The sequence below is a fragment of the Bradyrhizobium sp. U87765 SZCCT0048 genome, assembly GCF_018131225.1.
Lineage (GTDB): Bacteria > Pseudomonadota > Alphaproteobacteria > Rhizobiales > Xanthobacteraceae > Bradyrhizobium_A.
The window spans coordinates 1144948-1197811 of record NZ_JAFCMM010000002.1; the positions used below are offsets into that span (position 1 = coordinate 1144948).

Genomic DNA, 52864 nt, shown 5'->3' on the forward strand with positions numbered 1-52864 from the left:
GGACGTTGTCGCGGGTCGAGCAGAGATTGATGCCTTCATTGGAGCCGAAGATGTTGACCACCGGCACGCCGAGCGCCTTCTCGAACTTTTCCACCACGTGCGGATCTGGCGGCGACGAGCCGGTGCCGACGGCGCGCAGCCGCTGCAGCAGCCCCGGATCAGCCGCGGCGCCATCCAGCAGCGACGACAGGATCGCCGGCGCGACCACCGTATAGCGGATGTCCTCCTGCCTGATCTGATCGAGGAACACCCCAAGGTCGAACGGATGATGGAGCACCAGCGTGCCGCCGGCGCTCAGCCACACCATCATCAGCCCACCGATCGCTGCGGCGTTGACGAACGGAAACGGCGCCAGGATCGCATCCCCCGATTCCACGGTCAGCGTTCGGGCGAATCCGTGCGCGCTCGACAACCAGTTATTGTGCGTCTTCGGCACCGCCTTCGGACGCCCCTCGGTTCCCGAGGTCCAGCAGATTGAGAACAGCCCGTCGGGATCGACCGGGACGGACGTGCTGGCAGCGTCGCACGCGATCGCCTCGGGATGCGACAGGCTGGTCACTGCAGCAGGCAATCCGTCGCCGAAGCCGAAGACCTTTCCGTCAAACGCGACGTGGTCCATGAAATCGGCGAGCGGCTCCGCTCCTGCGGCGGTCGCGACCCCACACACGGCCACCGGCCGCAACAGCGCGACGATCTGCGCAAGCTCGTGGTGTCGATACTGCATCGGCACCGGGCTGAGGACGGCGCCCAGCGAAGCGGCCGCCAGATAAAGAGCAAGCAGCTCGTGCAGATTGGGCAGTTGCACCAGGATGACGTCGCCCGATCGGATGCCTTCCCGCGTCAAACGATCCGCGACGCCGGTCACCAGAGCCGCCAGTTCGCGATAACTGAGACGGCGTGGCGCGCCAAACGCGATCGTCGCCCGGTTCGGCGGATCGACCACCGCCGTCCGTTCAGGCCAGCGCGACGCATTGGCGCTGAACACGTCGTAAATCGTCTGATCGCGCCAGAGACCGCGGGCATGATAGGCCGCGGCAGTCGATGCGGCGTACAGCCCGCTCACTGCAGGATTCCTTCGACCAGACTGCGCGACGCCGCACGATATTCCTCGGCAAGCCGCGCAACGATGCTGGCCGCCGGTTCGACGGCCTTGATGGCGCCGACGCCCTGCCCCGCCGACCAGATACCCTTCCAGGGCTTGACCTCAGCGCCCTCCAGACCGGTGAAATTCATCTTCGCCGTCGACACGGCGATTTCAGCCAGATCGAGACCCTGGGCCAGAATGCTGGGCACAAGCATATTGGCCCGCGCTCCCGTGAATGCCCGGGTGACGATCAGATCCTGCGCCGAGCAGGAGAGCAGCATGTCGCGATGGCCGGGATCGGTGCGGCTTTCTTCGGCCGCCATGAAGGCCGTCCCCATATAGGCGAAATCGGCCCCCATCGCCCGTGATGCCAGCACCGCACGACCGGTTGCGATCCCTCCGGCCAATGCCAGATAGCCATCGAAGAACTCGCGTACTTCCTGCAGAAACACCGGACCGCAGAGATCGCCGGTATGCCCACCGGCGCCTGCGCAGACCAGCACCAGCCCGTCGACTCCGGCGGCCACGGCCTTGCGGGCGTAGGCCACGGAATTGACGTCTGCGAAAACTAGACCGTTGTACCGGTGAACCGTCTCGATCACGGGAGCAGGACCTCCCAGCGCCGTGATCACGATCGGCGGACGATACTTGTCGACGAGGGCGAGATCGTCCGGGAGACGCTTGTTGGTGCGGTGCGTGACCAGATTCAGAGCCCAGGGCGCAGCTTCGCCATCAGCCAGATCGTCGGCGATCCGACGCATGAAAATCTCGAGTTCTTCGGCGTTTCGTGCATTCGGAGCGGGGATCGATCCGACGATTCCGGCCTTGCAGCACGCCACCACGAGCTCTGGACCCGACACCAGAAACATCGGCGCGGCGAAGACCGGCAAGCGCAGCCGAGCCAGCCTGGCGCGCGGACTTTCAGTGACCCTCATCTCGACCCCTCTCCTTCAGCAGCACCCAATTACTTGCATAACTGGACCTGTTAGGCAATATGGCATTTCCGACTGGAGGTTCAGAATGACCGGAGCGATGCCGAGCCCGTTGATATTGCTGTGCGGATTGACCAATACCCCCGAGCTGTGGGCGGGCATGCGCCAGCACCTCGGCAGCGACATCGTGACGAAGGCGCCAAGGCTGCCGGTCGATACGGATGTGGACGCGATCGCGCGTACGCTGCTCGGCGATGCGCCGGCCCGATTTCATCTGTGCGGCTATTCGTTCGGCGGATATATCGCGCTGGCCATCCTCGCCGCCGCGCCACACCGGGTGGATAGCCTGACGTTGCTCTGCTCGACGCCGCGCGCTGACGGCAAAGAGCAGATTGCACAGCGCCGCCGCACGATCGAGCGAATCCAATCGGGCGACTATCATGCGATCATCGCCGAGCAGGATCGCTGGATGTTCCACCCGGAGAACAAGGCGAATGCTGCCTTGATCGATCTTCGCAATACAATGGCCAACGACTATGGACCGACCGCAATGACAGCACACCTGATGGCGAGCATATCCAGACCCGATCGCAGCGCTGGCTTGCGAGGCCACCACCCGCGCGTCATGATGATCGCGGCTGACAATGACGTTCTATTCAGTGTCGAGAGCCAGCGGCGGATTGCGGCCGATATTCAGGCCGACCGGTTCGAAGTGATCGAACGCGCGGGTCATGGCGCCCCGCTTGAGCGCCCCGAAGCTATCGCCCGCATATTGAATCAATGGATACGCGGGGACTCATAAGCGACAGCGCGGCTGACCGAATCACGCCGCGCTCGCGTGGGGAGCGCGGTGCGGATCGCGGCCGAAGTGATGCGGGTGAACAAGGCCCGCTTTGATCGCCTTCAATATGATCTCCGAGGCGACGCTTGCTTCAAACCGTCACGGCTTTGCGCGCCAAAAGTGGGCGCGGGTGAGTTGCCCCCTTGAATGACGCGGCCGCAGCATAGCAGCCGCCGGCGCGCTCCCGCTTGAGGCCTGCGGCCTGCCCGCAGTCTCGTCCGGTCCAGCGACTATTGCCTGATTGTCCGGCTATCCGCGGGGTGTGCGCGGTGTAAAAGGAATCCTGATGAAGAAGATTGTAATGGCGACGGCGGCGGTCGGCACTCTCGCTCTCGGCTAGATCCTCGCGACATCTCCAGCCGAAGCCTGCTGGCGCGCTGGCTAGGGACCGGCAGTCTTCGATCAATGCAACCGATCAGCAGACGCGGTCTGACCAGGAACAACCTGTTGAGGCTCCACACCTAGCTCTCGACCAGCGAAGCCCACGCCCGCCGCAACGCCGTCTTGACGGCCACCGCCCGGGTCGGCGGGGGCGCTGGCGCTTCCTCGTCTTCCGGCAATCGCAGGCCGACCACGTTGACGCGGTTGCCGCTGATGTTGCGGGCGACCAGCACGATGGAATCGAGCGGCAGTGTCGCCCCGGCCTTCGGCGCGTGGTCGAGATGCACGTCGAAATAGTCCGCGAGGCTGAGCGCGGCCTCATCGGGGGCGACCTGCACGCCATAGATCTCCGACAGTGCGCCGAGCGTGATCTCGCCGGACACCATGAAGTCGCCGAGCAGGTGCGGATCGGGCGCGACCGTCGGCGCCATGTCGCTGAAGAAACGATCGAGCGACTGCGCCTTCTCCGGCGGCGCCAGCAGATAGAGATAGTCGCCAGCCTTGACCGGACCGGACTCGACCGGTGACAGGATCTTCTCCTTGCGGATCACCAGCGTCGGCTTCGACCACGACGGAATGATGCCACGGCGCAGATACAGACTGTTGGGCCGCACCGAATAGCCGACGAGCTGCTGTTCGAGCTGGCCGGGCAGGTCGAGCTCGACACGGCGCGGCGCGCGGTCGGTGCGCGGCAGCGCGACATGCAGGCGGCGCGCGGCCGCGCCCAGGGTCCAGCCCTGCAGCAGCAGCGAGATCACCACGATGACGAACGCGACATCGAAATAGAGATACGCCTTGGGCATGCCGATCAGCAGCGGAATCGAGGCCAGGAAGATCGCCACCGCGCCGCGCAGGCCGACCCAGGCCATGAACAGCTTCTCGCGCCAGTTGAACCGAAACGGCGCGAGGCAGACGAACACCGCAACCGGCCGCGCCACCAGCATCAGCACCGCGGCGACGGCAATGGCCGGAACCACGCTGACCACGAGCCGCTGCGGCGACGCCAGCAGCCCGAGCAGCACGAACATGACGATCTGCGCGAGCCACGTGGCGGCATCGAGGAACACCACCACCGAGTTGTGCGCTCGGGTCGGCCGGTTGCCGATGACGATGCCGGCAAGGTAGACCGCGAGAAAGCCCGAGGCATGGAAGATCTGCGCCAGCCCGAAGATGACCAGCGCGGCGGTGGTCACGAAGGGCGCATGCAACCCCTGGGGTAGCGCGACGCGGTTGAGGCCGAACACCACGAGGCGGCCGCCGGCGAAGCCGACCGCGGCGCCGAGAACCGCTTCCTTGATGAATTCGAGCGCGACCTGTCCGGCCGAGCTGTGGCCGACCGACAGGATCTCCACCAGCATCAGGGTGAGGAACACCGCGAACGGATCGTTGGTGCCGGACTCCGCCTCCAGCGTCGCGCCGACGCGCGGGCGCAGGCGCAGGCCTTGGGCGTGCACCAGCAGAAACACCGCCGCCGCATCGGTGGACGCCACCACGGCGCCGACCAGCAGCGCCTCGGTCCAGCTGACGCCGAGCGCATAATGCGCGACCGGCGCCGTGATCAGCGCGGTCAGCAGCACGCCGAAGGTCGCCAGCATGATCGACGGCGCCAGCACCGTCTTGATATTCTGGAATTTGGTCTTCAGCCCGCCGTCGAACAGGATCAGCGCCAGCGCCACCGATCCGACGAGGTAGGTCGTGCCGACGTCATTGAAGGCGAGCCCCCCGGGGCCAGCCTCGCCGGCGACGATGCCGAGCCCGAGAAACACCAGCAGCAATGGCGCGCCAAAGCGCAGCGCGACGAGGCTGGACAGGATGCCCGCCATCACAAGGACCGCGCCGAGAAGGATGGCGATGCTGAACGAGTCGAGAGACGCCATTGTCCGCCTGAAATGGGTGGATTTTCATCCTTATCGTCCCCTCGGCGACAGGCCAACCCATTTTTCCCGGCATCACAAAAGGGCCGGATTCACCGCCATTAAAGAGCGCGGATCCGCCGGCGGCGGATGGCTCTCGCGCGGCGGATGTGGGATTCTGCCGCTGCATCGAATCATGACCGTGCCTGGCATCATCGCAGGGCGTCGCAGCGGCGGCGGCCACGCCCGGGGCGCGGGCGACACGGGGGACCTGAACTTGGCGGACGACAAGGCGGCAATGGACCTGAATGCGTTCTACGAGATGCTGCAGGGTGCATTTCGGTCGGTCGGGGCCGAGGTCACCTCGCCCTGGTTCTATACCCAGCTCGGCCTGATCATGGCAGCGGCCGGCCTCTCCCTGGGGCTCGCAGCGGCGCTGCGTGCGCGGGTCGACGTCACCTCGGTGGCAATGGGCTGGCCGACGCCGTTGCGGCTGATGGTCCGGGTGCTGCTGCAGAGCACGACCACCGCGTTCTTCGCCGTCATCACTCTGGTCATACGCCTCGTCATGGTGGCGATGACCTGGCCGAGCCGCAGCTATCTGCTGATCACGGCGGCGAGCCTCGCCTTCGCCTGGCTGATCATCCGCCTCGCCACCAGCGTCATCCGCAACGAGTTCGCCGTGCGCCTGCTGTCGGTGTCGGCATGGGCGGTCGCCGCGCTCAGCATCATCGGCCTGCTCGACCAGACCCTCGACGCGCTGGATTCGGTCGCCGTCGTGCTCGGCGGTATCCGCGTGTCGCCGCTGCTGGTGATCAAGACCACGGTGGCGATGGCGGTGGCGCTGTGGCTCGCCAGCATCGTCAGCAAATTCCTCGAGAGCCGCATCAACAGCGCCAAGGACCTGACGCCGTCGCTGCAGGTGCTGCTGGTCAAGATGGTGCGGTTGCTGCTGATCGTCATCGCGATCGCGGTGGTGCTGTCGGCGGTCGGCATCAACCTGTCTTCGCTGGCGATCTTCTCCGGCGCGGTCGGCGTCGGCCTCGGCTTCGGCCTGCAAAAGATCGTCGCGAATTTCGTCAGCGGCATCATCCTGCTGGCCGACAAGTCGGTGAAGCCGGGCGACCTGATCACCGTCGGCGAGAATTTCGGGCGCATCAGCGCCATGAACACCCGCTACATCTCGGTGGCGGCCGGCGACGGCCGCGAATTCCTCATCCCCAACGAGGATCTCGTCACCCAGAAGGTGACGAACTGGACCTACACCGACAAGAACACGCTGGTGAAGGTCAAATTCCGCACCAACTACGACGCCGATCCGCGCGCCGTATGCAAGCTCGCGGTCGAGATCGCCTCCGAAACGCCGCGCGTCACCAAGCTCAAGCCGCCGACCTGCCTGATCAACGAGTTCGCCGAGTACGGCATGAACTTCTCGCTGACTTTCTGGATCGCCGATCCCGATGCCGGCATGGACAACGTGCGCAGCGACGTCATGCTGTCGCTGTGGGACGCCTTCAAGCGCGAGGGCATCCGCGTGCCCTACCCGGTGCGCGACATCCGCGTGCGCGGCGCGCTGCCTGTCGACGCCACGCTCGAACAGCCGAACTGACGCGATGCGCTTCACCGACGAACTGGTGCCGGCCACCCTGATCCGGCGCTACAAGCGCTTCCTCGCCGATGTCGAACTTTCCGACGGCAGCATCATCACCGCCCATGTCGCCAACCCCGGCGCGATGACCGGACTGCAGGCAGCCGGCGCGCGGGTGTGGCTGTCGAAATCCCCCAGCAAGACGCGCAAGCTGCCGTATTCATGGGAACTGGTCGAGGCCGACTTCGGCGCCGGCCCGGAGCTGGTCGGCGTCAACACCGGCCATCCCAACACCATCGTCGCCGAAGCCCTCGCGGCGGGAACGATCCCCGAGCTCGCGGGCTATGCGACCGTTCGCCGCGAGGTGAAGTACGGCCAGAATTCGCGGGTCGATTTCCTGCTTGAGGATCCGGCGCGGCCGCCCTGTTATGTCGAGGTCAAGAACGTCCACCTGATGCGCCAGCCCGGCCTCGCCGAGTTCCCGGACTCGGTCACGGCCCGCGGCGCCAAGCACCTGGACGAACTCGCGACCCTGAGCACGCAGGGCATCCGCGCCGTGATGTTTTACGTGATCCAGATGGGGTCGGCGACGGCCTTCACCCTCGCGCGGGACATCGATCCGGCCTATGGCCGGGCGTTCGACCGGGCCCGCGCCGCAGGCATCGAGGCCCTGGCCTATGTCTGCGCCCTCCGGCGCGACGAAATCGTGCTCGAACGGCCGGTTCCGCTGCGGCCCTGACGGCGGCGGGAGGCGACGGGTGCGGCCCGCGCCCGGCGCAGGGCCGGCATCCGCCACGGCCCGGCCCGCCGGATCGCTTGCACCCGCCGTTCCATGGCTTAAATTGGGTTCAGCAACGCCCCGCGGGGCACCCCTTCCCCCTCCACTCCTGTCGTGAAGAATCCCGGATGAACTACGTTGAAGCCACCGACGTCTCCCTGCGCAAGACCGGCCAGATCAAGCTGTATGGACCGACGGCGTTCGCCGGCATGCGCAAGGCCGGCGCGCTGGTGGCGCAGTGCCTCGACGAGCTGGTCGCGCTGGTGAAGCCCGGCCTTCCGACCGCGAAGATCGACGACTTCGTCCGCGAGTTCGCTTTTAGCCATGGCGCGTTCCCCGCGACGCTGATGTACCGCGGCTACCGCTACTCGACCTGCACCTCGATCAATCATGTGGTCTGCCACGGCATGCCCGGCGACCGCCTGCTCAAGGAAGGTGACATCGTCAACATCGACGTCACCTTCATCGTCGACGGCTGGTACGGCGACTCCAGCCGGATGTATCCGGTCGGCTCGATCGCGCGAAAGGCCGAGCGGCTGATCGAGGTCACCTACGAATCGCTGATGCGCGGCATCGCCGCGGTGAAGCCCGGCGCTACCACCGGCGACATCGGTCATGCGATCCAGAGCTTCGTCGAGCCGCAGCAGATGAGCGTGGTGCGCGATTTCTGCGGGCACGGTCTCGGCCGCCTGTTCCACGACGAGCCCAACATCATCCATGTCGGCCGTCCCGGCGAAGGCGTCGTGCTCAAGCCCGGCATGCTGTTCACCATCGAGCCGATGATCAACCTCGGCAAGCCGCACGTCAAAATCCTGTCCGATGGCTGGACCGCGGTGACACGCGACCGCTCGCTGTCGGCGCAATTCGAGCACTCCGTCGGCGTCACCGCGACCGGGGTCGAGATCTTCACGCTATCGCCGAACAAGGTCGACAAGCCGCCGTTCGTCGCAGCCTGAGCGGCCGCACGGACCGCTCTGGCCGAGCCGGGCGCGATCAGCGATCGCGCCCCAGCATCAGCACCGCCACGAACGCGATCGCCGCGCCGAGCGATGCGAGCGTGCGCACGTGGTTCCAGAACGTCCACGTCCTGAGATAGTCGGCCCATAGCGCCAGCGCCGCCGCGCCACCCGCCGGCGCCGCGGCGAGCGCGTCGTTGAGCGGCACGTTACACACCATTGTCACGCCGACACAGCCGATCAGGTAGAGCACAGCTGCGGCCAGCAGCAGCAGGCCGTCGACCTGCCCCCAACTGCCCCAGGACGCGAGCGCAAGCGCGAGGCAGAGACCACCGGTGCCGAGGAAGGCCAGCATGAAGAGCGGGTTGATCACCGTCACATTGATCGCGTTCATCGCCGCCATGCCCTGATCGGGCGCAAGACGGCCGAGCGCGGCCATCACGAAGGTGGAGAAGGCGAAGAAGATGCCGGCGACGAGCCCACTGCCGATCGCCGCAGCGAAGGTCCCGGCCACGAGCGCGCGCTCAAGCATGACGGCCTCCCCACACGCCGGTGGTGGCGGTGCGCCGGACGTAGTCTGAGAAGTCCCGTGGCGGCCGGCCGAGCGCCTGCATCACACCATCCCCCAGCGGGACGTTGCGGCCATCGAGCACGGTCGTGAACAGGTACATGATCAGGTCGGCATATCCCGGCGGCAGCGGCACCTGCGCGAGCGCCGCGCGGTAGACGTCCGGCGCCACCGTGGCAAATCGGATATCCCGCCCGGTGACGCCCGCGATCTCGCCGACAGCGTCGGCGAAGGTCAGGGCGCGCGGCCCGGTGATGTCGTAGAGCCTGCCGACGTGCCCTGCACCAGTCAGCGCATCGACCGCGATTTCGGCGATGTCCTCGACGTCGACGAACGGCTCCGCCGCGAGGCCCGCCGGCAGCACCACCTCGCCATCGACGATCGGCTCGCACAGGAAGGACTCGCTGAAGTTCTGGCAGAACCAGCTCGCGCGCAGGATCGTCCACTCGCAGGACACACCGCGCAGCGCGTCCTCGGCCATCACCGCCTCGGGTTCGCCGCGGCCCGACAGCAGCACCAGCCGGCGCACGTCCGCCGCCAGCGCTTCGGCGAAAAACGCCTGTACGGTCTCGAGCGCCCCCGGCATCGCGAGATCGGGCTGATAACTGACATAGACGGCATTGATGCCGGCAAGCGCCGGACGCCAGGTGTCGCGGTCCTCCCAGTCGAACGGCGGGTCGTAGGCCCGCGAGCCGGCCCGCACTCCATGACCGGCGGCCTGCAGCCGCGCAACGATTCGCCGGCCGGTTTTTCCCGTCGCGCCCAGAACCAGGGTGGATGTCCCGGAATGCTTTGCCATTTGTCCGCCCTCGACATAAGGTGAGAAGTCCTCACTTTCTAAAAGTGATAAACACTCATCTTTTGCGAGTCAAGCGGGATGCCCAGGCCACGACGCGCCCCGGACCGGGCCGATACAGAAGCGCAGGCGGATCCACCCGTGCGCAGCCTCGCCCAGCAGCGCAGCCGCGACCGGCGCGACCTCATCCTCGCGGTTGCGTCGGATCTGATCGCCGGCCACGGCAGCGATGCGATGAAGATGAGCGAGGTCGCGCAGCGCGCCGGCATCTCGATCGGCTCGCTGTACCAGTACTTTCCCGACAAGCGCGCCATCATCCGCGCCCTCGCCGAGCGCACCCACGCCGAGAGCCGGACGTGCATCGAGGCCGCGCTCCTGAATGTCGACGATCTCGAGGCCCTGCAAACCGCGTTCGCCGGGCTGATCGATCAGTACTATGCGCTGTTTCTCGCCGAGCCCGTGATGCGCGACATCTGGTCAGGCACCCAGGCCGATCCGGAGCTCCGCACGCTGGAGCTTGCCGAGAGCCGCGCCTGCGCGGCGCTGCTCGGCGCCATCCTGGCGCGCATCCATCCGGCGGTGCCGCGCCCGCGCATCGACGCCACCGCACTCATGGTCTGGCAACTGGGCGAAGCGGCGATGCGGCTTGCGATCTCGCTGGAGCCTGCGGAAGGCAGCGAAGTGGTCGAGGCCTACAAGCGCATGACCCGCCACACGCTGGCGCAGCCTTGATGTACGCCGCGCGTTGAGGCGTCAGGCACCGACGGCCGGCGCAACAGCGCCGATCAACGCCGGCCACGCCGCCAGCGCGGCGCGGGCAATCGCCTCGAGTTCACGCCGGCTGGCGCCGTCGCGCGCCTGGATCGACATGCCCTGCTGCACCGTGACGTAGTATTGCGCGATCGCCGCGATGTCGGCCGTCGGCACGATCTCGCCGTCCACAATGCCTTGCTGAAGCCGCTCCTTGAGGCCCGTCACCGCTTCCGCGCGCATGGCGATCAGCGTCTGGCGCACCCTGTCGGAGTGCTCCGCCGGGTGCAGCGCCGACAGCACGATGAGACAGCCCGGCGGCTTGCTGCGCCGTGTGAACACCCGCGCCGTCGACATCAGATAGCTCTCGACCGCCGCGAACGCCGTCGGCGCGGCGGGCACGCCGCCCCAGATCTCCTCGCCTTCGGTGGCGCTGTAATGCCGGAGCGCGTCGCGGAACAGCTCCTCCTTGCTGCCGAACGCCGCATAGAGGCTCGGCGAGGCGATTCCCATCGCCTGCGTGAGGTCGGTCATCGACGTGCCCTCATAACCCTTGCGCCAGAACACCTCCATCGCACGGGTCAGGGCCGCCTCCTTGTCGAAAGCTCTGGGACGGCCACGTTCGGCCATGAGTTCATATCCGCCTGATATCTGTATCGATCAATAAATAATTCTCTTGACTCGCCGATGCAACCACCTAATTTTGTGTCGATCGATACATAATTCAGGAAAGCTGATCATGAGCGGACTTCTTCAAGGCAAACGCGCCCTGGTGACCGGCGCGAGCCGCGGCATCGGCGCCGCCATCGCACGGCGGCTCGCCGCCGACGGCGCGGATGTCGCCATCACCTATGAGCGGTCGACGGAGGCCGCCGAGGCAGTGGTTGCCGAGCTCAAGGCCCTCGACCGCCGCGCCCTCGCCATCAAGGCCGACAGCGCCGATCCCGCCGCGGTGCGCGCCGTCGTGGACCAGGCCGCGCAGGCATTCGGCGGCCTCGACATCCTCGTCAACAACGCCGGCATCTTCCGCGCCGGCTCCCTGGACGACATCACCCTCGATGACATCGACGCCACGCTGGCGGTGAACGTGCGCGCCGTCATCGTCGCGTCTCAGGCGGCGGCGCGGCACATGGGTGACGGCGGCCGCATCATCTCGATCGGCAGCAACCTCGCGAGCCGCGTGCCCGATGCCGGCAAGAGCCTGTACTCGATGAGCAAGTCGGCACTGATCGCCTGGACGCAGGGCCTCGCCCGCGACCTCGGCGGCCGGGGCATCACCGTCAATATCGTGCACCCCGGCTCTACCGACACCGACATGAACCCGGCCGCTGGCGCGCACGCGGAAGCACAGCGCTCGCGCATGGCGATCCCGCGCTACGGCCGCGCCGAGGATGTCGCTGAGCTGGTAGCCTTCGTCGCCGGTCCCGCCGGGCGCTCGATCAACGGCGCCGGCCTGACCATCGACGGCGGCGCCAACGCGTGAGCTCCTGCTCCGCGCCGGCGCCCTGGGTGCTGACGGTCACGCTGATCGTGCTGGCCGCGGCCACGACCGTGGTTGTCGCCAGCGAGTTCATCGTGGTCGGCCTGCTCCCCCTGCTCGCCCATGACATGGACGTCTCCGTCACAAGCGCGGGCCATCTCGTCGGCGCCTTCGCATTGTCGGCGTCGCTGCTCGGCCCGCCGCTGACACTCACCGTCGCGGCGCCCCGCCGCGGCGTATCATGATCGCGACGCTGCTGCTGTTCGCGCTCACCAATCTCGTCGCCGTGGCATGGCCGACCTTCGCCGTGATGATGACGATGCGGGTCCTGCAGGGGGCGGCATTGCCGGTGTTCATCAGTATCGGCGCTGCGATCGTCACCCGGCTCGCACCGCCGGAGCGCAGCGGCCGGGCGCTCGGGCTTGCCAACACCGGCTTCGCGGCCGGCGTGGTGATCGCCTTGCCCGTCGGCGTCGCACTCGCCGACAACGGCGTGTGGACGGCTTCGTTCGTGGCGCTCGCCGCCTGTGCGTTCATCGCGGCGATCCTCGTTGCCTGGCTTCTCCCGACCATTCCCGGCACAGGCGCGGCCGCCCCGCGATCATGGCAGTTGCTGCAGACGCCGGTTTTCCAGCTGCATCTCCTGCTGTCGGTCACCGTGTTCGCAGCGATGTTCGCGGCCTACGCTTATCTGGCGGTCTGGCTCCAGCAGGTCGCCGGCCTCGGCCCACGTGGCATCGCGCTCGCCCTCGCCGGCTTTGGCGCCGCCGGTATACTTGGCAACACGGCGGCGGCCTTCGTCGCCGATCGCGCGCCGTTGCGCGCCACATGGGCCGCAACCGCGGCCCTGACTCTGGCCGTGCTCGGCCTGTCGCTGACCACTCATGCGGGATGGCACGGGCTTCTGCTGGCGGTGTGGGGCACGGCCCAGACCGCGAATGTCGTGCTCTGCCAGGTGCGCGTCACCCTTGCCGGCCGCGCCTCACCCGCCTTCGCAATGGCGCTGAACATCGCCGCCGCCAATCTCGGCATCGCGCTTGGCGCGCTGGCCGGCGGCAGCGTGGTCACGCGCTGGGGCATCGATGCCATCGGCTGGGGGCCGCTCGGCCTGCTGTTGCCGGTCACCGCGCTGGCGCTGGCCATCGCGTTGCGGCAGCCGACATCCATCGCGCGGTAACGCGGCCTGGTGATCCTGCACGCCGACGTTGACGGGTATCGCCGCGCCCGCGATGACAGGGCGCGGCGGTCACTTCAATTGGCGGCATGGACCGCGGGCCGCCTCTGCGCCCATGGCTGCGCCAACTCAAACTGCCGTGCAAGGTTCAGCAGCACGCTCTCATTGCCGACATCGGCGCCGATCTGCACACCGATTGGCAGGCCTTTCCGATCCCAGCCGAACGGGACGGAGGCCGCCGGCGCTCCCGTGACATTGAAGAGCGGCGTGAACGGCAGCGGATCGAAAATGCAGCGGCACCACTCCATCGCCGTCATGCCCTGATGAAAATTCACGAACTCCCCGAGACGCGGCGTCGTGTTGACCATCACTGGGGACAGCACGACGTCGTAACGCGTGAACAGCGCCCCCATGGCGCGCGAGACCGCATTGAAGACGTTGGCCGTCGCCAGCAGGTCGGTCGCGAGGCGCTGCTTGCCATAGTGATAGACGACGAGATTCTGCTCCTCGAGATGCTCGGAATCGATGGGCCGCTGCATCAGGCCCGAGAAGAAATCGACCAGCGCGGCGAGATTGGCGCACCACACCGTGGCATTGGCATCGACGAACGCGTCCCACGGCACACCACCATCGAACGCGATCGGCTCGACATGATGGCCGAGCTCGGCGCACAGACGCGCAGCACCATCGAGGGCAGCGGCGACCTCGGGCGCCAGCGGCCCCCCCGACCAGGCGGTGTGCCACAGCCCGATCCTGAGTTTCGCGAGCGGGCGCTCGATGCCGTCGGCATAGCTCGGGACGGATGTCGACACGCCATAGGGATCTCCGGGTGCGGGGCCGCGCGTCAGATCGAGCAGCAGCGCCGAATCCCGCACCGATCGCGACACCACGTGGTCCGCCCCGAGCCCGCAGACCGCCTCCGCGAACGCCGGCCCGACCGGGATGCGGCCGCGGGTGGGCTTCAGGCCGAACAGGCCGCAGCATGACGCGGGAATGCGGATCGAGCCGCCTGCGTCATTGGCATGTGCCGCGGGCACACAGCCCGCCGCAACCGCCGCCGCCGCGCCGCCGCTCGAGCCGCCGGGCGAATACGCCAGATCCCAAGGATTGTGAGCGGGGCCGTAATGACGCGGCTCCGTCGTCGGGCTGAAGCCGAATTCCGGACTCTTGGTTCGCCCCAGCGTCACAAGACCGGCATTGTCATATCGTTCGACGATCGTCGACGTCACCGGGGATCGAAAATCGCGGCACAGACGGCTGCCGGCCTCGGACGGCACGCCCGCGCGGAAGACGCCGAGATCCTTGAGCAGAAATGGAACGCCCGCGAGGCGACCGGTCCCTGTGCCGGCGCGCGGCACCGGCGCCGCATCGTCGACGACGGCACGAATGCCCGGATTGACATGGCCGATCGCATCGCAGGCCGCCGCGACGACCTCCGCCTCGGTGACCTCGCCCTTCGCCACCAGACTTGCGAGGCCGACCGCATCGAAGCTCGCATATTCCGCCCGTTTCATCCCTTGTTTCCCCCATCTGCCGGCGGTTGTTCGCCGTTCAATCCCATGGTTGCCAGAGTGCCTTCGTCCGCTGCCAGGCCTCGTCGGCGGGCAGATCGTCGCTCGGCTGGAAGACAGCGCCACGATGATCGGTCGCCGGACGCTCCCAGACACGCGACTGATAGAGCTTCTCGATGTTGCTGCGATAGATCTCGTCGACCGCCGCGTGGCCCGCCGGCTCGTCCGCGAGCCACAGGTTCTTCGGATGGATCGCGCGGTCGTACATCTTGCGGAACAGCTCGGTGCGCATGTCCTTGAGCCAGTTGCTGTTGAGATTCATCGCCCGGAACTGGCGCAGCGCCTCGATGTCGATGACGGCCGACGTCATCGTGTTGGCCGCGGATGCCGAATACGACATGATGTTGCCGCGGTAGTCGACGATGTGGCTGTTGCCGCCGGCGATATCGACCGGATGCCGCGAACCTGGGCTCAAATAAACCGGGCCGATATTGGGGCAGAGCATGAACACCGAATTGAACTCGGCATGCGCCCGGTTCTGGATCATCCAGGATCCGCCCCCGGGGTAGCTGCTGCCGGTCATCGGCATCGCTTCCGACGGCCGATAGACGACCTCCGCCCCGTTGAAGGCGAGCGCGCGGACCGCTTCGGGATACTCGCCGTCGGAGCAGCAGATCGTTCCGATGTTGCCGATATCCGGCGTGCGCAGCACGGGAAAGAACGCATCGAGACCATCGCCGAAGTGCGCCACCCAACGATCGTAGACATCGTGGGGCGTGCAGCTGCGCTCCCGGCACCAGACGTGGTTCTTGGCCGCCTTGTGCACGACCTCCCCGGCCGGCGAAATGACGAACAGCGTATTGAAGAAGCGATCGCGCATGATCTCGGGCCATCGCGCCTTGCATTGCGCGACGATATACACGCCGTAGTGCCGCGCGAGCCCCGCCAGATGCGCTGTTTCCTCGCCGGGGATATCGATGAAGAGATCGCTCGCGGCGATCTTGTGCGGGATGTCGAAGATCTCGTCGGTGAAGCCAGTCAGCGCGCCTTCGGCAAGGGCCACCAGCTTGACCGGCATGTTGATGCCGCACACCGAGATCGCCGCATGAATAGCCTCCTCGATGGTCTCGAGGTTGCGGCGGATGTGGCGCCGTGCGGCGATCCCTGTCGCAATGGTCGAAAGGCCGACCGCAAGATAGGGCGCCACGGGACGGCGGCTCCCCTGCGCTGTCACGACACCGCCGCCACTATTATTGGCCATATCCAATCCCGCGCTCCTCGACCTTCCCGACGGAAAGCTAGCGAGGAACGCGCCGGCGCCGCTATCACCCACAAGGATGACGGTCGGCCGCCGTGCGGCAGGCGTCAGTGCGCCACCAGAAAGAGCTTGCTGATCAGCTCGGTGCGCGAGCCGACGCCGGCCTTCTGGAAGATCCGCTTGAGATGGGTCTTCACCGTCGGCAATTCGATGCCGAGCTTCCGGCAGATGACCTTGTTGCTGTCGCCGCCGGCGACCATGGTCGCGATCTCGGCCTCCCGCCGGGTGAGCGTCAGCGCCACGCCGCCTGGTCGCGCGACCTCCGGCAGCAGCGAGAGCGACAGGTCGATCAGCGGCAGCGCCGACTGCAGCAGGTGCTTCTCAGTGGACGTGAAGGCGCCGAGCTCGCCGGTGCGCAGCAGCGAGATTCCGGCGACCATGCGATCGTCCTGCCAGAAATAGATTTCCGCCTGGTGGGGCGTATTCTGCGGCAGCAGGAAATTGTCGACATAGTTGCGGACATCGCGGTTGCGCAGACGCGACAGTCCGTCCAGCGAGGCGACGCGCTCGGATTCCGCGAGCCAGCGGCGCGGATGCAGCGGATCGCTGCGATGGAATTCCTCCCGATAAGCCGACAGCCAGCTCGCGTCGAGGTTGTGCAGCTGCTGATGGACGGCATTGCACTCGGCATCGATCCAGTAGAAGCAGCTGCTCGAAATCGGAAGCGCCTTCTCGAAGAAGCGCAGCGCCTCGACGAACAAGCGCGTCGAGCCGTCGCGGGTCAGGTCCGCTGCGGCAACGCAAGGCGCAGCGGGCACGCGACGCGCAATCTGCTCGTTCGCATGGCCGTCCGTTGTCCGGGCCCCCGATTGCCAGGCGCCGCGTTCGCCTCCCATCACCGTCACTCCGAAGGATGATTGGCAAGCATGTGCCAGGACGACATGTTTGTCAAAAACATCGACCCGCGAATTTTCAAGGCAGGAAACAACATGGCGAACGACCAACCAGCAGACATCCTCCTCCACGGCGGACGCATCCAGACATGCGACTTCCAGTCGCCGCCGCAGGAAGCCCTCCTCGTCCGCGGTGGACGCGTGGCGGCTGTCGGCCCGCTCTCCGCGCTGGAACGGATGGCAAGCGCGCGCACCGAACGCATCGACGTCAAGGGTGCGACGGTGCTCCCCGGCTTCGTCGACACCCACCCGCATGCCATGCATTTCGCAGCCCTGCGGCTCGGAACGGTCGACCTCAGCGACGCGCAATCCCATGACGACATCATCGCGCGGATCCGCGCCCGTGCGGCGGTCACCCCGCCCGGCGAATGGATCATGTGCACGCCGGTCGGCGAAGCGCACTATTTCCTTCGCCGGTCGTACCGCGACCTGCCCGAGGGCACGCTGCCCAATCGCTGGCGCCTCGACCAGGCCACCGACAAGCATCCCGTCATCATCCAGGCCTACGCGCCGACGCAGCCCAACATCGCCGCCCTCAACAGCATGGCGCTGAGCCAGCTTGGCATCTCGGAAGTGCTGCCGAGGCGGGTGTGCGACGTCTGGATCGACCGCGACGGCCAGAACCGCGTCAGCGGCATCCTGCGCGGCGCAGTCACCAACTACTACACGCGCGATCCGTTCTGGCTGCAGATCCTCAGCAAGCTGCCGGCGCCGCCGCCGATGATCTGGCCGGCCGCCGCGCAAGCAGGCATGGCGGAGATGAACAGCATCGGCGTGACCAGTATTTTCGAGATTCATGCGATGAACATGACGCAGCTGGCTGCGTACCAGACGCTGAGGCGGGAAGACAAACTGACTTGCCGCGTGCTGGCGGGCCTTGACGTCGCCGATGCGGCGTTCGACCCGCACTATCAGCCGACCGATGCACAGATCCACGAGGTGATCGACTACATCAAGGCATCGACCGACGTCGCCGACGACTGGCTGCGCATCGAGGGCGTGCTGCTGTGCCGGACCGGCCCCTGCAATCCCGGCTTCCTGCGGATGTACGAGCCCATCAAGGGGCCCTATGGCGGGGAGATCTACGGCCTCGAGTTCTATCCGCGCCACATGGAGGAAACGGTCGTCCGGCACTGTGCGGACACCGACGTGCGCCTGAGCGCGCTGCTGGCAACGCCGCCGGACTTCGACGACTTCTTTGCCACCGTCGAAAAGCTCGGCGTGCAGGAGCAGGTCGCGCGAAACAAATGGATCGTCCAGCACGCCCTTCTGGTCAATGAAACCAGCGCGCGCAACATCGCGAAGCACGGCATGTGCTGCACCACCAGCAAGGGCTTCCACTGGGGCAAGGGCGACGTGTATTGCGAGCGGATCGGCGAGCATGCCCTGCGCGATCTCATTCCGATGCGGCGCCTGCTCGACCACGGCATCAAGGTCGGCGGCGGCACCGACTGGGGTCCCAAGAGCGTTCTCGAGCAGATCCAGCTCGCCGAGACCTGCGAGATCGCCGGCTCAGGCCGCAAGAATCTGCAGTCCTCGCAACCGATCAGCCGTTCTGAAGCGATCCGGATGTTCACCAAGGATGCCGCCGACATCTTCGGCTGGAAGGGCATCGGCTCGATCGAGGTCGGCGGCTATGCCGATTTCGCCATCATGGATGCCGATCCCTTCGAGGTGCCGGTCGACGACCTCTCGCAGATCCAGATTGTCCAGACCATCGTCGGTGGACGCACGGTGTTTTCCGCCGGCCAGCAGACCGGGCCGGATGGCCGCACCACCGCCCCCTTGGCCGCGGCATCGGCCTGATCTGCCCTGACGACCCCCGCCGGATGCCCATCCTGGCATCCGGCGGCGCGCCGTCCGCATTTGCCGGTTGCAAATGCCATACGCTGCGGCAAGGTGGAGGCCTTGCCGGGAGCGCGTGCCAGTCTTCATGTCCAGCACCGATGATACCGCCCGATCGCCCGAGCCGGCCGACACGCCGCATTACCACGGCCATCGCGAACGGCTGCGCGAGCGTTTTCGCAACGCCGGTGCCGATGCCCTCAGCGACTACGAGATGATGGAGCTGGTGTTGTTTCGCGCGCTGCCGCGCCGCGACGTCAAGCCGCTCGCCAAGACCCTGCTCGCCGCTTTCGGCTCGTTCGCCGAAGCCGTGCATGCGCCGCCGGCACGGCTGCGCGAGATCGACGGCGTCGGCGACGCGGTGATCGGCGAGTTGCAGCTGATCGCCGCCGCGGCCGGACGCATCGCCAAGGGCCAGCTCAAGAAGCGCACCGCGCTGTCGTCGTGGAGCGACGTCGTCGATTACTGCCGCACCGTGATGGCATTCGCCGACAAGGAACAGTTTCGTGTCCTGTTCCTCGACAAGCGCAACCAGTTGATCGCCGACGAGGTGCAGCAGGTCGGCACCATCGACCATACCCCGGTCTACCCCCGCGAGGTCGTCAAGCGCGGACTGGAGCTCTCCGCCACCGCGGTGATCCTGGTCCATAACCATCCTACTAGACCCACATCGATCACGCTCGATCACGCCCAAGCACATTGAAACACCACGATTTTTGGGCTTGAAAAGCTTCCGGTGACTGGGGCAAACTGAGGGCGGTAATTGGGGGATCGGAGCACATTCCGACCCCAATAACCGACTGACTACCGCCCTCAGTTTTCGGGAGACGTAGCATGGGCAGCCTCACCGATGGCGCGATCCGGCGCAGCATCAAGGACGTCGAACTGACCGGAAAGCAGAAGTCCCTGGCCGACGGCGAGGGACGCGGCGTGGGCCGCCTGGTCCTCGTCGTGCGGCCGATGCCTAAGCGGGTGCTGGCGGAATGGATGGCCCAGCAATGGCGCGACGGTAAGCGGATCAAGGCGAAACTCGGCGACTATCCATCGATGTCGCTCGCCGCAGCCCGAGAGGTTTTCAAGCGCGACTTCGCGGACGCGATCCAGAAGGGTCGGAGCATCAAGATCGTCACCGATGCTCGGCCCGGAACCGTCGCCGACCTTTTCGAAGCCTACGTCGCCTCGCTCAAAGAAGCAGGTAAGCCGTCCTGGAAGGAAACGGAGAAAGGACTGAACAAGGTAGCCGACACTCTTGGGCGCAACCGCCTTGCCCGGGAGATCGAGCCGGACGAGGTGACGGAGGTGCTCCGCCCGATCTTTGAGCGTGGGGCCCCTGCCATGGCGGACCACGTCCGCTGCTACATCCGCGCAGCTTACAGCTGGGGAATGAAATCGGAGCACGACTATCGAAACACGTCGCCGCGCCGATTTCGACTGGTCTACAATCCGGCGGCAGGTATCCCGACTGAGCCTAAGGTCGTCGGGTCCCGGTGGCTGGACGAAGATGAGTTTGTCCAGCTCTGGCGATGGCTCGAATGCCCCGACGTGCCGGTGCACCCGCCCTATCTGCGGGCCGTTCAGATCCTGATGCTCACGGGCCAGCGGGTCGAGGAAATCGCGCGCCTTCACAAGGATCAGTGGGATTCCCGCGAACGAATTCTCGACTGGTCAAAAACCAAGAACAGCAAGCCTCATGCGGTCCCTGTTCCGTCCTTGGCGGCGGAGCTTCTCGATTCCATTAAGCCGAACGAACATGGGTGGTTCTTCCCCTCGGCGAAGGATCCATCGAAGCCCGTCAGCCATGGGACGCTCTATGCCTTTATGTGGCGCCAGCGCGACCGCGGCGTCATCCCGGTCGTGACCAATCGCGACTTGCGGCGAACGTGGAAGACGCTGTCAGGCAAGGCTGGCGTGCCGAAGGAAATCCGCGATCGCATTCAGAACCATGCGCTGCAGGACGTTAGCTCCAAGAGCTACGACCGCTGGAACTACATGCCAGAGAAGCGAGCTGGCATGGCGCGCTGGGACAAGTTCGCCCGCACCATGCTGGCCAAGAAGCCCGTCCGCCGGCCAGCGAAGCAGGCGGCGTGATCTCGCGCGTACTTATGATCGTGGCGTGCGTCTTGGCCGCTGGGGCGGCTGCGACCCCGGCAGCTGCGGATCCGTGCACAGCACCGGTCCCCACTCGCGCCGGTCACTCCTTTTCGGGCCAGGTCCGTTACGTGGGTGACGGCGACGGCCTGTGCGTCGGCGATTCCCCAGATCCGACGACTTGGATCGAGGTCCGCCTGGCGGATTTCGATGCGCCCGAGCTTCACGCCCCAATCGGAGCGCGTGCCAAGGCAGCACTGGAAGATGTCGCTCTCGGCCGCGGGGCCTTCTGCACCGCGGTGCGTGGCCGCAATGGCCGCGTGCAGGTCTATGACCGCGTCATCGCCGTCTGCCAGATCAGCGGACGATCGATCGGAACATTGTTGCGGCAGATCGGCGCGCCTCAGGGCGGCCGCTAGCCCGAGAACCTGTAGCTCCCTAGGCTCACCCGCTGTCGCTCGAGCGTCCAAGCTCCTGTGGACCCGCTTCGCACAGACGATGAGATACTGCCTCGGTGCCGAAGCAACATGCCGGCCATCGCCGACCCCGCGCGGGCTGATCCCGCAAACTCACTGTAACCAGCTCGCGGGAATGAGCTTCTCGCCCTTCCTCCATCGCTCGATCACCGCCGTTGCGAACCACTCCGGCTTTAGGTCTGCGTGATCCATGATGATGATCTGCAGCTCCGGCGCGAGTTCGGCCGCTGCATCGGCCGCCAGCTTGAAGAGCTGCAGCACGGCGGTCTGGTCCTCGTCGGAAAGCCCGTCGATTGAACCTTCCGCATCGCGGTCCGGTGGATAGTGAGCTTGAGATGGCTGGTCGAAAATGATGAACCCCGGCACGGGACGCTTCTTTTGACGAAACCATTTATGGAGAGCCAGGTGTGCCAGGACGTGGTAGCCGACCCAATTCTCGCCGCTTCCCATCCGGAACAAAGGGACCGGACCGTCAAGAGTATCAGCGACGACCGTCAGGGCCCTGATGTCGAGCCTTAGCTGGCTACCTCGGTGCTCCAGTTCCAGATCGTCAGAATACTGGGTCATGTAGCGGCCGATAATGTTCAAGAAGGCATCAAGCTTTTCCTTCATCGCTTCGGCGTCGAGCTCCCGCTCCAGCGCCGCAACCCGAATCCGGCTTGCCGCGATGGCCGATTTCAGCCCTGAGCTGGTGTCGGCGGTGCTGGCGGTCTCGACATACTGAGTGATCTTTCCGGTTGTTCGCGCCTGTAGAATGAAGCTGTCCTGTTGAACGCGGAGGATCTCGTTCTCCCTCATTCGCGCCGCAATCTGCTGCTGGTTTTCCCGCAGACGCTGCTCGATGTCGGCCTCTTCGCGATTGAGCGACGCCAATCTGAGCTGAAGCCGCGGGTTCTCAGCCTCAACCGCCTCGAGTTGATCGCTGAGCTCCTGAAGCGAGCGCTGCATCTGCACCACGGTCGGCGCCGGCACGGGAAGCTGGCTTTCGCACAGCGGGCAATGAGCGGAATCGTGATCGCCATGTTTGATCAGGCCGACGGAGCTCAAGCGAGCTCGCTGCTCTTTTGCTTCACGTTCGTAGCCACTCGTCTCCGACGTAAACGTCCGGGTCGATCGAATCTCGGCGTTGACCCTCTCGAGTTCGGTTCGAAGACCCTGGCGTTCAGCGCGTAGGCCAGCCAGCACGTCCTCGCCGTCACCCACCATAAAATTGTCGCGCACGCCGGTGTCACGCACCACGCGCTGAAGAACCGCAAGGACCGCCTCGTAGGTGAGCGCGACAGTCCGCTCGTCGATAAGTCCCACCTGTTTGGCTTCGTCGACAAGGGCGCGCGCACGCGGGTACGTGCTGCTATCAAGGGCGTCCGCGTCGCGGAGCTGGCGTTCTAGCTGACGTAGTTCGCGTTTGGCCTGATCGAGCTGGGATTGCTTGAATAGGCGGTCTTCATCCACGGCCCCAAGGAAATAGGGCAACGTATCTTTGATGGCCTGACTGACGAAGTCCTCGCCTTGCCGGTGGAACAGGCGCTGTTTGCTGTCGATGTCGTTCTGGTCTTGGAAGGAGAGCAACAGCGCGTGCCGGAAGTTTGCCTCCAGCGGGTCGCGGGTTGGGGTCGGAGGTCGATGTTCGTTCTCGCTGATGCCGATCGCGGCGCCGAGGAACTTCTCTACTGCGCCCACCGTCGTGTTTTTGAACAGGGCGGACTCCGACGGTGTCTCGATGCTCGACCCTCGGTCCATGTAGATATCGCCGTTCGTTCGATCGCCGACATCGGGGTTGCGACGGGCGATGAAGATCTGTCCGTCGCCAATTTGAAACAGCAAAGCATACCAGCCGACATACTTGCGGATCACGCCATCCGCGACGTTGCATTCGCTGCGGCCCGTACAGTAATCGATGATGTCGATTATCGCTGACTTGCCGGTTTTTGAGCCGCCGGTCAGTATATTTAGCTCGCCGGGTCTGAACACGACCTCGCGAACTTCACCCCGGCGACTGTAGAGAATGAGCTTGGCAATTTGCAGACTCACGGTGTCACCCCCCACGCGGCGTAGATTGTTGCGGTTGTGCCCGCGGCGGCAAACCATCGTCCCAAGAAACCTGCCCGGTCGACGCACTCGCGGGCTTCTGCGGTGAACAGCGCGGTCCGCTTCTCGGTCGCGGTTTGACGCTTCGCCCCAACGCTCAGGTCGCCGCTGTCCGCCAGCGCCAAGATCTGGTGCTGAGCACCGAACACAACGGCTTCGCGGGTGATCGCGCTCAGGCGCGTCACCCTGTTCGCGAAGTCGACAAGTTGCTCACGGTTGTCCTGAATCCAAGGCAAAAGCGAGGTCACTGTCGAGCTCGGCAACGCTCGCCGCGTGCCCTGGTGCAGAACGATCGGGAGAATAAGGAAGGTGAGAGCAAACGGGAACGGCCGCCCCGCCTTCTTCGTATAGTCTTCAGTCGTCTTCGCCAGCAAAGTGGCGCAGAAAGCCGGATTGAACAGATAAGCTTCTTCGGTGACGCGGTTCGACCAGGGCTGCATGGATTAGCCCACCCCGTCATCGGAAGGGTCATCCTGGTCGCTCTGATATTCAGGATGCCACCCGACTGCGTATCGATTCGACAGTATGTGATAGCTGCCGTGGGTCAGGAACCGGTCCCGAACGCTTCTCAATGTAAACTGGGCCTCGTTCTCCACCCATTTGTAAAGCAGCTGCCCGGCGGCGACCTTCTCGGTGGGCGGGCAACCCGGGCCGAGTTCGTCGACCAAGGCGGCGTGGCGCGGCTCCCACGCTTCCACGAGCTGCCGCTCATAGTTCTCGAGTTCGCCACCTACGAGAAGCTCTTCGCGCGCCCAGCGCGATCGCTGCTCGGACGCTCGGTAATAGTCTCGAATCGCGAACTCCACGCGCCGCGGGCCGACCTCGATCCTTCGCAACTGTTTCACGAAAGGACGCTTGTCGAGTTCGGCGACGACCGTCGGTGACGGATAGGTGGACGCATAATCGACCGGCAGGGCGTCTCGCCTGAACTCCTCCCGAAGTTCATCGACCCGCTGGTCAATGGCGAGCACGGGGATGGCCGAAGGGCCTGCTCCGGAGAGGGCCTTGATCACCACGCCGAACCACCATCCTTCAAGGCGCTCTACCAGATGGTCGACCTGATCGCGCGGCGCGGCGTGAACGAGCTCGCGCGCGATCTCATCCCCGACGTCGACGATGTTGGGCGAGCCGTCGAGAACGAGGATCGCCTTCAGCATGCTTTGACGCAAATCTTCCGGCAGCGCCGAGTAGGCTTGATAGGCTGCAGCGTTCTCCTTGTTCTTGGATGAAGCAGCGGTCTTCAGGAGCAGCTGATCAGCGGCCGACTCATCCCGTTCGCGCATGCGCAAGAGCGCCGCCGCTGACCCATCTGGCGCGAACCCTGTCGTCAACAGGACGAACTTGATCCTGAAGGGCGCCTCGACGTCTTCCGTCACGCGCTTGGTCCAGATGAGCAACGTTTTCCACAGATCGACGCTGGCATCCGTCAGGTTGCCCAGCTTGCCCACATGGTGCTTGGTCTGGATAAGCTGTGTCGGCTCACCGTTGACCTCGAACCCCACATCGTCGAACTTCTCGATCGAAATCTCCAGTTGGGGCGACTTGGCGATAGCCTGAAGACCGGCGAGCAAGGCGTAGCGGCATTGAAAAAGGTAGCCAGTCGCCGAAGCGCTGGCTTCGTGCGTGCTGGCTGGCTTCATCCCTGGCTCTGGCCCCTACTCAAATGAAGATTCCTTCGGTTCGGTAATTACAGCGATCACCTTCAATGTAAGTGACCGCTCGTGCAATACAGAATGCCCAGTCCTGTCCCCCATCATTCATCTGGGGGAGTATGTCCGAGTTCCACCGCCTTCCGGCGCTGTCCCGCGCTCAGCGCGCTCCAGAAGCGATGAACCCGGCGTGTCGGCATCTGTCGCAGGTCCTCGATGTGCTGGGCGCGGCGAAGCTCGACCTGAAAGAAGGAGGGGTGGTGGTCGATCCGAAACGTCCGAAGCTTCCAGAACACCACGGCGGCATATTTGGGCGTGAGCTTCTTGTTGCGCCGGTAGTAGTCGAGCGCGCCCGACAGCACCGGGTTGACCTCCTTCGTGGCGAGCTGTTCCAGCGCACGGATGCAGGACTCCAGTTGCATCCGCTGGGTAAGTTTGGCCAGATGGCGCTTTGCCTCCTCGGGCGAAAGGCGCCGGCCATTCTCCATGACGGCGACGTCGAATTGAAGTATGCAATGTGAGCCGACCCAGAGCGCTGCCTCGGTATATGGGTTGGCGATCTCGAAGTGATATCTGAGGTCCTGCTGGCCGCACAGTTCGCATGTCTCGATCGGTGTCTCGTGGTCGACCGTGTTTTCGGTGAAGGACCACTCGGCGAAGGCGGCAGGCAGCGTGTCGGCCACCGAAAGGGGCAGAATGCTGTCGCGCACGCGCTGGCTGTAGCCTCCCACTTCTCATCAGGCCTCGTTATTTAAGCTGACTTACCTTAGCCCATTTCCTATTTAAGCCAAGTGGGCATTGCTTAAATAAGGGTGGGTTGCCATAATCGGCGCACATGGTTGATCCCGAACCCAATCAGCGGCTGGGCCGCTTTGTCGAAACCCCCGTCGCCGGCGAGACGGTGCGTGCCTTCGTGCCGCCGCCGCTCCCCCCGGCGCCGCCGATCGACGTGCTCACGCTGCTGGACCGTTTGAGCCTAGCTGAACGCGCGCTGGGCCGCCTCGACGGCATAACCATGCTTTTGCCGCGCCAGGAGCTCTTCCTCTACATGTATGTGAGGAAGGAGGCCGTCCTCTCGTCCCAGATCGAGGGAACCCAATCCACCCTTACCGACCTCCTGCGCTTCGAGACCGAGGCGCAGGCCGGGCAGCCGATCGACGACATCCGCGAAGTCTCGAACTACGTCGACGCAATGATGTATGGCCTGGAGCGGCTTGAGGACTTGCCGCTGTCGCTCCGCCTGATCCGCGAAATGCACGCACGGCTTCTGCAAAGCGGGCGGGGCGGCACCAAGAGCCCGGGCGAATTCCGGCGCTCGCAGAACTGGATCGGCGGCAGCCGACCAGGCAACGCGCTTTTCGTCCCGCCTCCAACGACGGAGTTGGATGGCTGCCTCGACGCCCTTGAACGCTTCATGCACGAGGACGAGTCTCGACTGCCGGCGCTGATCAAGGCGGGCCTCCTGCACGTCCAGTTCGAGACGATCCATCCCTTCCTGGACGGCAATGGCCGTATCGGGCGTCTGCTGGTGACGCTTTACCTTTGCGTTCACGGCGTGCTGCGAAAGCCGCTGCTCTACCTGAGCCTCTATCTGAAGACCCATCGCGCCGACTATTATAGGCTGCTTCAGGAGGTGCGCGAACACGGGGCTTGGGAGGCTTGGCTGGACTTCTTCCTGACCGGCGTTGCGGATACGGCAAACCAAGCCTTCGACGCCGCGACCCGGATCGTCGAACTGTTCAAGCACGACCGCGAACGCATCACCGGCGAGAGCGAACGCCCTGGCTCCGCGCTGCGCATCCACGATCTCCTTCAGCAGAACCCCTATCTCACCGCAAACCTGCTGGTCGAGCGAACGGGCCTGTCCGCGCCCACCGTCAACGCCGCGCTTGCCGATCTTGAACGCCTCGGCATCGTCGAGGAGGTGACCGGCCGGCGGCGCGGTCGCGTCTTCGGCTATCGCCGCTATCTCGCAATCCTCAGCGAGGGCACCGATCCCCTGCCCGCAGCCTAACCCGAGAGAAAATTGTGCGTCTAGAAAGCGTCACCCTGTCCGGCTTCCGCTGCTTCGGCCCCGACCCGATCACGGTGCCGATTGCCTCGGAGATCACCGCCGTCGTTGGTCCGAACGCGGCCGGCAAGACCGCGCTCCTCCACGCCTTGTCGAAGCTGTTCGGCGTCTCGCGCGCACAACGCACCGTGCAGCGGTCGGATTTTCATGTCGGAGCTGACGAGGACATCGATGACCGTGAGCCGAAGGACCTGTTCATTGACGTGTTGATCGGACTGCCCGAGCTGGCCGACGGCACCGCCACGCCCGAAACCATCGCACCGTCATTTCGGCACATGCAGCTCGAGCGTGCAGACAAAGCACCGGTCTGTCGCTTGCGGCTCGAAGCGCGTTGGGAGGACGACGGAACCGTCGAGGGCGAGGTGTCGCAGGAGCTGTTCTGGGTCGATACGCTCGACGACAATCCCCCGGACGACAAGCGCCACCCCGTCTCTGCGGCCGATCGCGGCCTCATCCAACTCTACTACACCCCGGCCAGTCGCGATGCCGCCGCTCAGATCCGCGCCACGACCGGAGCGCTCGCCGCGCGCCTGCTGCGCGCCATTGAATGGTCATCGGACACCGAGGACGCCGTAAAGGGCGCGAGCGAAGATCTGGCCACCGCGTTTGAGGGCGAGGCAGCAATCGCGGCGATCGCAAAGGCCCTACAGACACGCTGGTCGGACCTCCATGACGATGTCGTCGACACCAAGCCTCGGCTCAGCCTCGTTAGTCGTAGGTTTGAAGAAATCGTCAGCAAAATCGCGGTCATCTTCGACCAAGGCCCCGACGGCCAAGAACGCGGCCTGGACGCGCTGAGCGACGGCCAACAATCGCTCTTCTACTTCGCGCTGGCCGCGGCCGTTTTCGACCTTGAGCGCCAGGTCGTCGCGGGCAAGGTCGAAGGCTTTCTTGACGACCAGCTGCGTATCCCCGCACTCACGCTGTTCGCGCTGGAGGAGCCGGAAAACCACCTGTCGCCGTACTTCCTTGCCCGGATCATTCGTCAGGTCCGGTCGCTCACCGACGGCGGGGGCGCCCAGGCGATCGTCACCAGCCATTCCCCGGCGGTTCTGAGCCGGGTCAACCCGCGCGAGGTTCGCTACTGCCGCAGCGACCCGAAGACGCGCGTCTCGTCCGTCAAGAAGATCAAGATGCCGACGGGCATAGACGAGGCGGCCAAGTTCGTCCGTGGCGCCATGCTCGCCTACCCGGAACTCTACTTCGCACGCTTCGTCCTTCTCGTCGAAGGGGACTCGGAGCGGATCGTCCTCCCGCGTCTCGCCGAAGCGCTCGACCTCCTGATCGATCCTGCCTTCGTCGCGATCGTGCCGCTGGGCGGGCGCCATGTGCAGCATTTCTGGCGGTTGCTGACGCACCTTGGCATTCCACACGCGACTCTGCTCGATCTCGACCTCGGCCGTAGCGGCGGCGGCTTCGGCCGGGTGAAGACCGCGATCGAGAAACTTATCGAATTCGGCGTGCCGAAGGCTAACCTGCTCAAGATCGAAGGCGGCATGTTATCGGACGCCGATTTCGCCAAGATGCACACGTGGCAGGATGCCGATGACCGCAAGCTGCTCAAGGGATGGGTCGACTGCCTGAAGCCTCACGCCGTCTACTTCTCCGCGCCGCTCGACCTCGACCTGGCGATGATCGCGGCTTTTCCCGACGCCTATGAAGCAGTTATACCCAAGGGGGGCGGACCCAAGATGGCCGTCGATAAGGCAGCCGAAGTCGTCCTGGGCACAGCTGGACCAGGGCTCGCCCTCTACACCGGACCTTACAAGGACTACCCGGATCTGCTGCCCGCCTATCGCTACCACTTCATCACGAACAGCAAGCCGGCGACACATCTCGCGGCGCTCACCCACATCAAGACCAAGGCCTTGCGTGAGGACATGCCGCCGTTGCTTTCGGAACTTCTCAACCATATCGCCAAATGCCTGCGGCGAGACTGACCATGGCGGTGCTTGCGCGACGGGTTCGACCCGACGATTGGAAGCCGATCGGTGTCGACGCCCTCGAAGCGAACGCGATCAAGGTGGTCCGCTCCACCGACAACCGCTCGGTCATCGCCGGCCCCGGTGCGGGGAAGACCGAGCTCCTCGCACAGCGCGCCGCCTATCTTCTGCAGACCGGCATCGCGCCGCCGCCGCGGCGCATTCTCGCGATCAGCTTCAAGCGTGACGCCGCGACCAATCTCGCCGCCCGCGTCCGCCAGCGCTGCCATCGCAGCCACGCCGGCCGTCTCGATTCGATGACCTTCGACGCGTTCGCCAAAAGCCTGGTCGACCGGTTCGGCCAAGCGCTGCCCGAGCGATGGCGACCGCGACCCGACTATGAACTCATGTTCCCAAACGATACGGCCTTTCGGGGATTTCTGTTCCAGGATGTCGGTACGCCTCCGAAAGCCATAGGCAGCTACGCTGACCTCCAGGCGATCTCCATCAAGACATTCGAGCGCTCGCTGCTCGTAGGCTCACCGCTTCCCGTTCTGGGCTGGCCTGACCCGACAGTCGGCCAGTGGGCGGCGGATCGATTCTGGCAATCGTCGCTGCACGAGGGAAAGAAGACCTTTCTGTCGTTCCCGATGATCGGACGGCTCGCCGAACTGCTCCTGCGCGTCAATCCGATGGCGCGCGACGCCCTCCGTTTGACCTACTCGCACCTGTTCATGGACGAGTTCCAGGACACCACCCAGATCCAATACGATCTCGTGCGAACGATCTTCCTCGGAACCGATGCAGTGATCACTGCAGTGGGAGACAATAAGCAGCAGATCATGCGTTGGGCGATGGCGATGGACGATCCATTCTCCGCGTTCGACGCCGATTTCGGCGGCAAGCGCACGCCGCTCTACAACAACTATCGGTCGTCGCCCGAGCTCGTGCGCATCCAGCATGTCCTCGCGCAAGCGCTAGACGCTCGTGCGGTAGAGCCCGTTTCGAAGACGGCAACCACGATTGCAGGCGAAAGCTGCGCAATCTGGGACTTCTCGAGTCCCGAGATCGAAGCACAGCGGCTGGCCCGGTTCGTCGCCGGCGAAGTGAAGGCCCATGCGCTCGGCCCTCGCGACTTCGTCCTGCTCGTGCGCCAGAAGGCGGTCGACTATGCGGCCGTACTCGAGCCAGCCTTTCGAGCCGCGGGAATCCCGCTTCGCAACGAGGCCGGAACCGTCGGCGCCGTCATGTTGCAAGAGCTTCTCGCGGAAGAAGCATCAGAGCTGTTGGTCAAGGTTCTACGTCTTGCCATGACGAAACGCGCAGGTCGGCATTGGACCGAATGCCAGGAGGCGCTGGGGGCTTTGCGCGGGATTTCTCCCGAGGACGAAGCCGCCCAGGCAATATTCGCCCGCGAGCTCGACGCCCAAGCGACCCAGCTCAGCGCCGACCATCCCGAACCGCCAGCGTCCAAAGCCGATGCGCGGACCATCGTTGATGACGTCCTTTGCTTCGTCGGCCGTGAACGGCTGATCGCCGTTCATCCCGCCTATGCGCAGGGCGGGTGGTTTGAGAAGGTCGTTGAGGCCACCGCAGTGCATCTGCACGGGTCATCGGCCGACGCCGCAGATTGGACGGAGACCCTCGACACCTACGAAGGCCTGCATGCCATTCCGCTCATGACGATCCACAAGAGCAAGGGGCTCGAATACCATAGCGTCATCTTTGTCGGGCTTGATGACGGCGCCTGGTGGAGTTTTGCTGGCGACCAAATGGAGGCGACCGCCGGCTTCTTCGTCGCGTTCACGCGGGCCAAGCAGAGGGTGGTCTTCACCTACTGCGCCAAACGCGGGGCGCGCACCAAGATCGCCACCCTCTACGGCCTTCTCAGCAAGGCCGGCGTTCAGACCATCCAGATAGCCTGAAATCTCCGTCCAGCCCGAGGCACCGAGATTCAGGTTCAAGAATTGTGAGGCAGCTGCTTTCTGGCTCCAATTGCCCCGCCAAATCTACGCTGGGGCGCGGCGTCGCCGCCGCCGTTACGCTACTGTTCCGCCTTCCAGAGAGTAGGATAATGCCGAATGAAGCCATCCGGCGCGAGTTTGAGGAGGCCTTCGTAGCTGGCGCTCGGTGCCTCGTACCAGAAGGCAGATTCGCCACGTCGCGTGTATCGCTGGTCCAGTTCGGTCAACTCACCTGTCTCGGCATCGAGCCATGCAACAGAGATGTGAGCGGCGCAGCCTTGAGCGATCGGAACGCGACGAAGCTGTTGCAGGTTCGTCGCAGGCGTGAACCCGAGATCGAGATCAACGAGATGATCCAAGCCGTGCACGACCTCCCCGTTCAGCGTCCACTCAGTCCCCTGTCGAACGATGAGGTATTCGATAGGTCGGCGCCCAAGGAAACCCCGAACGTCTCCGCGCACCGTTTTCCAATCGGCGCCACATTCGACGCGATAGGCAATGCACGCCGGGCCTTCCTTACGGCGAAAGACGGCGGTTCCTTCGATACGCCAACCACTACCGCACTGCTCCAAACGGCACGCGTCGTGACCGAGCGTATCCAGCCGTCGCCAAAAGGCAGTTGCCACGATAGTCACGTTCGACCTCCGGATCGGATCATCATTGTGGTAAAGCGTAGATGTAGTGCTCATCTTCGCCAGCCGTGGCCCATCACCTCGACCTGATGCGAGCGGCACGGACAATTTCATGATTGGCGTGTGAATCGGCGTGGAAAATTGCCCCCCATCTCGGGGAGATCGGCGTCGAAAAATGACCCCCTATCCCTGAGGCTTTGATGGCCAGATCGGCGGCTTGTTCAGCTGCGGATCGAGACGGGGATGTTGGTAGTGGAGACGGTTGCGAAGATCCGGCGCGAGCACTTCGGGCGGGGCAAGGGCGTGAAGACGATCGCGCGGGAGCTTGGGCTGTCGCGCAACACGGTCCGGAAGGTGCTGAGATCCGGGGAGACAGCGTTCGAGTATGAGCGTTCCGAACAGCCTCATCCGAAGCTGGGCGCGTTCATCCCGAGGCTGGAGGCGATGCTCGATGCGAACGCGGCGGGCGCCCGCAAGGACCGGCTGACGCTGACGCGGATGGCCGATCTGTTGTCCCGGGAAGGCTATGAGGGTGGCTATGACGCCGTGCGCCGATATGCCGGTCGCTGGGCATCGGCGCGCCGCGGCGTGAGCTCGCCAGTCGAGGCGTTTGTGCCGCTGAGCTTTGCTCCGGGCGACGCCTACCAGTTCGACTGGAGCCACGACCAGGTCGAGATCGGGGGGCGGCCGCTGACGGTGAAGGTGGCGCATCTGCGGCTCTGCCACAGCCGTCGCTTCTACATCCGGGCCTATCCGCGCGAGACCCAGGAGATGGTCTTCGACGCGCACACCCGCGCCTTTGCACTGTTCGGCGGGGTCACGACGCGGGGGATCTACGACAACATGAAGACGGCGGTCGACGCGGTCTTCGCGGGCAAGACTCGGCGCTTCAACCGGCGCTTCGAGCAGATGTGCTCGCACTACCTGATCGAGCCGGTGGCTTGCACGCCGGCCTCGGGCTGGGAGAAGGGCCAGGTCGAGAACCAGGTGGGCTATGCCCGGGACAACATCTTCAAGCCGCGCCTGCGCTTCAAGACCCTGGAGGAGCTCAACGGCTGGCTGGAGGCCGAGTGCGAGCGCCGCGCGCGCAGCGATCGCCATCCGGAACAACGTGACCGGACGGTCTGGGAGGTCTTCGAGGCGGAGAGGCCGTTTCTGGCGCCGTTTGCCGGCCCCTTCGACGGCTTCCACCAGGTCGAGGCGGTGGCCCAGGCGACCTGCCTGATCAACTTCGATCGTAACCGCTACTCCGTGGCGGCCCGGGCCGCGCGCCGGGCGGTTCAGATCCGCGCCTATGCGGACCGGATCGTTGTGCTCTGCGACGGTGAGAAGGTGGCCGATCACCCACGCAGCCTCGGCCGCGACAGGACGGTCTATGACCCCTGGCACTACTTGCCGGTGCTGGCCCGCAAGCCAGGCGCCCTGCGCAACGGCGCGCCCTTCCGGGACTGGTCGCTGCCACCGGCCCTGACCCGATTTAGAAAGAAGCTGGGATCGGGCGACGAGGCCGACCGGCGCTTCGTGCGGGTGTTAGCCGCTGTGCTGGACGACGGGCTGGAGGCCGTCGATGAGGCGGTCCGCGAAGCCCTGGATGCTGGCGTCGCCAGTGACGAGGTGATCCTCAATATCCTGGCCCGACGACGAGAACCCCCAGGCCCCCAAGGGATCACAACATCGGAGGCCCTGAAGCTGCGTGATCCTCCGGTCGCTGACTGCGCCCGTTATGACCTACTGCGAGGCTCCCGTGCAGCGGCATGATATGATCGAGGCCTTGGGGCAGCTCGGCCTGAAGGGCATGGCTGGCGCCTTCGACGACGCGGTGACCACGGGCCTCCAGCGCAACCGGACGGCCATGGAAATCCTCGCCGATCTCCTGGCGGCGGAAACCGCCCACCGTCAGGCCGCTTCCATCCGATACCGTATGACCGCGGCCAAGCTGCCGGTGATGAAGGACCTGTCGGCCTTCCTCTTCGAAGGCTCGCCGATCAATGAGGGCCTCGTCCGATCGCTGCACGACGGCGCCTTCCTGGCCAACCGTCGCAATGTCGTGCTGGTCGGTGGGACCGGCACGGGCAAGACCCATCTGGCCATCGCCATCACCGCCAATGTTGTGCGCGCCGGCGTCCGAGGCCGCTTCTTCAATCTCGTCGACCTCGTGAACCGGCTCGAAGATGAAACCCGGCGCGGCAAGGCCGGGATGCTCGCCGCCCAACTGTCGCGGCTGGATCTCGTCGTCTTGGACGAGCTGGGCTACCTGCCGTTTGCGCAATCCGGCGGCCAGCTGCTCTTCCACCTGATCAGCAAGCTCTACGAACGGACCTCGGTGATCATCACCACCAACCTGTCCTTCGGTGAATGGCCCAGCGTCTTCGGCGACGCCAAGATGACCACGGCGTTGCTCGACCGCCTGACCCACCACTGTGACATCGTCGAAACCGGCAACGACAGCTGGCGGCTGAAGAACCGATCCTAATCCGACCGTGAGGGGTGCGCCCGTCGGCTACGCGCTGCGCTGCGCAAGGGCTCCGCGCTACGCCGCCGGGCGACTGCCAACGCCAGCGCCAGGGGGGTCAATCTTGGACGCCGATCGGGGGTCAATTTTGCAAGCCGTTTGACAATTGGCGCGAGAGCCCGTCGCTACGCGGCTCAGGGGACGGCAGTCTCGAACTGAATGTCACCGCCCAAGCTTGGGCCAAGCGCCGCCTCGGGCACATCGGCGTGGCGATCCTCTTCGGTGTAAAACCGGGAAAAGTGCTTGCCCAGGATTTCGCCCGGCGAATAGCCCTTGATCCGCTCCGCGCCTGGATTCCAGCTCGACACGCGGCCCTCGCGGTCGAGCAAGTAAATCGCGTAGTCCACAACGCTTTGGACGAGCACCTCGTAAGCAATTTTTGGGGCCGAACTTGCTTTTCATCGCACTGAAAGCTTATCGCCCAGGGAGGGCAACCCGCAACGTTCGGACCAAAAGCAGACCGACCTTCTTCCTACGCCGATACCACTGCAGCCGCGACCCTGAAACCGCCCCGCGTCCCCCACCCGCTGGTCGTCCCAGAACCTCGCATTCGCGCGCGAGGTGCTTCAATTTCCCGGACCGGGCGCTCCTCCTCCCTCGCGAAATATTCTCGCGCGCGACCGCCAGGGGAGACGCACCCGTCAATCGCACCGCCGTACCGCAGAGTCAGTTCAACAACCATGTTCAGAGATATGGCGTTCCAGCGCGAGCCGGGCGCCCTCCGATTCAACCCGCGCCTCGTCGACACGCCGTTGCAGTCGGTCGTATTCCTCCTTTGCAGACGTCGCCAACTTGCCTTGAAAAACCGTCACAGCGCGTGAAAAACTGGCCGTTTTTGCTTCGTAATCAATGACCAGGCGCGCCTTTTCTTTGCAGTCCATCGTTTGCTCTTCGCGCTCTTCGCCGACCTCAGATGTCAGACTCCGGCTTTCCGTTTCGCGCTCTCGCCGCCACTTCGCTTTTGATGCGATTGAGCAGAAGCGAGTGATCGTAGGGCTTCGACAACAGCGGGCCGTCCTCGCAGAGGTCCTGCGCCTTGGCGGCCGCCTTCTGGACGGTGCCGGCGAGAATGATCTTTGCGTCGATACCGTTCGACCGCATCCAACGCGCAAGACCGAAGCCATCGATCTTGCCGGGGCTGCTCACGTCGGCCAGCACGATGCCGATGGCAGCGCTGCCCGTGGTCAGCACCTCAACCGCTTCATCGGTATTCAGGGCTTCAACCACCTTATAGCCGCAGTCGCGCAAATATTCAGCGAGCGGCTTCCGCACGAGCACGTCGTTCTCCACCAACAGGATATGGGGACTAGTCATACCGCTTCACTGTTCGACGTGAAACCGCCCCCCGCGTCGTCCAGAATGGCACGGATTTTCTGAGCCACGTCGCCAAGTACATAGGGCTTCGTCATCAGCGGCGTTCCGTCGATCTCGCCCGGCAGCAGATGCCCAGACGTCAGGATCACCGGGATATGCGGGTAGAGAAGCCGCACCTGCTGGGAAAGGCCTATGCCATCCAGCGACCCTGGCATGCGCACATCCGAGAAGACCAGCCCTACATCGTTATGTGACCGCAGGTATTCCAGAGCTTCGTCGGCTGTACCAGCCTCGATGACATGGAAGCCACAGTCTCTCAGGTAGTCGCATATGACATACCTTACCAAAATCTCGTCTTCAACGACGAGTATCGACGTGCGTTCTTCTTCCGAGTCGGATGCAGGCTCGATCATCTCACCCCCTTTCCGACACAATGCCCAAGCTGGTCCCAGGTTCCTGGAGCGGCACGAGCCGGGCGCCGTAGCGCGCCTCGGCGCACAAAAAGGACGGACTGGCCGACGGAGCGCGTGACCGGTAGGAGTGATCAGGGTGGGGCAGGCAGATGCAGGAAACTCTCGTGCAACACCTCCGCAGCATGGGCGGAAATTTCTGCGCATCGGCAGAACGATTCGACGGGACTGACGGGGGCCGCACCGACGAGCATGTGTTCCAAAATCTCCATTGGGGATTGGAACTGTTGCTGAAGGCCTACCTTCACCATCGCGGGTGGACGGATGCGCGCTGCATCGCAGATGTCCGACACGATCTCGGCAAGGCGCTCGCCGCGTGCGAGCGGGAGGGGCTCGAGGGTATCGACCCCGAGATTCGCGCCTTCCTGCAAGCCCTCAGCCCTTTTTCGCGTGTCCATCGTGTGGCCGAGTTCGTGGAGGCGGGCGCCGCCGGCTGGACTGCGGCGGACGCGATCACGGTGAGCACCCGCCTTCGGAAAGCACTCGCCAGCGGCTTTTGGGTGGAGGGCGGCGAGGGATGAAGCCTTTCCCCGGGCCAGCCCGTGCTCTCACCGAACCCCATCTGCGGGCGGCACCCCGGAGGCCGTGCTGAAACTCCGCGTCGGAGCGAGGCACGGCGACGCGCCCTGCAAGACACGACTTTGGCGCTGTCCAACCCTACTTTGGTTCACTGGACAAAAGGGAGCCGGGTCAGGAGAGAGATTTGTCTGATGAGAGCGAAGGTATACTAACCAGAGTCAAGCGCTGGGCGCGACGGATCAAGCGGGACGTCGAGGCGCTCTGGATTGCGGCGCGTGATCCTCGCGTTCCTTGGTATGCCAAGGCGGTCTGCGCCGCGATCGCAGCGTATGCGCTTTCACCGATCGACCTGATCCCCGACTTCATCCCCGTGCTCGGTTATCTGGACGAGATCGTCCTGTTGCCGCTGGCGATCCTCCTTGCTGTGCGCCTGGTCCCACCTCAACTCATGGCCGAGTTTCGCGCGAAGGCCGACTCGCGAGCGGACCGTCCTGTCAGCTGGGTGGCAGCCGCGTCCATCGTCATCCTCTGGATCGCGGCCGCGATCCTGCTGCTCTGGCTGTTTTGGTCGAGGCCTATGACAGGCTAGAGCGCCGCGTTTTCCGCGCATCCTGCCCCGCAAGGCGCCCATAAGAGGATGAGGGCAGCGGCTATCGCCGTGACGGGTTGAGGGTCGAGAGAGAGGCTCCCGGCCGGCTCGTCATGGAGATGAGTCATGACCGAAGTTGAAGTCCTGGATACCCGCCCCGATGCGCGTGGCGGCTACAAGGTCGATGTCAGTCGAGGTGAGCGAATCGGCCGCGTGTCGTCCGAGTGGTTCAACCGACCGGCCGACGAACGCTACCTATCACTGTCCGAGCTGATGGCGTCGGTGAAAGGGCGGGCCGCGCGCAGTCGCACCCGCACCGTCGAGAGCGCCGCCGTTCGCGTCGAAGCCAGCCGCGACAATGCCGAGCGGCTCGACCTGGTGCTGCCCGGCTCCGAGGCGCCGGTCGCCCCCACGCACTGGAGCTTCGGCCAACTCGCCGCGCTGGTCGGCGCGCCGGCCGCCTATCTGCGCCAACTTCCGGCGCCGCTGGCGGGCATCAACCTACAATACGGCCTCACCTCGCACCGCGCCGAGCAGGTCAAGACTCTCGAGACCGACGATGGACGCGTCGAACTGCGCGCCGTCACCGGCCCGGACTATGGCCGCATCTTCGACCACGAGCTGGTCGCCGCGGTGCAGCGCATCGCCGGCAACGGCACCGGCGACACCCGCTGGAAGGTGCCAGGCGTGCTCGATTGGTCGACCGGCTTCTACAATCCGCGAGTGGACATCACCCAGGACACGACGACGCTCTACGCCAGCGACCGAGACGTGTTCCTCTTCCTGGTCGACGACCTCAACCCGATCGAAGCCGGGCGCCTGCCCGACGGCTCGCCTGATCTCTATTTCCGGGGCTTCTACTGCTGGAACTCGGAGGTCGGCGCGAAGACGCTCGGGATGGCCAGCTTCTATCTCCGCGCCGTTTGCCAGAACCGCAATCTCTGGGGCGTCGAAGACTTCGAGGAGATCACGATCCGGCACTCCAAATATGCCGCTTCCCGTTTCGCTCACGAGGCGGCGCCGGCGCTGACGCGCTTCGCGAACTCTTCACCGGCGCCTTTCATCAATGGCATCAAGGCCGCCCGGGCGCAGATCGTCGCCCGCACGGACGAGGACCGGACCGACTTCCTGCGCAAGCGTGGATTCGGCAAGGCCGAAACCGCCAAGATCATCGAGGCGGTGCTCGTCGAGGAGGGCCGCGCGCCGACCAGCGTCTTCGACTTCGTCCAGGGCATCACCGCTGTCGCCCGCGACAAGCCGCACCAGGACGCGCGGCTGGATCTCGAAGCCCGGGCAAAGAAGCTCCTCGACCGCGCGGCCTGACTCCTGCCGAGCCGTGGAATCGGCTTTGCCGGTTCGCGGCTCTCCGGCTCTGCGCTTTTCCTGATCCACGTTTCTGCGGCGTCGCTCTCTTCAGAGGAAGAGGGCGGCGCTGCGCTTCGTGACGGGTAGGAGGCCGAGAGAGAGGCTCCCGGCCGCCCGTCGTGGAGTGAAGACCATGGCCCAAGCGGCATCGAAGAAGATTACCCTGTCGTCCTCGCGCGACATCCCCCTCAACAAGCTCGTGCTCTCCCAGTCGAACGTCCGGCGCGTCAAGGCCGGCGTCTCGATCGAGGAGCTCGCCGAGGACATCGCCCGGCGCGGCCTGCTGCAGGGCCTGTCGGTTCGCCCCATCGTCGGCGAGGACGGGACCGAGACTGGCATCTACGAGATTCCGGCCGGCGGTCGGCGGTTCCGGGCGCTGGAGCTTTTGGTCAAGCAGAAGCGCCTCGCCAAAACTGCCCCCGTGCCCTGCGTCGTGCGCGACGACGGCATCGCCGAGGAAGACAGCCTCGCCGAGAACGTCCAGCGCGCGCCGCTGCACCCGCTCGACCAGTTCCGGGCCTTCCAGGCGCTGCGCGAGAAGGGCCAGTCCGAGGAGGATATCGCGGCGGCGTTCTTCGTGCCGGTCGCGGTCGTCAAGCAGCGGTTGAAGCTCGCTTCGGTGTCGCCGCGCCTGCTCGACGTCTATGCCGAGGACGGCATGACGCTGGACCAGCTGATGGCCTTCACCGTCTCGGGCGATCATGAGCGCCAGGAGCAGGTGTTCGAACGACTGACGCAAGGCTACGACAAGCAGCCCTACGTGATCCGGCGCATGCTGACCGAGCACGCCGTCCGCGCCTCCGACAAGCGGGCGCAGTTCGTCGGGATCGACGCCTATGTCGAGGCCGGCGGCACGGTCCTGCGCGACCTGTTCCAGGCCGACGATGGCGGCTGGCTGCAGGATGTCAGCCTGCTCGACATGATGGTGACGGAGAAGCTCCGGGAAGCAGCGGCCGAGGTAGAGGCCGAGGGCTGGAAGTGGACCGAGGTCGCGACTTCGTTCCCCTACGGCCATGTGTTCGGCCTTCGTCAGCTGCGCGGCGAGGAGGTCCCCATTACCGAGCAGGAGGAAGCCGCGCGTGCCGCGCTCCAGGCCGAGCTCGATGGACTGGAGGCCGAATACGCCGAGGCGGACGAGCTGCCCGAAGAGGTGGACGCACGCCTGGGCGAGATCGAGACCGCGCTGGAGGCCCTCGATCAGCGGCCGGTCCGGTTCGACGTCGACGAGATCGGGCGCGCCGGCGCCTTCGTGAGCATCGACGCCGGCGGCGGTCTGCGGATCGAGCGCGGGTTCGTCCGGCCGGAGGACGAGCTGCCGATCGAGCCGGAGGCGGACAGCGCCACCGGCGAACTGACCGGCGATGGCGAGGAGACGCGGACCGTCGCAGCTCAGGTCGACGACGATGGCACGGCCGTTCAGGTCGGACCCGTCGAGGAGCCGGAGGAGGATGAGGGCCTGAAGCCCATTCCCGACCGGCTGATGGCGGAACTCACCGCGCATCGCACGATCGCGCTGCGCCACGCGCTCGGCGAGAACCCGGACGTGGCGTTCCTGGCGGCGCTGCACGCGCTCTGCATCCGCGTGTTCTACCGCTACGCGCTCGACACCTGCCTGGAGCTCGACCTGAAGAGCGCCGGCTTCGCCGCTCAGGCGCCCGGGCTCGCCGATACGCCGTCGGCCCGCGCGCTCGATGTGCGGCATCAGGCCTGGGCCAACACCCTCCCGAAGGAGCCGGAAGAGCTCTGGGACGCGCTCGACGGCTTCGATGCGGACAGCCGGCAGGCGCTGTTCGCGCACTGCGTCGCGCTGTCGGTCAACGCCGTGATCGAGCCCTACAATCGCCGGCCGCGGGCGATCCTTCATGCCGACCGGCTCGCGCAGGCGGTCGATCTCGACATGGCGGGCGCCGGCTGGACCCCGACCGTGGACGGTTTCCTCGGCCGGCTCACCAAGGCGCGCATCCTCGCCGCCGTGCGCGAGGCGAAGGGCGACCGGGCCGGTGACCGCATCGAGCATATGAAGAAGGGCGACATGGCGGAGGCCGCCGCGCAGATCCTCGCGGGCTCGGGCTGGCTGCCGGAGCCGCTGCGCACGCCTGGGCGGGCGATCGGCACCGTCGCTGCGGAGACGGCCGACGCCGGCGACGCGGCAATCACGGCGCCGGCCCCGGTCGAGACCGCCGACACCGATGTCGTCGAAGAGACGGCGGAGGACGGCGGCGAAACGGCTATGGGCGAGTTCGATCCCGTCGACGATGATGAGGAAGCCGAGGCCAACGTCCCCCACGCCGTCGCGGCCGAATAACGTTCGTCAACAAACCCGTCTCCACCTCAGGCCCGCCGGCGACGGCGGGCCTTCTTTTTCTGGGGTCGCCTTATGCCGAAAACCGCATCAGACCTCGCGCAGCGTCTCGGCCGTCAGGCGGAAGCGGTCTGCCGCCATTACCTTTCCGCCGGACGCCGCGAGGGCCGCTACTGGCTGGTCGGCGACGCACGCAACACGCCCGGCCGATCGATGTTCGTCCGGCTGAAAGGCTCCGAGTCCGGCAAGGGCGCGGCCGGCAAATGGACCGACGCGGCCACGGGCGAGCATGGCGACCTGCTCGACGTGATCCGCGAAAGCTGTGGCCTCATCGATTTCAAGGACGTCACCGATGAGGCGCGGCGCTTCCTCAGCCTGCCGCATCCTGAGCCTCACCCTGATCAGCGGTCCTCGCGCCAGGCAGCCGCTCCGACCGGATCGCCGGAGGCGGCACGGCGGCTGGTCGCCATGTCGCAGCCGATCTCGGGCACTCTCGCCGAAACGTATCTCCGCAAACGCGGCATTACGGCTTTGCACGCAAGCGGGTCGCTGCGCTTCCACCCTCGCTGCTACTATCGCCCCGACGAGCATTCTCCGACCCAGACGTGGCCGGCAATGATCGCGGTCGTCACCGACCTTAACGGCAGGATCACCGGGGCGCACCGCACCTATCTCGCGCCCCCTGGCATGGATTCGAGCGCAGACGGCAAGGCGACGATCGACACGCCGAGGCGGGCGATGGGCGACCTCCTCGGACACGCCGTACGGTTCGGCGTGGCGGGCCAGGTGATGGCGGCCGGCGAAGGCATTGAGACCATGCTTTCTTTGAGGCAAGTCCTGCCCGCCATGCCCGTGGCGGCGGCGCTCTCTGCCGCGCACCTTGCCGCCCTCCTCTTCCCGGACACGCTGCGCCGGCTCTACATCGCGCGCGACGACGATCCGGCAGGCGACGGCGCGATGGCGACCTTGACCGAACGCGCGCATGCGGTCGGCATCGAGGCGATCGTGCTGTCGCCGAGCCTTGAGGACTTCAACGAAGACTTGCGCATCCTGGGCCAGGATAGCCTTCGGGCAGCCTTGCGGGTGCAGATCGCGGCGCAGGACGTCGCGCGCTTTATGCAGTTGGCGGCATAGGCCGAGAAGGGATGTGGCAGGCAATCCGCTCTCCGCCTCGCTCAGATGCTTTCCCGTGTCGGGGAGGACCGCGCCCCGGCCTTCGAGAGGGCGATCGGCCGGCAACCGGGCCGGACCGGCAATGTCTGCAGCCGACTATTTTCCGGCGCGGCCCCGTTGGGCCGCTTTCCATCGCGAAACAAAATAGCCGGCCTCCGCCATCCTCCGCTGACGCTTCGGCCCTGCGCTTCGCTGCGGGTGCAGGTCCGGTCCGCTCGCCAGCTTTCGTCGCCATGAAGGCCGCGAGGGTCGCGGTCACGACCGACGGAGCATCCCATGAGCGAGCATCACGACCACGAACCGGACCACGCCGCATCTCCCACCGACCATGTCCTCAGCGAACTTCAGCTCTATGGCTACCGTCCCTTCGCGGACGACCCCGACCCGAGGGAACTGCCCGATGGCAACCAGGTGGCAGGCGCCATCGCGGACATCTTCGACGCCCTGATCTCGACGCTCGAAGACACCCGCCTCGAGCCGGACCTCGACGACCTCCTCTGGTCGACGGTCAACCTCTTCCACCGCGCCACCCAGCGGATCGAGCGCGAACTGGACGACAACGAGCAGGCGCAGCGCCGCTCGCAGCGCGAGCAGGACGGCAGCGAGGTGAAGTCGGTCGAGTTGGAACGCCTCATTGCCGAAGGGCAGACGCTGATCGAGCGGCGCGACGCCTTCGAACTGATGCGCGACGAGGCCGCCGAGCAGTTCGAGCGCCAAACTCGCTCATCGTGGAGACCCCGCAGCGGATCGATGGTCAACCACCGCCACCTGACCTCGGCGATGATCGACAGCCGTGACTTCCTCGCGGCGAAGAAGCGGGCCGAGACGCAGGTCATGCTGCCGGCTGGCCCGAAGATCGCCTTCACCGGCGGACTGGACTTCAACGATCACCGTCTGATCTGGGCCAAGCTCGATCAGGTCCACGCCAAGCACCCCGACATGGTGCTGTTGCACGGCGGTTCGCCCAAGGGCGCCGAACGCATCGCATCCCGTTGGGCGGACCATCGCAAGGTGCCGCAGGTGGCGTTCAAGCCCGACTGGACCAGGCACGCCAAGGCCGCGCCCTTCAAGCGTAACGATCAGATGCTGGACGTGCTGCCGATCGGGGTCATGCGTTTTCCCGGCACGGGCATCCAGGACAACCTCGCCGACAAGGCGAAGAAGCTCGGCATCCCGGTTTGGCACTTCGGAGCCGGGGCGAGTTAGCCCCGGACTTCCGCAAAACCATCTATTTTTGTTAGGATTTGCCAATGTCCGACGATCCTATCATGACCGAGATCCAAGCAGCCATCACGACCTTACAAGGTGGTGCACGAGCCGAAGCGCGCCAAGCGTTCGTGGATATCTGGGATAAAATTGAGCGCGATCCAAGACCCCTCCATGAGTGCACACTGGCGCATTTCATGGCCGATGCGCAGGACAACCTGCAGGATGAGCTGGCATGGGACCAGCGAGCGCTGGCTGCAGCGCTGCGCTGCACCGACGCCGAAGCCAAAGGACATCACGACAGCCTATCTATTGCGGCTTTCATGCCGTCGTTGCACCTCAACCTCGGCGACGATTATTTGCGCCTAGGAGACAGAGCGGCTTGCCAGCGCCATCTCGCGGCAGGAATGGCCGCCACCGCAGATCTGCCCGACACCCCGTATGCGAGCATGATTCGCGGCGGCCTGGATCGTCTGGCCGAGCGTCTCAATTCGGTGCCGTAGGACCGCTCCGTTTCAGGCCGCGCACTGTTGCATTCTCCTGCGGGCTCATGACAAGGGCGAAGTCCGGCCCGTATCCAGAACAACCATCGAACCACCCATCGCCGGCCACCATCTCCCGCTTTGCTGCGCTGATCCTTGGTCCGACCGATCGATTGACGCCATCAACCAATAATATGTGGAACGGCCCGCGTAGCAAGAGCTCTCAGCATTCGACTCATCCATGGGACGGTGCGATCAGGCATATCTAAAGATTAGCACCGTCCACGTCTTGAATTACCAGGGCATCGAGATCGATCGAAGGCACGCACCGTAGGTTAATGAACGCAATATCAGCACCATCTGGACCCTTGCCATAACCAAACGCCTCACAACCACATGTCGAACAGAACCGGTGAGCAATGGCATGTTTATTGAAGAAATAATCCGTAAGCACCTCTTCTCCCTGAAGGATCATTAGACTGCCTGATGGCACAAAGGATAGCAAAAACCCCTTCCTTCGACAGTGCGAACAGTTACACCTGACCGCATTCGCTGGAAGGTCTTCGTTAACTCGGAATGCTACCTTCCCACAGTGACAGCTGCCTTCGTAAGCCATGCAGCGCCTCCATACAGCTTGCTACGTAAAGCCAGTTAACAACACGAACGCCCCCTTGGGTGCCTGCCGCGACAACCCGGCCGGGGAGCCACGTAATGGCCACTCGTCAAAGGAGCTGGCACCTAAACCATTGGTCGCAAGACTCCGATTTGCCCCTGGCGTGCATCTGATTGGAAGCAAAGGGGCCTGCGAGCTGCGTCCAACCTACCTTCTAGGCTCATAGCGCAGAGCCACGGCGCCGGAGCTCAGCTCAATCCGATCGACGAGTTTCAAGTCTATGACCTTTGAGAGGCCGGCGAACAAGCTGGGGCCACGCCCCACAATAATGGGCTGGACCACGAACTCATACTCGTCGATCAGGCCCAGCTCCGCCAACGCCATTGGGAGCCTGACGCCACCGGTGAACACCGCCTTCCCGGGTTCTTGTTTAAGCGCCTGGACGGCCTCGGCCAAATCGCCACGGACCAGCTCCGCGTTCCAATCGACCTCGCCGAGCGTGCTGGAAACGACGTACTTCTTCATCGCATCAATGGTCCGTGCGAACGGGTCCGTCCACTCGGGCATTGTCAAGGTCCGCGTCTCCAGCCGCCACGCTTCCTCCATCATCTGGTAGGTGACGCGACCAAAGAGCAGCGCATCGGCGCGGCCCATGCTCGCTATGGCATGGTGATGTGTTGCACGCAGCGCCTCCTCCAGAAGCACCGCGTCCGTAGAGCCGGCGCTATGGTCGACACAACCGTCGATCGTCACGTTGATGGAGTAGAGAAGGGGTCGCACTATGGACGTTGCTCCTTTGTTGCTCTTGCTGAGATAGCCAGGTCGAATTTTTGCAGCTGGCTGGTCAATCCAAGGATTGCGCCGCTTGTCATCTCGGGGTCCGGATGACGATCCGCCGTAAGGACCATCCGGACACGCCCGGCTTCGACGCTCATCTCGACCAGCATGTCATACGGATACGTCTCGACGCCGGGGACGAAGTCCATGTCGAAGCGGATGCGCAGTCGCCGGTGGCGCACTATCTCCACGAGCCGACCGCTCACCCGCGCGGTCTGCCGCATGTCGAGGTTTGCCAGGTAGGCGACCTGCTCGGCACCCACCGCGGTCATCACATAATCAAAGGCGCCGCCGACCCGCAGCTGAAGGGCCGTCATCTCGACGCGCATTCCCTCGGGTGCGAACCACTCCTCCAGCCCTTCTTTCGTGGTCCAAAGCGCCCAGACGTCCTCGATCGATGCGTCATAGATCCGCTCGAACCTGATGGGACCCGCGGCCCGCTCGCTGCGGTGCGCCATCACTTCTCACCCTCGGATTGCCGCGCGCTCCCCCGTCGCGCCAGAGCTGCATCGAAACGATCGAGCCGGCCCTCCCAAAGCCTGCGATAGCTTCGAACCCAGTCGTCGATCGCATGGAACGGCTCAGGTCGGAGCGAGTAGAGGCGCCTTGCCCCATCGGGCCTCATGACGACGAATCCCGCTTCCCCGAGGATTCTCAGGTGCCGCGAAACGCCGGACTGATCGATGTCCACGGCACGAACGAGGTCGCCCACCGCCTGTTCCCCGGCTGCTAGCGCTTCGACGATACGAAGCCGCGTCGGGTCGGCCAATGTCTGGAAAACGCTTTGTTGCATCATGATGCATATGTATGTCGGTGCATATCGAGCGTCAAGCCGCCTGCCCACGGCCGGGACCATGGGCGTTGGCGCCCAGCCTCAACTCCGCTTCTGACGGGGGTAACCGCAGCCCTTCGTCACGGGTCGAGAGGCAGGTGCCGGCCGAACAGCGATCCGCGAGGCTATGTCCTGACCAACCAATAAAGATCGAGGCGCGTCGTACTGGAGAATCCAGCCAAGCCTCCGGTCCAGACGTCGGACCAGCCCCCTTGTCCTTGCGCTGATCCTTGGTCCGGCCGAGGGCCTGACGCCATCAACCCGTAAAGGGTCGGCTATGCGCGCATGCCGCCGCTGCGGCTTCGCCTGCGCGGTGATTGCGGCCTTCGCCCGGACACATCGGGCGCCTGTCACGCGGGGGATGGTCCCCCGCCTCCAGACAGGAGCCGGAACGATGTCCCTCAACCAAGCGCACGCCTTCGCCTTCAGCCTCGCCACGACGCTGATGGTCACCATCGTGATCTTCCAGGCCGGTGACGGCAGCCTCTCCGTCGTTCCCGCCAACGAATATGACGGCGACGCCGCGGCTATCGTCCACGAAGTAGATCCCTTCGCGCTCTAAGCACGATCGGCTCCGCGGAGCGAAGATCCTGCCGGATTTCCGCTCCCGCGCTTGCTCTCTTTCGGCTATATTTCGATCTGCGCCGTGGCGGTGGTGGAAGGCGCGACCCGCAGGCTATTGCATGGAGCACCACCATGGTTATCGGCATCCTCCTCAGCATCGCAACCATCGGCATCTTGTGCTGGCTGCTCTTCACCCTCGCCATCTACGCGCTGCCCCTGTTTGCCGGCGTCGTCGCCGGCAGCTGGGCCTATGAGATGGGCGCAGGCTGGCCCGGCGGCATCCTGGTCGGCCTCATAACCGCCGGGCTGACGCTCGGGCTCGGCCAATTCCTCTTCACCATCACCCGCCCGGCTTGGCTGCGGCTGGCCGTCGGGCTGGTCTTTGCAGCGCCTGCGGCGCTGGCCGGCTATCACGCCGTCCACGGGATCGTGAAACACGCGGTGCCCTCGGAGACTTGGCAGATGCTGTTCTCCGCAATCGGAGCCGTCGCCGTCGGCGTGACGGCCTGGGTCCGGATCGCTGCCGCAGCTCCCGCCCAGTCGGGCGAGAGGCTCGCGGGGGCGTAATACCCATCTGAGGGATGCAGCGGCGGGACCAGACCCTGGTTCAGCGCACCTCCTCGACCAGAGGACGGTCGGGGAGCGGGTGGCTCGAAGCGTCCAGTCCAGCCGAGAGCCGCGCCGTTCGAGGGCTTGCGACGGGGTCGGCGCGGACGCACGCATTGATGAAGACGCGAGCAGCAGCGTCCCCGCCCAGAAGCGGGCTTCGGGGACCGCGCGAGCGTCGTACGCACGCCAAGTTGATGACGATCGCCATCTGTCCGGAGCCGGGCTTTGCGGGCGGCGACAGATCGCTAGGTCTCCGTTGACCCATTGCCTGTTGCGAGCGCACCGACACGGCCTCTTCGATGGGTGTATCTGGCCGAAGGACGGCTTCGCCTCAATCGCCTAAGGCGCAACAGCGCCGTCAAGACTTTCTTCCCCTGCCGGCTGCGCCGTCATTCCTCGCGCACCAAGAAAGTCCCTCCTTTGCTGTCTGAAGCCCTGCGGGTGCGCCGTCGATTGCCTCCGGCCGGGCGATCACCATCGAGGCCGCAATGGTGCGGGCTCGACAGGCAAATCCAAAGGAGACTTCCCATGGCGACCATCGGCACCTTCAAGAAGACCGGCTCGAACGAGTACACCGGCGAAATCGTCACCCTCAGCGTCCAGACCAAGAACGTCCGCATCGTCCCCGAAGCCCGCGCCAGCGGCGAGAACGCCCCCAGCCACCGGGTCTTCGTCGGCCGCGCCGAGATCGGCGCCGCCTGGTCGAAGCGCTCCAACGAGGGCCGCGACTATCTCGGTCTCAAGCTGGACGATCCGAGCTTCACCGCTCCGATCTACGCCAACCTCTTCGACGACGAGGAAGGCGAAGGCTTCAGCCTCATCTGGTCCCGCCCCAGCCGCCGCAACGGCGACTGAGGCCCCAGCGAATGCCCCGCCCGGCAAAACCGGGCGGGGCGATCTTTCAGCTCTCCGGCACCTTTGGCTTTGCCGTACGGCCATCGATTCAGCTGGAAGGGAGATGCGCTCCAAAGGCAGCCGCGAGTGCCGCCTCCAGCTCGTCGAGCCGATAGGGCTTCCGCAACAATCTCAGGCCCTCTGCGTCGCCATCCCGCTGGCCGTCGCTAAACCCGCTCGTGAGCACGACGGGCAGGCCCGGACGGCGGCGCGCGAGTTCGCGGGCGAGTTCAATGCCGCTCATGCCGCCCGGCATCACCACGTCGGAGAACACCAGATCGGCGGCGTGGCCGTTCTCCAGTTGCGCGAGCGCGGACGGCGCGCTCTCCGCCCGGCGAACCGTGAAGCCGAGCCCCTCCAGCATCTGGCCGGCCAGCTCCGCGACCTCGTCATTGTCTTCAACTAGGAGAATCCGGCGCTCGCCCTTCGGGCCTGGTACCTGTATTGCGGGTGCACTCGCCTCGACAGCCGCCGCGAGCGGAAGGCTGCTGGCGCGCGGCAGGTGTAGGATGATCCTCGTCCCCTCCCAGAGACGGCTCCGCACCTTCACATGTCCCCCCGACTGCTTGGCGAAGCCGTAGACCTGGCTGAGGCCGAGCCCGGTGCCGCTCCCGACCTCTTTGGTCGTGAAGAAGGGATCGAAGATCCGATCCAAGATGTCAGGTGCTATTCCGATGCCGGTGTCACGAACTTCGATCCGCACGAATTCGCCGGCCAGACGACTTTCGCCACGGCCGTCCAGTCGCGCATTGCCAGCGAAGATCGTCACGGTCCCGCCCTGCGACATGGCATCCCGCGCGTTGACGACCGTGTTGAGGATGGCAAGCTCGAGCTGCGTCTGGTCCGCCATCACCGGCCAGAGGTCTTCCGCAAGCTCGATCTCGAGCGCGATATCCTCGCGCAGAGCCCCTGCCATCAGGATGCGCATGTCATCGAAGCGAGCACGCAAGTCGATCGCCTCGGGCGCCAACGACATGCGTCGCGAGAAGGCAAGCATCTGGCGCGTCAACGACGCGCCGCGCGTGACGGCCTGGCGCATGCCGGAGACAATCCGCTCGCGGCGCTCCGGGTCGGGAGCCCGCCCCAACATGTCCAGCCCGCCAGAGACCACCATCAGAAGATTGTTGAAGTCATGGGCGACGCCGCCCGTGAGCTGGCCGATCGCCTCCATCTTCTGCGCCTGCCGGAGCGCCCGCTCGGCCTCCTGCCGCTGCTCCATTTCCGCCGCCAGCCTGCGGTTCGCCTCTTCCAGCTCCACGGTGCGTTCGCGAACGCGCTCTTCGAGCGTTTCGTTGAGGCCGCGCAATTCCTGCTCCTGCGCCCGCAACCGCGCCTCGACACGCTCCCGCTCGCGCAAATGGTCGCGCACCTGATATTGCCGCCGTCGCGCCCGGAGCGCCGAATGCAGGGTGCTGACCAGCGTTGCAGAGCGAAGCGGCCGCTCCAGCAGCACCAGATTGCCGAAGCCTGCGAAGTGTTCACTGCCGCGGCCGAACCCGGCGCTGCCGCGCGAGCCACTGGCCGTCACCACCAGGATCGGCGGCTCCGACCACGCGGGCTGCCGCGCAAGACAAGCCTGCAGCATGGACATCGCGGTCGGTGGCGAGACCTCCTCCTCGACGACCACCACTGCCCCGGCCCCTTCGTCCACTCCCCGGCATAGATCGGCGAGCGTGGCGACGGTCTGGGTCGCAAGTCCTGCTCGCTCCAAGATCGCCGCGACCGTGGGACCGTCCCGACGCGACGGCGCCAGGATCAGCACGCGCTCGTCACGTTCTTCAGCGCCCGGGATTTGCGTCATCGCGGGCGTCCGGAAGGGCCTCGGGACTTCCGACAAATCTGGGCGCGCCCGACAGGACCCCACGGAAGGAACGAATCGGCGGACCGACGCTGACGCCCTCGCCAGATATCAGACGATATTCGCGAATCGTCGTCTCGTGCCGGCCGCTGCGGCTCTTCAAGACTGATATCGCCTTGCGGACCTCGCCTTCAGCCTCGAAGTAACGCAGCAGGACGATGCCGTCGGCGAGGAAGCTGAGATCGATCGGCGCCGCCACGTCGCCGACCATGCCGTGCTGGGCCATGATCAGGATAGTGACCACCCCTTGATTCCCGAGATACGCCAGCAGCTCGTGCATATGCAGGATGAGCGCCTGCTCCTCCGGCATCGACGCCATATAGCTGTTGAGGCTGTCGATCACGACCAGCTTCGCGCCCGCCTCGACGTTGCGCTTCACCTTGTCGACGAACTCGCCCGGTGACAGCGTCACCGGGTTGATCTGCTCCCAGACAAGCGTTCCGCTCTCTCTCGCCGCCTCGATCTCCATGCCGAGCCCTGCGGCTCGCGCCTCGGCGGTGCGGTAGTTCTCGTCGAAAGCGAAGAACGCCACCCGCTGCTCCTGGCGCGCCGCCGCCATCGTGTATTGCAGCGCGAGCGACGACTTGCCGACGCCCGACGGACCGATCAGGAGCGTGCTGGTCCCACGTTGAAGCCCTCCGCCGAGCATCTCATCGAGCGGCCCGACATCGCTCCGCAGCACATCTGCCGTGAACTCGGTCCGATGCTCGGCCGCGATCAGGCTCGGGTACACCAAAATACCGCCCTTGCAGATTGCATAGTCATGATAGCCGGTGCGGTAATCGACACCGCGCAGCTTGGCGACGCACATGCGGCGGCGGAAGACGCCGTATTGCATCCGCCGCTGCTCGAGGGTGACGACGCCATGGACGATGCTGTGCAACTGAAGACCTTGCGCGTTGTCGGTGAGATCATCGAGCGCCAGGACGGTGCATTGCTGATCCGCGAAGAAACGCTTCAAGGTCAGCAGCTGGCGGCGGTAGCTTAAAGAGTCGAGCGCGAGGAGACGCAATTCGGTCAGGGCATCGATGACCAGGCGGTCCGGCCGGAGCGCTTTCACCTTGTCGATGATCAAACCGACGGTGTGGTCGAGTTCGACCTCGGCGGCGTGGATGATGCCCTGCTGCTGCTCCGGATCGGCTTCCAGCGGCGCGACCTCCAGGATGGTCAAGCCATTCAGGTCGAGGCTGTGGCTGAGTGCGGTGGCGCGCAGCTCGCGCTCGGTTTCCGACAGCGTGATGTAGAGGCATCGCTCGCCCGACCGGACGCCTTCTAGGAGGAACTGCAGCGCGAGCGTGGTCTTGCCGGAACCCGGGGTGCCCTCGACCAGGTACATGTGTTCGCGCGCCAACCCGCCATGCACGACAGAATCGAAACCGGCGATGCCACTCGCGGCCAAGCTATCCAGTTGCGGTCGGTCTTCCACGGTCGACGCTCCCCGGTGCAAACACGCTTGGAGCGCGCGGCCGGGTCGCACGACCTCAGTTCGTCACAAGGCCAGCCCCTTTGGCGCAAGACTCCATCGCAGCCTGTAACTTAACAAAGCCGGTTTGGTTCAAACAAGCTTGCCTGATCTTGCAGATGTCTGGGACTGCGCGTCGCCCAAAGGTCGCGATCAGCCCGACGAAGCTGTTTCTTCATCGAAAAGTTGCCCAACCACGACCGTGTGGTTCTTGACCTCCGGCCGCCCCATTCCCAAATTTCTGACGCGCCGGACGCTCGATTGAGGTCCGGCTCCGAGGGGCGTCCGGCGCTCCGGGCGCACCTCATTCAACCATGTTGCTTTGAGAAAGGACATGACGATGAACGTGCGTGATCTGATCCCCTGGGGTCGGGAAACCGATCAGACCCCGACCCCCTATCGGAGCGGGACTCCGAGCCCGTTCCTGTCGCTCCATCGCGACATGAACCGCCTGTTCGATGAGGCCTTCCGCGACTTCGGCGCGCCCGGTCTTTTCGGCCGCACCCCGGCGTGGCCAAGCGTCGAGGTGACCGAGACCGAGAAGGACGTGCGTATCGCCGCAGAACTCCCCGGCCTGGAGGAGAAGGACGTCGAGGTCCTCATCGAGGACGGCGTCCTGACGCTCCGCGGCGAAAAGCGCTCACACACCGAAGACGCGGCGCGGCAGTTCAGCGAGCGGATCTATGGCCGCTTCGAGCGCCGCATCGGGCTCGGCTTCGACGTCGAGGAGGAAAAGGTCGCTGCCGACTTCAAGAACGGCGTGCTGACCATCACCCTGCCGAAGTCCGAAAAGGCCCAGTCCAAAGCCAAGCGCATCGCCATCAACGGCGGCGCCCAGGCGCAGTAAGCCTGACGAGGCCAGGGGCAGACCCAGCCGGGTCGTCGCCCCCGGCCTTTCCTTTGCCGTACGCGGGAGGGACAGGTCATGAGCTATGTCTGGAAAGAAATAGAACCCGCGCAGCCCCTGTCCGAGACAAGTCGCACCGACCTCGGCCGCCGCGCGCCGCGTGCGCACAACCCGGACTCGGTGTTTCCTCCCGATGCCGTCGCTCGGATCTTTCGCCCCTCGCGCTCGGTCATGACCTCGGGCAAGGCGCGCACGAAGCATTGGATTCTCCGCTTCGAACGGCAAACCCCACCCTTCATCGAGCCTTTGATGGGTTGGACGGGTGGTGACGATCCGCTGACGCAGGTCGAACTCCGGTTTCCGACCCTCGAATCCGCGGTCGCCTACGCCCGACGCCAGGGTCTAACCTATGTCGTGAACTAAGCAGATCCGAAGGCGCCGGAGCAGCGGCGACCGGCAATTCTGCGCGCGCCCACCGCCATTCTGGTGCGCTGAATCCTCCTTGGGCTTGTGGAGGCGGACGGCTCGATCCCCCTCCGATCACAGTCGATTTGCGCTCATACCTAGGGGTCTGACGATACGGCTCATCTGATCAATTGGGCCAAACATCAGCAACGGATCAGGCGACCGAATCAGGTTGGCCGCTCCGCCCGGAAAAGTTGCCCCGAAACGGAAAAACACTGGCGGCTCCGACACAAGGACGACTATTATAGATGGGGTATTCGGAGCGTTTAGCGGTCGGCTTTAGTTGCTCCATAGTCCGCAAAGCGTATAGGCG

The 52864-nt window shown here is 65.1% G+C and carries 52 protein-coding genes and 1 pseudogene (1 of these 53 cut by a window edge); 29 read left to right on the forward strand and 24 right to left on the reverse strand.

Going from position 1 to position 52864, the window contains the following annotated elements:
- Together JQ639_RS18290 and JQ639_RS18295 are read right to left on the reverse strand one after the other, a co-directional pair.
- Window positions 1–1063, reverse strand: the 5' portion of a protein-coding gene (locus JQ639_RS18290) for a class I adenylate-forming enzyme family protein (RefSeq protein ID WP_349644747.1). Its footprint begins 650 nt before the window's first position; only the first 1063 of its 1713 coding nucleotides appear in the window; it begins with the start codon at window positions 1061–1063; its stop codon lies off the left edge, out of view.
- Complete coding sequence (locus JQ639_RS18295; protein ID WP_211967512.1) at window positions 1060–2019, reverse strand: NAD(P)H-dependent flavin oxidoreductase; 960 nt, start codon at window positions 2017–2019, stop codon at window positions 1060–1062. Before JQ639_RS18295 ends, JQ639_RS18290 begins: the two co-directional genes overlap by 4 nt.
- A gap of 85 nt (window positions 2020–2104) precedes the next feature.
- Between JQ639_RS18295 and JQ639_RS18300 the strand changes: the two genes are divergently transcribed.
- On the forward strand, window positions 2105–2818 hold the full coding sequence (locus tag JQ639_RS18300; RefSeq protein ID WP_211967514.1) for an alpha/beta fold hydrolase: 714 nt from the start codon (window positions 2105–2107) through the stop codon (window positions 2816–2818).
- Window positions 2819–3318: 500 nt separating this feature from the next.
- On the opposite strand, the gene JQ639_RS18305 is transcribed toward JQ639_RS18300, so the two are convergent.
- Entirely contained in the window at window positions 3319–5115 is a 1797-nt protein-coding gene (locus JQ639_RS18305) for a potassium/proton antiporter (protein WP_211967517.1), read from the reverse strand.
- Window positions 5116–5389: 274 nt separating this feature from the next.
- Here JQ639_RS18305 and JQ639_RS18310 point away from each other — a divergent pair, with 274 nt between their 5' ends.
- The 3 genes from JQ639_RS18310 to map all read left to right on the forward strand — a co-directional run bounded on the left by JQ639_RS18310 (window position 5390) and on the right by map (window position 8413).
- Window positions 5390–6700 carry a mechanosensitive ion channel family protein gene (locus JQ639_RS18310; protein WP_211967949.1) on the forward strand — a complete coding sequence of 437 codons (1311 nt, stop codon included), beginning with the start codon at window positions 5390–5392 and terminating at the stop codon, window positions 6698–6700.
- 4 nt (window positions 6701–6704) lie between these two features.
- Window positions 6705–7418, forward strand: coding sequence for a DNA/RNA nuclease SfsA (sfsA, locus tag JQ639_RS18315; RefSeq protein ID WP_211967519.1), 714 nt, complete (start codon window positions 6705–6707; stop codon window positions 7416–7418).
- A 167-nt stretch (window positions 7419–7585) separates the two neighbouring features.
- Window positions 7586–8413: a type I methionyl aminopeptidase gene (gene map / locus JQ639_RS18320; protein WP_211967521.1), complete on the forward strand. Its 828-nt coding sequence runs from the start codon at window positions 7586–7588 to the stop codon at window positions 8411–8413.
- 37 nt (window positions 8414–8450) lie between these two features.
- On the opposite strand, the gene JQ639_RS18325 is transcribed toward map, so the two are convergent.
- Together JQ639_RS18325 and JQ639_RS18330 are read right to left on the reverse strand one after the other, a co-directional pair.
- Window positions 8451–8945, reverse strand: a complete 495-nt coding sequence (locus JQ639_RS18325) for an anthrone oxygenase family protein (protein ID WP_211967523.1) — start codon at window positions 8943–8945, stop codon at window positions 8451–8453.
- Window positions 8938–9780, reverse strand: coding sequence for a Rossmann-fold NAD(P)-binding domain-containing protein (locus tag JQ639_RS18330; RefSeq protein WP_211967525.1), 843 nt, complete (start codon window positions 9778–9780; stop codon window positions 8938–8940). The genes JQ639_RS18325 and JQ639_RS18330 overlap by 8 nt, the downstream gene beginning before the upstream one ends.
- Window positions 9781–9858: 78 nt before the next feature.
- Between JQ639_RS18330 and JQ639_RS18335 the strand changes: the two genes are divergently transcribed.
- The gene (locus JQ639_RS18335) at window positions 9859–10509 is read left to right on the forward strand and encodes a TetR/AcrR family transcriptional regulator (RefSeq protein ID WP_211967527.1); all 651 of its coding nucleotides are present in this window, start codon (window positions 9859–9861) and stop codon (window positions 10507–10509) included.
- A gap of 21 nt (window positions 10510–10530) precedes the next feature.
- Here JQ639_RS18335 and JQ639_RS18340 read toward each other — a convergent pair whose 3' ends face one another.
- A complete protein-coding gene (locus JQ639_RS18340; protein ID WP_211967529.1) occupies window positions 10531–11157 on the reverse strand; it encodes a TetR/AcrR family transcriptional regulator in 627 nt (208 codons plus the stop codon).
- A 109-nt stretch (window positions 11158–11266) separates the two neighbouring features.
- Here JQ639_RS18340 and JQ639_RS18345 point away from each other — a divergent pair, with 109 nt between their 5' ends.
- The 3 genes from JQ639_RS18345 to JQ639_RS18355 are packed head-to-tail and all read left to right on the forward strand — an operon-like array spanning window position 11267 to window position 13184.
- Window positions 11267–12010, forward strand: coding sequence for an SDR family NAD(P)-dependent oxidoreductase (locus tag JQ639_RS18345; protein ID WP_211967531.1), 744 nt, complete (start codon window positions 11267–11269; stop codon window positions 12008–12010).
- Window positions 12007–12252 carry a hypothetical protein gene (locus JQ639_RS18350; protein ID WP_211967533.1) on the forward strand — a complete coding sequence of 82 codons (246 nt, stop codon included), beginning with the start codon at window positions 12007–12009 and terminating at the stop codon, window positions 12250–12252. The genes JQ639_RS18345 and JQ639_RS18350 overlap by 4 nt, the downstream gene beginning before the upstream one ends.
- Entirely contained in the window at window positions 12249–13184 is a 936-nt protein-coding gene (locus JQ639_RS18355; protein ID WP_211967535.1) for an MFS transporter, read from the forward strand. The genes JQ639_RS18350 and JQ639_RS18355 overlap by 4 nt, the downstream gene beginning before the upstream one ends.
- Before the next feature lie 74 nt (window positions 13185–13258).
- On the opposite strand, the gene JQ639_RS18360 is transcribed toward JQ639_RS18355, so the two are convergent.
- The 3 genes from JQ639_RS18360 to JQ639_RS35690 all read right to left on the reverse strand — a co-directional run bounded on the left by JQ639_RS18360 (window position 13259) and on the right by JQ639_RS35690 (window position 17218).
- Window positions 13259–14695, reverse strand: coding sequence for an amidase (locus tag JQ639_RS18360; RefSeq protein ID WP_211967536.1), 1437 nt, complete (start codon window positions 14693–14695; stop codon window positions 13259–13261).
- 37 nt (window positions 14696–14732) lie between these two features.
- Window positions 14733–15953, reverse strand: a complete 1221-nt coding sequence (locus JQ639_RS18365; RefSeq protein WP_211967538.1) for a nitrilase-related carbon-nitrogen hydrolase — start codon at window positions 15951–15953, stop codon at window positions 14733–14735.
- A 104-nt stretch (window positions 15954–16057) separates the two neighbouring features.
- Window positions 16058–17218 carry a helix-turn-helix transcriptional regulator gene (locus tag JQ639_RS35690; protein WP_349644750.1) on the reverse strand — a complete coding sequence of 387 codons (1161 nt, stop codon included), beginning with the start codon at window positions 17216–17218 and terminating at the stop codon, window positions 16058–16060.
- On the opposite strand from JQ639_RS35690, the gene JQ639_RS18375 reads away from it, so the two are divergent.
- The 4 genes from JQ639_RS18375 (at window position 17162) to JQ639_RS18390 (ending at window position 21255) form a co-directional block, all read left to right on the forward strand.
- Window positions 17162–18709: an amidohydrolase family protein gene (locus JQ639_RS18375; RefSeq protein ID WP_249123329.1), complete on the forward strand. Its 1548-nt coding sequence runs from the start codon at window positions 17162–17164 to the stop codon at window positions 18707–18709. The genes JQ639_RS35690 and JQ639_RS18375 overlap by 57 nt on opposite strands.
- A gap of 127 nt (window positions 18710–18836) precedes the next feature.
- Window positions 18837–19451 (forward strand): JAB domain-containing protein, encoded by a 615-nt coding sequence (locus JQ639_RS18380; RefSeq protein WP_211967542.1) that lies wholly within the window; start codon window positions 18837–18839, stop codon window positions 19449–19451.
- A gap of 131 nt (window positions 19452–19582) precedes the next feature.
- A complete protein-coding gene (locus JQ639_RS18385; protein WP_116968893.1) occupies window positions 19583–20836 on the forward strand; it encodes a tyrosine-type recombinase/integrase in 1254 nt (417 codons plus the stop codon).
- 131 nt (window positions 20837–20967) lie between these two features.
- Complete coding sequence (locus tag JQ639_RS18390) at window positions 20968–21255, forward strand: thermonuclease family protein (RefSeq protein WP_232824134.1); 288 nt, start codon at window positions 20968–20970, stop codon at window positions 21253–21255.
- Window positions 21256–21405: 150 nt separating this feature from the next.
- Here the strand turns inward: JQ639_RS18390 and JQ639_RS18395 are convergent, their stop codons facing one another.
- The 4 genes from JQ639_RS18395 to JQ639_RS18410 all read right to left on the reverse strand — a co-directional run bounded on the left by JQ639_RS18395 (window position 21406) and on the right by JQ639_RS18410 (window position 25759).
- Complete coding sequence (locus JQ639_RS18395; RefSeq protein WP_162006109.1) at window positions 21406–23343, reverse strand: DUF3732 domain-containing protein; 1938 nt, start codon at window positions 23341–23343, stop codon at window positions 21406–21408.
- Entirely contained in the window at window positions 23340–23840 is a 501-nt protein-coding gene (locus tag JQ639_RS18400) for a three component ABC system middle component (RefSeq protein ID WP_137901409.1), read from the reverse strand. The genes JQ639_RS18395 and JQ639_RS18400 overlap by 4 nt, the downstream gene beginning before the upstream one ends.
- Before the next feature lie 3 nt (window positions 23841–23843).
- Entirely contained in the window at window positions 23844–25040 is a 1197-nt protein-coding gene (locus JQ639_RS18405; RefSeq protein ID WP_137901410.1) for an ABC-three component system protein, read from the reverse strand.
- Window positions 25041–25153: 113 nt separating this feature from the next.
- On the reverse strand, window positions 25154–25759 hold the full coding sequence (locus JQ639_RS18410; RefSeq protein WP_198669277.1) for a hypothetical protein: 606 nt from the start codon (window positions 25757–25759) through the stop codon (window positions 25154–25156).
- Between the two features lie 125 nt (window positions 25760–25884).
- Here JQ639_RS18410 and JQ639_RS18415 point away from each other — a divergent pair, with 125 nt between their 5' ends.
- From JQ639_RS18415 to JQ639_RS18425, 3 genes are read left to right on the forward strand one after another with little or no spacing between them, the layout of a single operon-like run.
- Window positions 25885–27063, forward strand: coding sequence for a Fic family protein (locus JQ639_RS18415; protein ID WP_116968897.1), 1179 nt, complete (start codon window positions 25885–25887; stop codon window positions 27061–27063).
- 14 nt (window positions 27064–27077) lie between these two features.
- On the forward strand, window positions 27078–29060 hold the full coding sequence (locus tag JQ639_RS18420; RefSeq protein ID WP_116968898.1) for an ATP-dependent nuclease: 1983 nt from the start codon (window positions 27078–27080) through the stop codon (window positions 29058–29060).
- 2 nt (window positions 29061–29062) lie between these two features.
- Window positions 29063–30967 carry a UvrD-helicase domain-containing protein gene (locus tag JQ639_RS18425; RefSeq protein ID WP_116968899.1) on the forward strand — a complete coding sequence of 635 codons (1905 nt, stop codon included), beginning with the start codon at window positions 29063–29065 and terminating at the stop codon, window positions 30965–30967.
- Between the two features lie 119 nt (window positions 30968–31086).
- Here the strand turns inward: JQ639_RS18425 and JQ639_RS18430 are convergent, their stop codons facing one another.
- Window positions 31087–31641, reverse strand: a complete 555-nt coding sequence (locus JQ639_RS18430) for a putative glycolipid-binding domain-containing protein (protein ID WP_198669278.1) — start codon at window positions 31639–31641, stop codon at window positions 31087–31089.
- A 240-nt stretch (window positions 31642–31881) separates the two neighbouring features.
- Between JQ639_RS18430 and istA the strand changes: the two genes are divergently transcribed.
- Both istA and istB read left to right on the forward strand, forming a co-directional pair.
- A complete protein-coding gene (gene istA / locus JQ639_RS18435; RefSeq protein ID WP_151646750.1) occupies window positions 31882–33396 on the forward strand; it encodes an IS21 family transposase in 1515 nt (504 codons plus the stop codon).
- Window positions 33383–34111, forward strand: coding sequence for an IS21-like element helper ATPase IstB (istB, locus tag JQ639_RS18440; protein ID WP_151650599.1), 729 nt, complete (start codon window positions 33383–33385; stop codon window positions 34109–34111). Before istA ends, istB begins: the two co-directional genes overlap by 14 nt.
- Window positions 34112–34329: 218 nt before the next feature.
- Here the strand turns inward: istB and JQ639_RS18445 are convergent.
- From JQ639_RS18445 to JQ639_RS18460, 4 genes and pseudogenes are all read right to left on the reverse strand, one after another.
- Window positions 34330–34527: pseudogene (locus JQ639_RS18445) on the reverse strand (PAS domain S-box protein); the annotation flags it as partial.
- 294 nt (window positions 34528–34821) lie between these two features.
- Window positions 34822–35031 (reverse strand): hypothetical protein, encoded by a 210-nt coding sequence (locus JQ639_RS18450; RefSeq protein WP_058771712.1) that lies wholly within the window; start codon window positions 35029–35031, stop codon window positions 34822–34824.
- Between the two features lie 28 nt (window positions 35032–35059).
- The gene (locus tag JQ639_RS18455) at window positions 35060–35428 is read right to left on the reverse strand and encodes a response regulator (RefSeq protein WP_244625931.1); all 369 of its coding nucleotides are present in this window, start codon (window positions 35426–35428) and stop codon (window positions 35060–35062) included.
- Between the two features lie 32 nt (window positions 35429–35460).
- On the reverse strand, window positions 35461–35877 hold the full coding sequence (locus JQ639_RS18460) for a response regulator (protein WP_058639974.1): 417 nt from the start codon (window positions 35875–35877) through the stop codon (window positions 35461–35463).
- Window positions 35878–36026: 149 nt separating this feature from the next.
- Between JQ639_RS18460 and JQ639_RS18465 the strand changes: the two genes are divergently transcribed.
- From JQ639_RS18465 to JQ639_RS18495, 7 genes are all read left to right on the forward strand, one after another.
- Window positions 36027–36455 carry a hypothetical protein gene (locus tag JQ639_RS18465; protein WP_137901411.1) on the forward strand — a complete coding sequence of 143 codons (429 nt, stop codon included), beginning with the start codon at window positions 36027–36029 and terminating at the stop codon, window positions 36453–36455.
- Between the two features lie 182 nt (window positions 36456–36637).
- Window positions 36638–37042, forward strand: a complete 405-nt coding sequence (locus JQ639_RS18470; RefSeq protein ID WP_244625930.1) for a YkvA family protein — start codon at window positions 36638–36640, stop codon at window positions 37040–37042.
- Between the two features lie 126 nt (window positions 37043–37168).
- On the forward strand, window positions 37169–38365 hold the full coding sequence (locus tag JQ639_RS18475) for a DUF932 domain-containing protein (protein ID WP_137901412.1): 1197 nt from the start codon (window positions 37169–37171) through the stop codon (window positions 38363–38365).
- A gap of 175 nt (window positions 38366–38540) precedes the next feature.
- On the forward strand, window positions 38541–40712 hold the full coding sequence (locus JQ639_RS18480; protein ID WP_137901413.1) for a ParB/RepB/Spo0J family partition protein: 2172 nt from the start codon (window positions 38541–38543) through the stop codon (window positions 40710–40712).
- Between the two features lie 72 nt (window positions 40713–40784).
- On the forward strand, window positions 40785–41843 hold the full coding sequence (locus JQ639_RS18485; protein WP_137901414.1) for a DUF7146 domain-containing protein: 1059 nt from the start codon (window positions 40785–40787) through the stop codon (window positions 41841–41843).
- Window positions 41844–42158: 315 nt separating this feature from the next.
- The gene (locus JQ639_RS18490) at window positions 42159–43088 is read left to right on the forward strand and encodes a DUF2493 domain-containing protein (RefSeq protein ID WP_137901415.1); all 930 of its coding nucleotides are present in this window, start codon (window positions 42159–42161) and stop codon (window positions 43086–43088) included.
- A 44-nt stretch (window positions 43089–43132) separates the two neighbouring features.
- A complete protein-coding gene (locus JQ639_RS18495; protein ID WP_137901416.1) occupies window positions 43133–43591 on the forward strand; it encodes a hypothetical protein in 459 nt (152 codons plus the stop codon).
- 244 nt (window positions 43592–43835) lie between these two features.
- Here JQ639_RS18495 and JQ639_RS18500 read toward each other — a convergent pair whose 3' ends face one another.
- From JQ639_RS18500 to JQ639_RS18515, 4 genes are all read right to left on the reverse strand, one after another.
- The gene (locus JQ639_RS18500; RefSeq protein WP_137901417.1) at window positions 43836–44186 is read right to left on the reverse strand and encodes a GFA family protein; all 351 of its coding nucleotides are present in this window, start codon (window positions 44184–44186) and stop codon (window positions 43836–43838) included.
- Between the two features lie 204 nt (window positions 44187–44390).
- Window positions 44391–44963 carry a dihydrofolate reductase family protein gene (locus tag JQ639_RS18505; protein WP_137901418.1) on the reverse strand — a complete coding sequence of 191 codons (573 nt, stop codon included), beginning with the start codon at window positions 44961–44963 and terminating at the stop codon, window positions 44391–44393.
- Window positions 44963–45478, reverse strand: a complete 516-nt coding sequence (locus tag JQ639_RS18510) for an SRPBCC family protein (protein WP_137901419.1) — start codon at window positions 45476–45478, stop codon at window positions 44963–44965. Before JQ639_RS18510 ends, JQ639_RS18505 begins: the two co-directional genes overlap by 1 nt.
- Window positions 45478–45816: an ArsR/SmtB family transcription factor gene (locus JQ639_RS18515; protein WP_137901420.1), complete on the reverse strand. Its 339-nt coding sequence runs from the start codon at window positions 45814–45816 to the stop codon at window positions 45478–45480. Before JQ639_RS18515 ends, JQ639_RS18510 begins: the two co-directional genes overlap by 1 nt.
- Window positions 45817–46246: 430 nt before the next feature.
- On the opposite strand from JQ639_RS18515, the gene JQ639_RS18520 reads away from it, so the two are divergent.
- The 3 genes from JQ639_RS18520 (at window position 46247) to JQ639_RS18530 (ending at window position 47880) form a co-directional block, all read left to right on the forward strand.
- On the forward strand, window positions 46247–46414 hold the full coding sequence (locus JQ639_RS18520) for a hypothetical protein (RefSeq protein WP_171021003.1): 168 nt from the start codon (window positions 46247–46249) through the stop codon (window positions 46412–46414).
- 134 nt (window positions 46415–46548) lie between these two features.
- Window positions 46549–46983 (forward strand): hypothetical protein, encoded by a 435-nt coding sequence (locus JQ639_RS18525; RefSeq protein WP_137901421.1) that lies wholly within the window; start codon window positions 46549–46551, stop codon window positions 46981–46983.
- A 570-nt stretch (window positions 46984–47553) separates the two neighbouring features.
- Window positions 47554–47880 (forward strand): DUF736 domain-containing protein, encoded by a 327-nt coding sequence (locus JQ639_RS18530; protein WP_065997979.1) that lies wholly within the window; start codon window positions 47554–47556, stop codon window positions 47878–47880.
- Between the two features lie 88 nt (window positions 47881–47968).
- Here JQ639_RS18530 and JQ639_RS18535 read toward each other — a convergent pair whose 3' ends face one another.
- Together JQ639_RS18535 and JQ639_RS18540 are read right to left on the reverse strand one after the other, a co-directional pair.
- Window positions 47969–49720, reverse strand: coding sequence for an ATP-binding protein (locus JQ639_RS18535; RefSeq protein ID WP_137901422.1), 1752 nt, complete (start codon window positions 49718–49720; stop codon window positions 47969–47971).
- Window positions 49698–51203 carry an ATPase domain-containing protein gene (locus tag JQ639_RS18540; protein ID WP_244625929.1) on the reverse strand — a complete coding sequence of 502 codons (1506 nt, stop codon included), beginning with the start codon at window positions 51201–51203 and terminating at the stop codon, window positions 49698–49700. The genes JQ639_RS18535 and JQ639_RS18540 overlap by 23 nt, the downstream gene beginning before the upstream one ends.
- Window positions 51204–51579: 376 nt before the next feature.
- On the opposite strand from JQ639_RS18540, the gene JQ639_RS18545 reads away from it, so the two are divergent.
- On the forward strand, window positions 51580–52086 hold the full coding sequence (locus JQ639_RS18545; protein ID WP_137901423.1) for an Hsp20/alpha crystallin family protein: 507 nt from the start codon (window positions 51580–51582) through the stop codon (window positions 52084–52086).
- Window positions 52087–52164: 78 nt separating this feature from the next.
- Window positions 52165–52509 carry an ETC complex I subunit gene (locus JQ639_RS18550; protein ID WP_137901424.1) on the forward strand — a complete coding sequence of 115 codons (345 nt, stop codon included), beginning with the start codon at window positions 52165–52167 and terminating at the stop codon, window positions 52507–52509.
- The last annotated feature ends 355 nt before the right edge of the window (window positions 52510–52864 follow it).

Bases quoted from the DNA above. Each gene is read 5' to 3' on its own strand.
- JQ639_RS18510 (WP_137901419.1), bottom strand. From the start codon at position 45,478: ATGGCGCACCGCAGCGAGCGGGCCGCGGGTCCCATCAGGTTCGAGCGG.
- JQ639_RS18375 (WP_249123329.1), top strand. From the start codon at position 17,162: ATGCATTTCGCAGCCCTGCGGCTCGGAACGGTCGACCTCAGCGACGCG.
- JQ639_RS18520 (WP_171021003.1), top strand. From the start codon at position 46,247: ATGTCCCTCAACCAAGCGCACGCCTTCGCCTTCAGCCTCGCCACGACG.
- JQ639_RS18300 (WP_211967514.1), top strand. From the start codon at position 2,105: ATGACCGGAGCGATGCCGAGCCCGTTGATATTGCTGTGCGGATTGACC.
- JQ639_RS18415 (WP_116968897.1), top strand. From the start codon at position 25,885: ATGGTTGATCCCGAACCCAATCAGCGGCTGGGCCGCTTTGTCGAAACC.
- JQ639_RS18515 (WP_137901420.1), bottom strand. From the start codon at position 45,816: ATGATGCAACAAAGCGTTTTCCAGACATTGGCCGACCCGACGCGGCTT.
- JQ639_RS18500 (WP_137901417.1), bottom strand. From the start codon at position 44,186: ATGGCTTACGAAGGCAGCTGTCACTGTGGGAAGGTAGCATTCCGAGTT.
- JQ639_RS18450 (WP_058771712.1), bottom strand. From the start codon at position 35,031: ATGGACTGCAAAGAAAAGGCGCGCCTGGTCATTGATTACGAAGCAAAA.
- JQ639_RS35690 (WP_349644750.1), bottom strand. From the start codon at position 17,218: ATGGGATTGCGCGTCGCTGAGGTCGACCGTTCCGAGCCGCAGGGCTGC.
- JQ639_RS18335 (WP_211967527.1), top strand. From the start codon at position 9,859: ATGCCCAGGCCACGACGCGCCCCGGACCGGGCCGATACAGAAGCGCAG.
- JQ639_RS18475 (WP_137901412.1), top strand. From the start codon at position 37,169: ATGACCGAAGTTGAAGTCCTGGATACCCGCCCCGATGCGCGTGGCGGC.
- JQ639_RS18345 (WP_211967531.1), top strand. From the start codon at position 11,267: ATGAGCGGACTTCTTCAAGGCAAACGCGCCCTGGTGACCGGCGCGAGC.
- JQ639_RS18360 (WP_211967536.1), bottom strand. From the start codon at position 14,695: ATGAAACGGGCGGAATATGCGAGCTTCGATGCGGTCGGCCTCGCAAGT.
- JQ639_RS18495 (WP_137901416.1), top strand. From the start codon at position 43,133: ATGTCCGACGATCCTATCATGACCGAGATCCAAGCAGCCATCACGACC.
- JQ639_RS18355 (WP_211967535.1), top strand. From the start codon at position 12,249: ATGATCGCGACGCTGCTGCTGTTCGCGCTCACCAATCTCGTCGCCGTG.
- JQ639_RS18325 (WP_211967523.1), bottom strand. From the start codon at position 8,945: ATGCTTGAGCGCGCGCTCGTGGCCGGGACCTTCGCTGCGGCGATCGGC.
- JQ639_RS18460 (WP_058639974.1), bottom strand. From the start codon at position 35,877: ATGATCGAGCCTGCATCCGACTCGGAAGAAGAACGCACGTCGATACTC.
- JQ639_RS18530 (WP_065997979.1), top strand. From the start codon at position 47,554: ATGGCGACCATCGGCACCTTCAAGAAGACCGGCTCGAACGAGTACACC.
- JQ639_RS18485 (WP_137901414.1), top strand. From the start codon at position 40,785: ATGCCGAAAACCGCATCAGACCTCGCGCAGCGTCTCGGCCGTCAGGCG.
- JQ639_RS18535 (WP_137901422.1), bottom strand. From the start codon at position 49,720: ATGACGCAAATCCCGGGCGCTGAAGAACGTGACGAGCGCGTGCTGATC.
- JQ639_RS18365 (WP_211967538.1), bottom strand. From the start codon at position 15,953: ATGGCCAATAATAGTGGCGGCGGTGTCGTGACAGCGCAGGGGAGCCGC.
- JQ639_RS18550 (WP_137901424.1), top strand. From the start codon at position 52,165: ATGAGCTATGTCTGGAAAGAAATAGAACCCGCGCAGCCCCTGTCCGAG.
- map (WP_211967521.1), top strand. From the start codon at position 7,586: ATGAACTACGTTGAAGCCACCGACGTCTCCCTGCGCAAGACCGGCCAG.
- JQ639_RS18340 (WP_211967529.1), bottom strand. From the start codon at position 11,157: ATGGCCGAACGTGGCCGTCCCAGAGCTTTCGACAAGGAGGCGGCCCTG.
- JQ639_RS18465 (WP_137901411.1), top strand. From the start codon at position 36,027: ATGCAGGAAACTCTCGTGCAACACCTCCGCAGCATGGGCGGAAATTTC.
- JQ639_RS18490 (WP_137901415.1), top strand. From the start codon at position 42,159: ATGAGCGAGCATCACGACCACGAACCGGACCACGCCGCATCTCCCACC.
- JQ639_RS18545 (WP_137901423.1), top strand. From the start codon at position 51,580: ATGAACGTGCGTGATCTGATCCCCTGGGGTCGGGAAACCGATCAGACC.
- JQ639_RS18310 (WP_211967949.1), top strand. From the start codon at position 5,390: ATGGACCTGAATGCGTTCTACGAGATGCTGCAGGGTGCATTTCGGTCG.
- JQ639_RS18425 (WP_116968899.1), top strand. From the start codon at position 29,063: ATGGCGGTGCTTGCGCGACGGGTTCGACCCGACGATTGGAAGCCGATC.
- JQ639_RS18380 (WP_211967542.1), top strand. From the start codon at position 18,837: ATGTCCAGCACCGATGATACCGCCCGATCGCCCGAGCCGGCCGACACG.
- istA (WP_151646750.1), top strand. From the start codon at position 31,882: ATGTTGGTAGTGGAGACGGTTGCGAAGATCCGGCGCGAGCACTTCGGG.
- JQ639_RS18295 (WP_211967512.1), bottom strand. From the start codon at position 2,019: ATGAGGGTCACTGAAAGTCCGCGCGCCAGGCTGGCTCGGCTGCGCTTG.
- JQ639_RS18480 (WP_137901413.1), top strand. From the start codon at position 38,541: ATGGCCCAAGCGGCATCGAAGAAGATTACCCTGTCGTCCTCGCGCGAC.
- JQ639_RS18385 (WP_116968893.1), top strand. From the start codon at position 19,583: ATGGGCAGCCTCACCGATGGCGCGATCCGGCGCAGCATCAAGGACGTC.
- JQ639_RS18405 (WP_137901410.1), bottom strand. From the start codon at position 25,040: ATGAAGCCAGCCAGCACGCACGAAGCCAGCGCTTCGGCGACTGGCTAC.
- JQ639_RS18525 (WP_137901421.1), top strand. From the start codon at position 46,549: ATGGTTATCGGCATCCTCCTCAGCATCGCAACCATCGGCATCTTGTGC.
- JQ639_RS18400 (WP_137901409.1), bottom strand. From the start codon at position 23,840: ATGCAGCCCTGGTCGAACCGCGTCACCGAAGAAGCTTATCTGTTCAAT.
- JQ639_RS18330 (WP_211967525.1), bottom strand. From the start codon at position 9,780: ATGGCAAAGCATTCCGGGACATCCACCCTGGTTCTGGGCGCGACGGGA.
- sfsA (WP_211967519.1), top strand. From the start codon at position 6,705: ATGCGCTTCACCGACGAACTGGTGCCGGCCACCCTGATCCGGCGCTAC.
- JQ639_RS18305 (WP_211967517.1), bottom strand. From the start codon at position 5,115: ATGGCGTCTCTCGACTCGTTCAGCATCGCCATCCTTCTCGGCGCGGTC.